Consider the following 57,671-nt stretch of genomic DNA (forward strand, 5'->3'; position numbering starts at 1 on the left):
AGTTATATTTTTTTAATAGCTTGCTACTTCAAACTATACATCTATGAAGTAGCAAGTTTAATTTTATTAATTACTATTTAGTGTAAAATGTGTCTCTTTTAGTTGTTTTATTATCTCTATTTTTTGTGGGCACTTATCTTCACATATTCCACACTCAACACAGGACGCTGCACTATTACCCTTCATCCAGTCTACCTTACCAATCTGTTTATACTCTGCTCTAGCATAGTCAGTTAAGTTATATACTTTGTGGTAGTTCATTAGCTTAAAATTTAGGGGAATATTAACTCCATGGGGGCAAGGCATACAGTAGTTACACTCTGTACAGTAGAGATCTGCAAGCTTTTTATTCTCTTCCATAGAGTTTTTAATCTGTATCAATTAAATTTAAAAAGGTTCCTTAGTGTTCTATAAACCATCTATTCCTCCACTTATATATATTACTTCCTGGAGTTGACTCTAGGTCAACTAGAGATTTTAAAACCACCTTCTTTTCCTAAAAAAGTTAACCATAATAAGGGCGATTATAACCATAATTCCAAGGGTTATTGGGTATGATAATTTAAAATGCAGTTCCGGCATATATTCAAAGTTCATTCCATATACCCCTGCAATAAAGGTTAAAGGAATAAAAATAGTCGAAATTATTGTTAGTACCTTCATTATATTATTCATTTTATAACCTGAAATATTAATGGAAAGGTTTAATATATTCTCTATACTTTTTGAAGTAGTTTTTATTAAGTCTGTTAGTTGGATAGTATTGTTTAATAAGTCTTTGTAATAAATTAAGTTACTTATATCAATAGGAGGTTTTGTTGAGTTGATAATCCCATCTATAATTGTGCTTAGAGGGGTTACATAGTGCCTTACTATATCTAGTTGACTCTTTAACTGAAGAAACTCATTTATGTCTAATTTATAGTTATCCTTAATTAAACTCTCCTCGAATTTAATTGTTTTTTGTTCCATAAGGTCTAATAATTCAAAATACTCATCGGATAAAAGATCCATACAGATAAAAAGTAGGTAGTCTATACTCTTATTTCTAACCTTTCCCTCTTTTTTAAGAATTCTCTCCTCTATTAGGGAAAATGGTGTTCCATTAGCAAAGGTTATTAATAGATCCTTAAATATTATGTAACCTATATGATTTTTTATTAGGTTCCCATCTCTAAGTTGTAAACTCTTTTGGATTATGAAATTGAAATTTTCTGTGTCGTTTAATTTAGGTCTATGATCAATATTCTGTATATTCTCCAGTATTAGGGAGTGTATATTAAATTTGTTTCCAATCTTCTCTAAAAGATTGGAGTTTATTGTAGATGGGCAGTGAATCCATGTTTTACTATTTTTAGATAGGTCAATATCCACTATTTTATCTAAACTTATATACTGCTTATCAACAGTATCAACATCGTAGTTAATAATGGATATTTTGATATCTCCACTACCTACCCCATGTTTTCTAATGGTACCTGGTGGTAATTTATCCTTATTTAAATACTTTATTCTTTTTAGTTGCATCATAATATTTCCTACAACTACATTTTAGATTAATACTACTAATAAATATAGAGGAATAATTATTGGCTACCAAAAAGTTTAGGTAGCCAGTAATTTTTATCTACTTTGTCCTGCTAACCAGCTAAATAGTGTTATCTCTTTACCGTCAATTTCCATTGTAGGGTCGTTATTTAAACTATATATCCAAGACCAATGCCCCATATACTCGTAACCTGAATCTTTATCTTTTACATTATTATAGAGTGAGTAGTATATATTTTTTGCTCCAGCACTCTTAAGTCTACGGTATAAGTTATTGCTATTATTATCTAATGCTATATTATTCCCATCCTCATCAACACTTAAGTTGTATGTAGAGTAGTCTTGGCCAAGCTTTCCCTGGTATACAGGTACTATCCCATCAGTTTTTGCGTGTACTAACCATATAGGTTGATCCTTTAAAATCTCGACCTTCTCATCAGTTAACCATGAAGATGAATATGGGGTTGCTGAAGGGTAGGCCGCTGCAAAATAGTCTGGGTAGTTAACTAACATATTTATAGTCATATATCCACCATTAGAACATCCTCCGATATATATTCTATTTTTATCTATTTTAGGATTAGACTCTACATAACTTTTAATTAGTTCCATTAAGGTTTCTGTATAGTATGATGTTCCCATATTTTCTGGAACAGAGGTATTATAAGTTTTACTCCCATCTATATCCATCCATAAAGTAGGTGTTTGGGGTGCTAATATATATGCTCCATTATCCCCAAACAGTTTCTGGATTTCCTTAGTTGCTAGGTTAACTACCTTATTCCCCATTATTGTAATTAAAGTGTTATTTCCACCCTCTCCTGCACCATGTAACCATATAATTAAAGGTGTGGATCCATCCTTCTCCTTATTATTATCCGGGTTAAACGTTGCATATTTAAGGGCTATATCATTATGGGAAAACTCTAGATTATTAATAAACTCATCAGCTATTAGGTTGATATTTCCTAGGTCATTATCCCTATTAGTTTCTGCAATTTCTAAGGTTCTTCCATTTTTAAGTTTTATTGGGTTTAGTGTTGAAATATTATATGTTGTATCTACAAATACATTAAAATTACTACCCATATCATAGTTAAAAGGGGATCCTTCAGTAAGTGTAGGACCTACCTCTAATTCCATAGTTATTGTAGAGCCCTTTTTAGCCCTGTTTCCCATTGAGTCGGAAATATAAACATCTAGAACTGTTCGTTCTGCAATATGGTCTGTTGGGTTATCCATAGGTTTAAATGTTGAAAAGTTAAAATCTTTAAAAACCCTATTTGACTCTACCTTAAAGTCAACAGTAGATAGGGAGTCTGGTTTTAAATCTTCCCCTGTTTCTAAAATAATTTTAGATATTCCAGGGCCCCAATCGTAGACCTCTGTTACAGTTTTATATGTAACTTTCATTTTTTTTCTCCCCTGTTCTTCTCCAGTTTTACAACCTAGTAAAACTGTAATTAATGCTAAGCTAATTAATAACTTAATTTTAATACATTTTGGCATTTATTTCTCCTTATTAAAAGAGTAAACCAAAACTGGAATTTGCCATATAATCTTTTAGTTTACACCTATATACAGTTTGTTTATGTATAATATATAATTGTTATTAATATTATTAAATAAAAGGTGACATATGGGGGAAGCATCTATTGATGTAATAAAATTTAAGTATCGATCTATAGATAGAAAGTGGCTAAATATCCATTTTTTTATATCCCTAGCCCTAGTCTTTTCTGTCTTATTATTAGAGATTACAATTGGTTATATTGTCTATCGTTCAGGAGAGATTAACTCAACAATTCCAAGGTACCTATTAAAATTTCTTATCCTTCCTACCCTTGTTAACAGTTTGATAGTGCTTTTAAACTATTTAATTTTAAAGTCTAATAAAGTTCCCCAATATGTTAAAATATACTCTACCTCTATTCTCCTACTACTAATATGTTTAATAGTTTTCACTGTTCATTCAACATTTTCAGCACTATATTTTATTTTTTTACTACCAATTTTGCTTACTACTATTTATGGCAGTTATAGGTTATCAACAATTACATCATTTTTATCAATTATAGGTGTTATACTATCGGAGCTCTTTATAGTATGGGATTTAGATAAACCATCTATATTTGAAAATGGATTAAGGACAAGTAACTTTATAATTGCAATCTTTATCCTCTTTTTCTTTTATATTATGAATCTGGTTGTTATATATTTTGAAAGAATAAGGAGTAGGGGAGAGTTAAAAAAAGATTTTGAGCGACATCACCTAAAGAAGAAGATAAAAGTAGATGAATTAACAGGCATATATAACCGAATAGCATTTAGAGCTGCTATAGATGAAATGGAAGAGGATAAATCTTTAAACTCCTACATCTTTGTGATGCTAGATATTGATAATTTTAAAACCCTTAATGACACATTTGGACATGTTGTAGGGGATGAGTGCCTTAAAGAGTTGGGAAGTATCTTAGAAAAGTGTATGTTTGGATCTACAGCCTTTAGGTATGGTGGGGATGAGTTCTCAATAATTTTTAAAAATGTAAAAGAGGGGGAGGTTATAGATATTTGTAATAAAATTAACTCTATGTTTTCCCAATATGCAAAAGGGTTTAAGTGTGAAAAACCAATAACCCTAAGTTTTGGTGTAGCCCATTATAGAAAGGATATATCCCCATCGGATCTAATAGTTAACTCTGATCTAGCTCTATATGAGTCTAAAAAAACAAAAAATAAAATAACACTATTTAAAGATATATTATCATACCAATAATAAATTCCCCAATCCCATACCCATTATTAAAACTTTAAATTACAATAGGACTGATTAGGAGTTCTCCATGTTAAAAACATTCAAATCATTAAATCCTTATTTGAAGCAGTATAAAAAACTTTTTATCGTTGCTTCAATATTTACAATCATTTTCTCTACCCTAGCCCTAGTCGACCCATATGTGACAGGTGTTTTAATTGATATAATAATTGAGGGTGGCTCAGTTTCATTAGTAATTAAAGGGGTCTTATTAATTACAGTTGTAACATTACTACGGACGTTTTTACGTTATAAATACTTTATGAAATTTGAACTACTCTCTCAGAAGTTGGTATATAAGCTTAGGAAGGAGATGTATATAAAACTCCAGAATTTAGACTTTACCTTTTTTGATAAAACACCAAATGGAAAAATAATGACAAATATGACAGGGGATATTGAGGCTATTAGACACTTTTTTGCTTGGATAACCCATGTCTCAATTTTCCATGGCTTTATTTTTATATATGCATTAATTGTTATGTTTTTAATAAATCCATTTTTAGCTGGAATACTACTAATAATAATCCCAATAATCGGATTTATATCCTTAAAACTAAGTCGGTCTGTTAAACCTACATTTGTAAAAATACGTGAACAGTTTTCAAAATTAAACAGTGTTGTTCAAGAGAATATTAGTGGTAATAGGGTAATAAAAGCCTTTGCATCGGAACCCTATGAGATAGAAAAGTTTAATATTGAGAACCAAAAATTTAACGATAGAAATATTGAGGCTGCTAAAGTGTGGGAGAAATATCTACCTGTATTAGATGCCTTTGCAATTCTTTTTAACGTAGTTGTTATGTTAATAGGGAGTCTCTTAATAATAAACGATAAAATGAGTATCGGAGAGCTTGTTACATTTAATAGGCTTTTATGGATGATTAATAACCCCTTAAGAATGTTAGGGTGGATGATCAATGGAACTCAGAACTTTATTGCATCCTACGATAGGGTTGATGAACTATTAAACCAGGAGAGTAAAATTAAAGAGATCCATAAACCTGTTAATAAGCACACATTAGAGGGGTATATTAAATTCGAAAATGTCTCCTTCCACTATGGGGATCTACCAGTTTTAGAGAATATCTCCTTTGAGGTAAAACCTGGAGAGACAGTTGCTCTATTAGGATCTACAGGTTCTGGGAAGTCTACTTTAACATCATTAATATCTAGGTTTTATGATGTAACCAATGGGCAGATCCTAATAGATAATGTTCCTATACAAAATTATGATATCTCAATGCTTAGAAGTAATATTTCCATTGCTATGCAGGATATATTCCTCTTCTCCGACTCTATTGAGGGTAACATATCCTATGGTGTACCCCAAGCTGATAAAAAAAGGATTAGGATGGCTGCAGAGATAGCAGGGGTTAATGAGTTTATATACCAGTTTGATCAGCAGTTTGACACAGTTGTAGGAGAGAGGGGAGTTGGTCTTTCCGGGGGACAAAAACAGCGAATTGCCCTAGCAAGAGCGATTATTGAGGATCCATCAATTTTGATTTTAGATGATACAACTTCGGCGGTTGATATGGAAACAGAGTATAAAATATTAGGTGAACTAAAAAATATAAATGAGAAAAGAACCACCTTTATTATAGCCCATAGAATATCCTCGGTTAAGGATGCTGACTTAATTTTAGTTATGGATAATGGAAGGATAGTAGAAAGGGGAACTCATGCTGAGTTATTAGATAAAAAGGGCTACTACTACAGTGTTTTTTTCCAGCAGATGGGGGAGTTTAATCTAGAAAAGAAGGTGGTGTTATAATGGCTAAAAATAGAAATACATATAACGAAGATGAGTTATTAGAACAAGAATTCAATGTAGGGCAGTTAAAAAGACTTTTATCCTATGTAAAAAAATATAAAAAACAGATGATTTTAGCACTAATTGTTATATTAACTTCAGCTGTTGCTAACTTAATGATGCCAATTATGATGAAGTTTGTAATTGATGACTACATTCCAAATAAGAATGTTCACGCCATTATTACCGCTTCTATAGTGTTTATACTAATTATTATTCTAAGTAGTATTAGTATGAAGTTTAGAATTCGATATATGGCAAAGATTGGAAATGGTGTAATTAAAGATATTCGATCTGATATATTTAATCATATACAGAAGTTATCCTTCTCATTTTATGACTCTAGACCCCATGGAAAGATTCTAGTTAGAATTGTTAACTATGTAAACTCTTTAAGTGAGCTGTTATCTAACGGCTTAATAAATTTAATTGTAGACTTCTTCTCCTTTATTGTAGCCCTTATAATAATGCTATTTTTAAGTGTTAAGTTAACCCTAATTACCCTAATATTTGTTCCCCTTGCAACATGGCTTATTTTCCTAATTAAAAATAAACAACGTACTTCTATGCAGGATGTAAGTACAAAACAGTCAAATATGAATGCATATATCCATGAGAGTATTAGTGGAATGAAGGTAACTCAATCTTTTACAAGGGAGGATGTTAATTTAAAGGTTTTTGAAGAGTTAATGGATGATTATCAGGAAAAGTGGATGATCTCCAGGCACTATATTGCCCTAATTTTTCCTATTGTTAAAAACATTGCAATTACATCCCAGGGGGTTATGTTAGTAGCAGCCCTACTATTTTTTAAGGAGAGTATGACTGCTGGAATAATAGTTGCAGCCCTTGGTTACTCAGGTAGTTTTTGGCAACCATTGCTAAATATAAGTGAGTTCTATAACCAATTAATATCAGCAAGTGCCTATCTTGAAAGAATTTTTGAAACTATTGATATAGAGCCGGATATAAAAGATATTCCAGATGCAAAACCACTTGGTAAGATAAATGGTGATATAAAATTTGAAAACGTTGTATTTGGATACGAGAAGGATCAGATTATATTAAATAATTTTAATCTTAATATAAAAGCCGGGGAGAAGATTGCCCTAGTTGGTCCTACAGGAGCAGGGAAAACAACTGTTGTTAACCTTGTAAGTCGTTTTTATGATATAAATAGTGGATCTATTACAATTGATGGTGTTGATATATCTAAGGTGACCTTAAGAAGTTTAAGAAGCCAAATGGGTATAATGATGCAGGATACATTTATTTTTAGTGGTACAATTATTGATAATATAAGGTATGGAAGGTTAGACGCTACAGATAATGAGGTTATAGAGGCTGCTAAAGTTGTAAAGGCCCATGATTTTATAAAAAATATGAAAGATGGTTATTATACAGAGGTTAATGAGAGGGGAACAAGGCTCTCTGTTGGACAGCGTCAACTTATCTCCTTTGCTAGAGCTCTTTTAATGAACCCAGCCATACTGATTCTAGATGAGGCAACTTCAAGTATAGACACCCAGTCAGAAAAGATAATACAGGAGGGGTTAGAGAAACTTCTTGAAAATAGAACCTCATTTGTTATAGCCCATAGACTCTCAACTATAAAGCAGGCAGATAGAATTCTTGTAATAAATAATAGAGGTATAGAGGAGATGGGCTCCCATGATGAGTTATTAAAGAAGAAGGGGCACTATTACGATCTATACAGCGCCCAGTTAAAGTTTCTACAGGTTTAGATCCTTAACATACTCCCTTGGTGTTTTATGCATAATTTTTTTAAAGACTCTACTAAAGTAGTTAGAGTCTTCATAACCAACTAGGGCGGATATCTCAGTTATGCTTTTACTTGTCTCTTCCAAATATCTAAGGGATTTCTCTATTCTTATTTCCGATAGGTACTTTATAATGGACATATTTGTGTAATCTTTAAAAAGATGACACAGGTGGTGGTAGCTAATATTGAAGTTCTTGGCTAGCACACTAATATCCACACTTTTATTATAGTTTTTATTTAGGTAGAGGAGTATATTCTGGATTAGTTTTATACTGCTATTTCTTTTTTCCTGTTCCTGTTTCGTATATTTACACTGGGTAAAGAGAAGACTAACCATCTCCATTAATAGGGATTTAACAATAAGAGGTTTCGCCAAATTGTCTCCATTGTACTCCCTAACAAGTCTAACTAGACATCTATTTATATCCTGGGTGGATTTAGACTGTGTATCAAAAATTATTTTATTTTCCGATAGGGGTAGTAGAAAATCTAAATCACCTAGATCCGTAGTTAAGCTCTTTATCATTTTAAGGTCAAAAATAATACAATAATACTCTACCTTAGCTGTTATACTGTGCAGGTGGTGAAGATCGTTAGGGTTTAAAATAAGTAGATCATTGGTTTTTCCATGAATTTTCTGGGCATTACAGGTTAGCATTAATTCTCCACTTAACATAAATATAAGCTCTAGGTGCTCATGCCAGTGGGGTCTAAAAAGCTCCTCTTTATTTACATGGGTCTGCTTCTCTACATATATAGGAAATCTTTTATCGGGAATAGGAGGTAAAATATATAAATACTGTTCTTTCATAAACTATCCAATTTAGCAAGATTGTGCTATTAATTCGCAAACTTATCAAGGACTTATCCTTGAAATAGGCGTATTATGTTTACAGGAGAAACTAATGGTAGATTATATAAATGAAATAAAAGGATTTTCATCCTATGCGAGAAAGGCTGCAGCCGAGGGTATAGTTTTATTAAAAAATGAAGATGAAGTACTGCCTATTATCCCTAGTGATGAGGTTGCACTATTTGGTAGATGCCAAATTGATTATTACAGAAGTGGAACTGGTTCCGGGGGATCTGTTAATGTTCCATATACTGTTAATGCTGTTGAAGGATTTGAATTAAATAAAAACATAAACACAAATAAATATTTATTAGACTTATATGCAAACTTTGTAAAAGAGAATCCCTTTGATAATGGTGGTGGTGGCTGGGCTGCTGAACCCTGGTTCCAAAAAGAGATGAGACTAACAGAGGATATTGTTAAAACAGCTAAGGGTAGTTCAAATAAAGCTGTCATTATTATTGGGCGAACTGCTGGGGAAGACCAGGATAACGGTGCTAAACCAGGAAGTTATTATTTAACAGAAGATGAACTAGATATGTTAAACAAGGTCTGTTCTCTGTTTAACAATGTAATTGTTGTTTTAAACGTATCAAATACTATTGATATGAGCTGGTTAGAAAATTCAAACTTAAAAAATAGTATAAAATCAGTTCTCTACTCCTGGCAGGGAGGTATGGAAGGGGGTAATGCCCTTGCTGATGTATTATCCGGGGATGTTACTCCAAGTGGTAAGTTAACAGATACAATATCATATAGATTAGAAGATCATCCCTCTGATAAAAATTTTGGTAATGAGATAAGTAATATATATGCTGAAGACATCTATGTTGGATACAGATATTTTGAAACTTTTAATAAGGATGCAGTTCAGTTCCCATTTGGTTTTGGTCTGTCATACACCTCTTTTACCACTAAACAGTTAACTGCCCAGATATTAGGAGAGGGTTCTGCTAAGGAATTTGTTGTAAGGGTCGCTGTAACAAATAGTGGAGATAAATATTCAGGGAAAGAGGTTGTACAACTATACTACTCTGCTCCCCAGGGTGTTTTAGGTAAACCAGAAGTTGAACTTATCGCCTTTAAAAAGAGTAGAATACTAAAACCCGGGGAGACCCAGGAGTTAGAGTTTAAAATAGACCTATCTAGTATGGCATCCTATGATGATAGTGGGATTACTGGTTATAAATCCTCATATATTTTAGAGAAGGGGGGCTATAGGCTCTTTTTTGGAAATAGTGTAAGAAACTTAAATTTAGTAGAGTTTGATAAAGAGATTATTCTAGAGGACAATATTGTTGTTAAAGAGTTAGAAGAGGCCTTAGCACCACAAGAATCATTTAAAAGAGTGAAGCCTGGGGATAAAAAAGCTGATGGAACTTATAGTCTCGAGTACGAGGAAACACCTAAGTCACAAATATCCTTAAAGGATAGAATGGAGAGTCGAAAACCTAAGGATCTAGAGATAACAGGGGATAGGGGCATAAAACTAATAGATGTAAAAAATAAAAAGAGTACAATGGATGAGTTTTTAGCCCAACTAACACAAAAAGAGCTTGAAATTATAGTTAGAGGTGAGGGGATGAGTAGTCCTAAGGTTACCTCAGGTACTGCTGGAGCTTTTGGTGGAGTTGGAGACTCTTTAATAAAACTAGGTATTCCTGTTGCGTGTTGTGCAGATGGCCCATCTGGAATTAGACGTGACAGTGGTGAGATTGCAATGCAACTTCCAATTGGAACACTTTTAGCTTGTAGTTGGGATGTTGATATGGTTCGAGAGTTATATAAATTTGAGGGTATGGAACTTGTTTTAAATGAGATCGACTCTCTATTAGGCCCTGGGATTAATATTCATAGACACCCATTAAATGGTAGAAACTTTGAATATTTCTCGGAAGATCCATATCTTACAGGGCTTATGGCAAGTGCAGTTACCCTTGGAATTAAAGATGGTGGATCAACTGGAACAGTTAAACATTTTGCATGTAATGACCAGGAGTATAAAAGATCAATTGTTGACTCTGTAGTCTCTGAAAGGGCACTAAGGGAGATACATTTAAAAGCCTTTGAAATGGTTGTTAAGGAGGGTGAAGCTGTAAGTATAATGACAGCATACAATCCTATTAACGGTATATGGACAGCTTCCAATTACGACTTAAATACAACAATCCTAAGGGGAGAGTGGGGCTTTAAAGGTATAGTTATGACTGACTGGTGGGCTAAAATGAATGATCCTGTTAATGGAGGTGAACCCTCAATACAACAGGCAGCATCAATGGTTAGAGCTCAAAACGATATCTATATGCTTGTAAATAACTACGGTGCAGAAGTTAACGGATTAGGTGATGATTTAAGTGAATCAGTAGAAAGTGGTGTTTTAACTATAGGTGAGTTACAACGTTGTGCTAGGAATATATGTAATTTTATACTAGATGCAAAAGTTATAGAAAGACCTATTAAAGAACCAATTGTAACTAAAGTTCCAGCAGCTGTTGGGGATACGGCTGAGTTTAAAACAAATTCAGAGATAAAATTTAATACTACAGTTGATGGAACTAAAACATTTATTGTAGATGAGGAGGGAGAGTACAGTTTAGTTATCTATATGTGTCATGATAATGACCCAGCTGCACAATCCTCCTGTAACCTTCTACTTAATAACGAATATATAACTAATATTCAATTAAACGGTTCATTTGGGAACTGGGTTAGACAGAAAGATTTAAATGTATATTTAGAAAAGGGTCTATATCAGATTGATATTAAGTTTACAAAACCAGGTTTAGAGATTGGTCATATAGTTTTTACTAAGAATTAGTTAAAAAAGCTGAGCTGTATTTTGTACAGCTCAGTTTATTTTTATTGAAAAAATATCAATATAAAATTACTATATTTAACATGAGTTATTTAATATTTGGCCATCGTGGGATTCCCTCATTAGCAACAGAAAATAGCCTTTCTGGCTTTAAAAAAATCTTAGAAAATAGTGTTAAGGCTGTAGAGTTAGATGTGCATCTAACCTTGGATAATCTGCTTGTTGTAATTCATGATTTTAATACCGAAAGATTAAGTGGAATCGATTGTGTTGTATCAGATACAGAGTACTCTAGGATTAAGGAGTTAACTATAGGGGCAGATGATAAAATCCCCCTCTTAAGTGAGGTCTTTGATCTGTTAGGAAGTAGTGTTTTTTATGATATAGAGGTTAAAAGCCTGGGAAAAAATAGAAAAGAATTAACCGGTAAACTTCTAGATTTAATTAAAAAGTATAAACTAGATAGTTGTTGTATCGTCTCTAGTTTTGATCCTCTATTAATAAAAGAGTTTAATAGACTAAAAAGTGGAATAAAAACTGGGGTTATTTACTCTAGGCATAAGGATGTTCCATTTTTCCTAAGGGAAGGGTTAGGAGTTTTTTTTACCCATGTAGATATAATTAAACCCCATTATAAACAACTTAAAGGACCACTTTTTTTTCTCTTTACAAAAATAATGAAGAAAGAGTGTTATACATGGACTGTAAATGATAAAGAGACCTTTGAATATGTTATAAATCGGGGATGTTCCGGGATATGTTCAAATAATCCCCAGGATTTTATATAGGATATCTTAATCATCTTTCAATTGATAAATGTATCGTGTTATATTTATAGATCTAACATTAGGAGAAATAAAAATATATGAGTTTAAATAAATTTGATGAGAAAGAAGAGGATTTTGCATCCCTATTGGAAAATAGTTTTACAGATATAAAGGTTTTTACACCTGGAGAAGTTACAGAGGCAGATATTGTTGCTATTTCTGGAGGCTGTGTGTTTATACAGTTAGATGGAAAGAGTGAGGGGCAAATAGATTCTGAAGAGCTTTTAGATGAGCATGGGGCTATTAAAGTAAAAGTTGGAGAGAAGATAAAAGCATACTTTGTTGAAGCTAAAAATGGAGATAAGATTTTTACAACAAAAATAGCTGGAAATAAAGCAGGAAAAGAGTCTCTTAAAAGTGCCTATGAGAGTGGAATACCAGTAGAGGGTAGTATAACAGCTGTAATTAAAGGTGGTTATGATGTTAAAATTGGTGATACTAGAGTTTTTTGCCCATTTTCTCAGATTGGATTAAAGAGAGTCGAAAATCCAGAAGTGTTAGTTGGAACAAGGCATACTTTTAAAATTATTGAGTATAAAGAGGGTGGTCGAAACATCCTGGTATCATCTAGAGTATTATTAGAAGAAGAGTTAGAAGATAAAGTTGACATATTAAAACAGGAGTTAGAAGTTGGAATGCCTGTGGATGCAACGGTTATTAGCTTAGAGAAGTTTGGGGCATTTGTAGATGTAAAAGGAGTAAGAGCACTACTACCAATTTCTGAAATTAGTAGAAGCAGGGTCGATGATATATCTAACTTTTTAACAGTTGGTCAGGAGATCAAGGTCGCAATTTTAAACCTAGACTGGGATAATAAAAAAATATCAGTAAGTAAAAAACAGCTTATTAAAGACCCTTGGGATGAAGTAACTACAAAGTATAAAGAGAATAGTAGGCATAGTGGAGATGTTTCAAGAATCACTAAGTTTGGAATATTTGTCACTTTAGAACCAGGAATTGATGGATTAATACATATATCAGATATAACCCAGGATAATTTTAAAGTAGGACAAAAAATTAGTGTTGAAGTAAAAAGTATTGATGCTAAAGAGAGAAGAATTGGATTAAAAGAAGTCGCTTCAGATGAGGAGTACAACTTAAACAAAAAGTATTTTGACTCCGATGATGATAACGATACATATAATCCATTTGCTGCCCTACTTAAGGGGAAGAAGTAATCTTAGATTCCTCTCTATTAAATAGCCTAATAATATTCTTTTTATGAAAGATGGTTATTAGGATTGTTACAATAATAAAAAAGAGTAATATAGGTGTAGACCTAGTTCCCTTATCTATTATTGTATAAATAAAATAGTAAATAGGTAGCGTCCAAGCAGTTATTAGGGATGCTACCGATACATATCTTGTAAGCAATATTGTTATTATAAAAATAACTAGGCAGAATGGAAAAGCTGGTGGGAATAGTGCTGTTATACCACCTGCTGCAGTAGCTACCCCCTTTCCACCTTTAAAAGAGAAAAATATTGGATACACATGTCCTATAATTAAACATAGAAGCATTAAAATCCTTATAATTTCAATATCTAAAGATAGTTCTAATTTTCCAATAAGCAATATAGGAATAAAGGATTTAAAAAAATCCAGAATCATAACAATAGATCCTATCCTCCAACCTAAAACCCTTTTTACATTTGTAGCTCCAGCATTACCGCTACCTAGAGTTCTAATGTCAACCTTCTTAAGTACAAAACCAAATATTATAGCAAAGGATATAGAACCTATTAGGTAGGATAAAAACAATATTAGAACTATTATCATCTATTTCTCTTTGGTAGGATAATCAGTAGGCTAGTACTCTCTTTGTATTTTATATACTCCTTATTGCTCCCATACTTTTTATCTGCACTCTTCTCAAGGAGAGGTATCCCACTTACAAAAAGTAGTAAGAGTGTTATAGTTACGGGACCTAGAATAGTTAAAAATCCAAAACCAGATAGTAGTGGTGTAACAACTATGAATAGACCCCACCATACAAGTAACTCTCCATAATAATTAGGGTGCCTAGAATATTTCCATAAACCCTTATCCATCCATCTATTTTTGTTCTCTTCTCTATTTTTAAATCTAAATTTCTGAGAATCACTTACAGCTTCTATTATTAAACCTAATAGATAAAGTACAAAACCAACTATGGTAAGAGGGGTAATATCATGATCGCCCCTTAAAGTTAAAATTTTCGAATAAGGTAGCATTATTAACCAAACAGCAACTGTCTGAAGAAGCCAGAACCTTATTAGATTTGCAGGATTATCTCTTTTGTCATCAAATCTATCATCGGTCTTAGTTATTAGGATTCTTTTTAACAGATAAGATCCTAGTCTTAAACCCCAAAGAACTATGGCTAAGGTGAGACCTAGCTGAATAGATGTAAAATTAGCTCCACTTGAAAGTAGAAGCAGAGGAGCTAGTAGAACAAAGGATAGACTATAGGATAAATCTGTAACCTTATCTGTTTTAAAAGAAAAGGCAATAATAAAGAAAAAAAGGTTAATAACAACACTAAAGAGTATCGAACTTATAAATGGGTGTGAACTTATGTAACTAATCATTTTAAATCTCCATAATAATATATAATATTTGTATTTATACTTTTTTTAGAATTTGGGTTTAATGGGTCTGGTAAAATAGTAGGACCATTTATAGTTAATATATTACCAGTAATTTTATCCAATGTCATTTTAACAGGTGGTAGCAAAAAGCTTAATATAGGGTTTCTAATTTTCATCTCTACATTAAGTTGATTCTCATTATTATTAACAGTCACAATTTTCATTTCTATCACTCTTAACATATTAAAGTAAGGTATGTAAAATTCAAGGTCTATCCTGTTTTTCAACTTACTTAAATTCTCTTTTATATAACCTGGTAACATTGGACCTACTATCAATTCCTTGTCTAAATATAAATCTTTTGTATTAATTTTTCCATTAATATTACTTGTTAATACTATTTTTGAATCACTTTGTTTTATATTCCCTATTATATCCAAATCTTCTATTTTGAAATCATAATTTATAATTTGATTATTTAGAATCTTTACTTCTTCAGACGCCTTTACTCTGTTTTCCTTGTTGTAAAATATGTGCTTAATAGTTCCATTGTCATAATTCCCACTCACATACTCTTTCTGAGTATATAAAATATCAGTGAAATTAGTCTTAGCCCTATAAATTGTTCCATTCATAGTTATTATCTCATTTTGTGATAATATTAGAGAGTTAATTGATAGTATAAATGTAAAAATTAGATATTTCATATTGTAATAATAGTAATTATTACTTTTAAAGTCAAATATTATTGCTAAAATTATTTCAATACGTTATATTTTAAGTGTGATCTATAATGTAGGAGAGTGTATGAAAAATTTAAATTTAATCTTTTTAATGTTAATAAGTTCCATTTTTGTCTATGGAAAAGGGAGTGAAGAACCCTTTCATAAAAGTGTTCCATATGTAGATATGGATAAATTCTCTGGAGATTGGTATGTTATTGCCCTAATACCCACTATCTTTGAAAAAGATGCAAGTAATGGTATAGAGAACTATTCAATAGATGATAAGGGTTTTATTAGGGTTAAATACACCTATAATAAAGGTGGAAAAGATAAAGTAATGTACCAGAAGGGTTGGATATACAATACTCAAACCAATGCCGAATGGAGGGTTAGACCTTTATGGCCATTAAAACTACCCTATTTTATATTAGAGTTAGATGATAATTACAGTTATACAGTTATAGGAACAAATAATTATGACTACCTATGGATTATGGCAAGAACTCCCCAAATAGATCATGAACTTTTAGATGATATAATTAATAGGGCTGTTGATCGTGGATATGACAGGGATAAAATTGTATTGATGAATCAAGATGGGGTTTAGTATGGATAACTTATCAATAAATGGATACCAGATTTATAATAGCTTTTTATCTGGTCTTAATCAGATAGAAGATGATCGGGATAGAATAAATGAGATAAATGTTTTTCCAGTTGCTGATGGAGATACAGGGAACAATCTTGTAAGGACTGTAAGCCTTATAGCCTATAGATTAGAGCCCCATAAATCTGCATCTACGGTTTTAGAGAGAATTGCATCACTCTCCCTAGATAGTGCTAGAGGGAATTCTGGTTTAATATTTTCCCAGTTTTTAAATGGTTTAGCTATTTTTACCAAGGGTAAGGAGTTTTTAACAATTCAGGAGTTTTCTAAAGCAGCTATAGGAGCTGCTAAAATGGCCTATGAAGCTGTAGAGAAACCTGTAGAGGGAACTATTTTAACTATTTTAAACATTTGGGCAAAAACCCTAGAAGAGATTAGTATAGAGGTAAAAAATATCGAGTATGTATTTGAAAAAGCTCTAGTCAATGCTAGAACCGCTTTAGAAAATACAAAAAATCAATTAGCGATTTTAAGAGAGAATAACGTCATTGACGCAGGAGCAATGGGTTTTGTCTCATTCCTTCAAGGCATTGACTACTTTCAGAAAAAGGGAAGTCTTCCTTCAAAACTCAAGCTAAGTTTAAGGAGATCTAAAAATATTAAAGGCTTTGATTTACCTCATACCCATAACTTAAAGGGTAAGAGTATTGATTATAGGTACTGTACCGAAGTTTTATTAGAGGGCAAAGAGATCGACAAGGATAGAGTTAAAAATAGACTATCCACCCTAGGTGACTCTATGGTAATTACAAAAGGTGTTGATAGGGTAAGAGTTCATATCCATACAAATTACCCAAATAGAGTTGTTGAAATAGTAAAAAATGAGGGAAGGTTATTAGAGCAAAAAGCTGAGGATATGTTTAGGCAAGAGCAGGTTGTAAATAGTAAGTTAGGAAGGATCGCGGTATTAACCGACTCTATTGCGGACATTCCTAGGGATCTCCTAGATAAATACCAGGTTCATTTAATGAACTTAAAACTTATATGGGGCAATGAAGAGTATTTAGACCGATTAACTATTACTTCTGATCAGTTTTATAAGGAACAAGTTATTCGTTCTGACTTTCCAGGGAGTTCTATACCATCAGAGAGTGAAGTAGATACCCTATATAGATATCTATTAGATAATTATGATGGAATAATTGTTCTTCCTGTAGGGAAACTTTTAAGTGGTACTTGGAATTTAATGAGTAAGGTTGCAGTTAAAATCAATCCAGAAGGGGATAAAATAAGTGTTATAAATACCTGCTTAAACTCTGTTGCCCAGGGATTGCTTGTTCAGGAGGTCGCAAAAAAGGCTGTTTTAGGTGCAAATCTTAATGAGTTGAAGGAGTTTGCAAACAGTATAAAAGGTAGAATTAAAATTTATGTTAGTGTAGATACTTTTAAATATATGGTTAAGGGTGGGAGAGTCTCCCCTTTAAAAGGGTTTATTGCTACTGTTCTAAACCTTAAACCAATAGTTTCCTTGGATGAAAATGGAAAAGGAGCTATAATGGGTAAGGCATTCTCTAGACGTGGTTTAATGAAAAAAATTATTAAAATAATTAAAGAGAAGGAGAGTGAAAAAGGTATTAAAAGTTATGCCTTAGTCCATGCAGATGACCTAGAGAGTGCTGAAACATTTTCTAGAGTTGTTAAAAATGTTTTAGGTATAGATCCGGATTATATCTCCTCTATATCTTCTATTGTAGGAATGCATTCAGGGAAGGGAGCTATAGCTCTTAGTATTCTTGAGAATGAATAGATGGAGCTTTTGTGGGAAAATCTGATATTAAGTGGGGAAGGGTAGATGATAAATCCCTTATTGTTAATTTAAATGAGAATAAGGATCTAGTTATAGATAAGGATGGTGGAACTGTAAATATAAAAATAGTAGAGAACTCTATAGAGATATATAACCACCGTTTTATTGTTCAAGAGAGTGATAGTCTCTATATAAAACCATCCTTTCCAAACCTTCCTGTAATTATAAGGTGTAAGAGTAATCTATCTATACTTCCTAAAAAAAAGTTGTCTGCATTTGTACAAGTACCCCTCTATCTTTCTATTTACAGTGGTAATAAAAATAGTAAAGATCTTTTATATGAGATGCCCCTTACAAAGTTATCTAAAAGTTATTTAGGGGATCCTGAGACAGGTGAAATATCCTACTCCCTAGAGAGTGATCTATTTTATAATTATACAGAATATAACGTAAACAACAGAAGTGTTTATTGCAAAATATCCATTACTAATAAAACATCTACAGTTATGAATTTTGAGAGAATGATTTTAAGAGTTCCTAATTTTAATATTTATGAGGGGGAAGGCATCTATTTTAGTAACCCCCAGGCAATAAACTATATTGGCCGGGATGTTAGTAACCAGATGACAATAAAAAAACTCCCTCCTAACACAGGTTTCCCCTTAAAATTAGTTGGAGAGGCCAGGGAGAGCATAGATAGTAGTTTATTAAGAAAGAGTTTCTATTTTATTAAAAACATATATAATACTTAATATGAATATAACAAAGTCTTTACAAAACATTGAGTTTTTTAAAAACCTTGACCTTCAGAAAATATTATTTGTAGTTATAACTTTTTTTGTAGGTCTATTTATACTTAAACTCTTTAAGCTAATAATTAATAAGTTTTTTATTAAACCTAAAAGCAAACAGTTTATAATGTTATTTAATAAGCTGAGTAACTATCTAGGATTCTCGATCCTCTTCTTAATTATATTAGGTCAAATAGGAATATCCCTTGCAACAATTCTAGGTGCTGCAGGTGTTTTTGGTATAGCTATAGGTATTGCATCCCAAAAGAGTCTTGGAAATATTATAAGTGGTTTTTTTATGATAACAGAGAAGAGCTTTGAAATTGGAGATGTTTTAAAAATTGGTGAAAACGTAGGAACTGTATATGCCGTAGAGCTTCTATCTATTATGCTTAAAACATTTGATAACAAGTTAATAAGAATACCTAATGAGACACTAATATCCAGTGAGATAACAAATATTACAAGGTTCCCAATAAGACGATTAGATTTAGAGATATCAGTCTCATATAATGAGGATTTAAAAGGTGTTTTATCCCTTTTAGAGGATATTGCAACAAAGGGTGAGTTATATTTAGATGAGCCAAAACCATATTTAGTAGTGAAAGGTTTCTCTGAATCCTCAATTGTAATTTTATTAGGAGTTTGGTTTCAAAAAGAGAACTTTCAAGTTGTAAAAAATGGATTAATGTTAGAGATAATAGAAAAATTTAGAGAGAATAATATTGAAATACCTTTTAATCAGTTAGTAATACACAATAAATAAAATTATAAGTATATAGGAATTAAATTGAAGCGAGTCTTGCTATTTTTGATTCTAGGACTAGGAGTTGTGAGTCTATTCCTAGAACTTCAAGTAACACTACCTATACAATATAGGTGGGTTACATCATCTATAGATATATTATTAGTAATATTTTTACTCTTTGAATTCTTATTAACCTATAAGAATAGTCCTATAAAGAAACATTTTTTAAAGAATAATAAATTCCTATTCGTTTTTGTTTTAGTTTATTTATTATTCTTTCTTTTAAATCGGTACTCTTTATACCTAAATTTAAACTCTTCATTTCGAGGTTATACATTTATATTAGTTGTAAGGAATATTCTGTTAATATTAAAGGTTTTTGGTAGAATTAAAAAATTGACTACCTTTTTAAACTCAATATTTTCTAAACCAGCACAGACGGTGGTTTTAAGTTTTGTATTAGTTGTCTACTGGTATAACATCTTCATTAACTATAATTGGGAAATTATCTATTATTATTTTGATGTTTTTTGGTCGTATAGGACCACTAACACTTTTAACAGCTTCATCTAGAAAAGCTAGAGTCTCTAGGATTTCTTACCCAGAAGCTAAAATTCTTGTAGGATAGGAGTATTAAATGGTAAAAACTTTTGCTGTAATCGGTTTAGGTTTATTTGGTAGAAAAGTATGTGAAGTTTTAATCGAAAAGGGTGGGGAGGTTATTGCTATAGATAACAGCCCTGACCAAGTAAATAAAGTTAAGGATTTTGTAACACAGGCTATACTTTTAGATACAACCGATGATGAGACTATTGATGATGCTCCCCTAGACCATGTAGATGCGGCTATAGTTGCTATAGGGGACAATATAGAGGCTAGTATCTTAACTACAACTCTACTTAAACAGATTGGGGTTCCTTATGTAATTGCTAGGGCTGTTAATAAAACCCACTACAGGGTATTAAAAAAACTAGGCGCCGATGAAGTTATAAATATTGAAGAGGATGAGGGGCGTAGTGTCGCTTTAAATTTAATAAACCCATCAGTATTAAAAAAAGTCATTTTATCAAAAAACGTAATACTATCGGAGATTAATCTTCCTAAAAACTTTATAGATCTTAAGGTTGGGGATTTAGATTTAAAGGACAAATTTAGTATTAGGATTATGGCAATTAGAAGAGTATTAACCAAACTTGATAGTGATGGTAACAGTATTAGGGAGGAGCTTTTCCTATATATAGAAGATGTTGATAAATTTTTAGATGGTGATATTCTTTTAGTTAGTGGAGCTACTACTGATATAGAAAAATTTAGTAGCAGTATCGAGGTATAGTTATGATTTTATTAAGTGGCAAAAAGTTTATATTTTCTACTCTGTTAATTCTACTCTCAACTACTATGTTACTTTTAGTTGTTCTATCTATTAAAGGATTCGACAATTTAAATTTCTCTATAGATAGTCAAAATATCCTCTTCTGGGGAATAATAGCCCTATTGGTTCAGGTGTTCTCTTTTATCTCCCTTTATCAATCCCACAAGAAGGTTATTTATAATATTAGACGTGTATCAACAATTGGCGAGCTTTCCCATCCTAAGGTTGATAAGATACTAAACGGCATGGGAAGTATTGGTCGAGAGATTGAGATCCTACTCCATAATCAAAATGAGATTGTTGAGTTAAGAGCAAACAGAATTATAGCGCTAAATAACTTAGTATCTAGATTGGCTTTTGGCTTTAAATCCCCAGTAATAATAACTGATGTAAGTGGTAAAATACTCTATTTTAGTAGCCATTTAAGGGAAAAAATTGAGGCTAATGCCTATAAAATCACAGATGTAATTATTGATCTCCCCCTAGAGTCTGCTATAAATCTAATGGAGGGAAATAAGAGTATATGGCAGGATGAAGCCTTTAAAGGAATAACAGCTAATCCAATATTTGGCAGAGATAACCTAGTATCCTTTTGTCTTTGGGAATTAGATTCAGAAATAAAAAAGATTAATAAGCCCCACGATATTATTAATAATAAAGGGAGCTTTAATAAATTCATTTCTAGGTTTAAAAAGAAGGAGTAGGTGGGAATAACTAGGTTTTCTCAAATAAATCCTTTGTTGCTCCACATACAGGGCAGACCCAATCGTCAGGTAGTTCATCAAATGGAACATCCTCATCATAAACGTATTTGCATAGTGAACACTCGTAAAGATCTCTGTTTTTTTCAACCTCAATATAGGTTGGAGCATTTTTAGGGGCAACAGCCTTTCTTACCTCATGGAAATACTTATATGTCATCTCATTTGAACTGTTACTTAATACATTACAATCTATAACCTCACCAATAAATATAGTATGGGTCCCAACCTCAAGACTCTCTACTAATTTACATTCAAAAGTTGCAATAGATTCATCTGTAAAAAGGGGTAGGGATAGTTTATCACCTTGGGTAAATTCATAACTTTTGAACTTATCTATATCCCTTCCTGAATTATAACCAAATGTTCCAATAAGATCCTGGGAGGACTCCTCTGTTAAAACTGATAAAGCAAACATCTTTGCATTAGAAATTTTATCATGGGTATAGTTATCCTTGTTACAACTAACCGCTATTCTTGGTGGAGCCGATGTAATTTGAAATGCTGTATTTATTATACACCCAAATGGTTTTCCATCTAATTGGGTTGTTAAAACATATATACCGTAACTGAGTCTGTGGAATGCTAGATTATTCATTTATATCTCCTTTATAAAATAATAATCTAACTTCCTATACAAAGAAAGAAATATAATTAAGTTAATAAAATTAGGGAAATAACTCCTGTAATTAGCCATAGGGAAATTCCTTGGATAAAACTCTTTAAACCAGCCTCTTTAATATTCTCCATAGATAGGCCAGATCCAATAAAAAATAGCGCAATTACCATACCTTTTTTACCTAACTGATTAAACTTTAGGAATAGGGAGTGTCCACTAGGAATAAAGTGACTTGTCATAATTGCTACTACGAATATTAAAATAAACCATGGGATCTGAATTTTCCCTGAATTTTTATTAAAAAGGGATATTACTAATGATAGGGGAATTATCCATAGGGCTCTAATAAGTTTTACAGTGGTTGCTACTTCTAAGGCCTTATCTCCATAGGATGCCCCAGCACCAACTACAGAGCTTGTATCGTGGATTGCTATAGCTGCCCAATTTCCAAATGTTATCTGATCTAGGTTAAAAAAATGTCCAATAACTGGGAATATAAAAAGAGCAATAGCGTTTAATACAAAAACAACAATTAAAGAGAATGATATTTGGTTATCTTCAGCGTTAATAACAGATGATACAGCGGCAATAGCACTACCTCCACATATTGCTGTCCCACTTGAAATTAATATGGATGTATTTTTATCTACTTTTAGTACTCTTCCTATCATAAGCCCCAATATCATTACTGATAAAACTGATATTGTAGTGTATATAAATCCCGATTTTGATGCAGATACTACCTGTTCAAGATTCATACCAAAACCCATTAGGACAATGGATATTTTTAATAGTTGACCCTTATATTTAGATAGGGATGATTTTATCCCAAATACTGAGGCTAAAATTCCTAAAAAGAGAGCTAGGGAGCTATTTATTAAGGGTGTAAAACATAATATTAGTATCAATGCTGTTATTATCTTATTTCTATTTAGTTTCATGTAATCTCCTTGGATTACAATATAGTATAATTATAATTAATAGAAATGATAAATAGTTATTAGCAATAACTAAAAGTTATAGTGTCTAATAAAATCAATTAACCTTTTTATAGTAGGAGGTAGGTGTCCTTTTCTGTATCCAATTCTTATGCTTCTTTTTATTTTTAATCCATCAATATCAATTTTTACTAATTCACCTCTATTTAGTTCATAAGTTACAGCTTTGTTAGATATTAGTGCTAATCCGTTAAAGTTTTTAAGAAATCTCTTTATCCCCTCGGATGAACCTATGGTGTGTTGAATATTAAACTTATCCTGGATCTCATTGTTTATTACTTCTAGGGTCCCAGATCCTGACTCTCTAGTAATTATTGGAATCGTCTTTATCTCATTTTTTGAAATCGACCTCTGTTTCGAGTATAGAGTTCCCCTTCCACAAACTGCAATTATCTCATCCTCTAAATAGTTTAAATATGTAATCCCTGAAGATGATGATGAGTTCTCTACTAGTATTAGATCTATTACATTATTTAATAGTTTTTTTTCAATATCTAAGGAGTTACCAGAGAGCATGTTAAGCCTAACGCCCTTATTTCCCATAGCGTAATCTGCTAATATTCCTGGGATAATATAGTTGGATACTGTAGTACTACAACCAATATTTATTTCAGACTTGGTTGTTTCTCCTACAGGAGTTAAGTTGTTATATAACTCTCTGTAATCTCTTTTTATTTTGTTTAGATGAAAGTAGGTTGTCTTTCCCTCTTCTGTTAGAGTTATGTTGGGACCATTTCTATTAAAGAGTTTACAGCCTAGACTCTCTTCCAACTCTTTAATATGTTTAGTTACAGCTGGTTGGGAAATATATAACTCTTTTGAAGCCTTTGTAAAACTTCTAAACTCTGCAACTGATAAAAAAACTAAGTCTCTAAAATCCATGATAAATCCTAAATAAAAAAACTCCCTGCATTTGCTTGAAAAAGTTTCCAGTGGAAATTAGTAGCAGGATTAAAATAACTAGTATAACATAAAGTAATGATTGAAGAAGAGATGAAGTCTGTAAAAGGAGTAAAACATATAAGAAATGTACTTCTTGTTTGCAGTCTTAGCTTAATATATTATACCTTATCAAATTTAATTATAGGTGATATTATAACTGGTTTTATATGTTGTCTTAGCCTAATTCTTGTATCTATTGATACTAGATATATAATAAAGAGAAACCGTATATATCATAAATTAATTTTATCTGTATTTGGATATATATCCCTCTGTCTTTTGTTGATGTTTATTAGGGATGATGCTAATAAGATTGGTAGGATGTGGGCTCTTTTAATTCCACTATTTGTTTTTTATACTCAAACTGTAAAAAAAAGTATAATAATTTTATCACTATATTTAACAGCGCTTTTAATTAAAACTATTATTGATATTAATCTTGATATAGTTTTTGTAAGACTAAACATTGAACAGTTAACAGTATTTATTATTATATCAATATCTACTTGGGTCTACGCAATGGCTGTTAACCGATTTAGAGAGAGTCTAAACTATCAGTTATACTATAATAAGTTTGTCAAATTACCAAATAGAGTCTCTATGTTAAGGGATATAAAAGAGTCAAATATTTATGGATTAATACTTATTAATATGGATGGGTTTAAAAAAATAAATAGCCTATATGGAACAGATATTGGAGATAAATTAATTTATAAAATAAGTAGAAGGATACATTCTCTGTGTTTAAATTTAGAAAACTATAAGTTGTATAAATTACATGCGGATGAGTTCTGTTTATTAATCAATAAAGATATATCCCAAAACTTTGTTGTTGATTTTTCCCATGGGTTAATTAATAAAATTAATAATAAAATTGATATTGATCAATTAGAGATATATCCAACTTTTAGCATCGGTATAAGCCATGGATTCAACGTATCATTAGAGAATGCAGACATGGCTCTAAAGCAGGCTAAGGAGTTAAATAAAGATGTAGTCCTATATAGTGATGTTAACCCCTTAGTTAATAGTTATATATATAATCAGACTGCTGCAATTAAAATTAAGAAGGGTGTAGAAAACAGTGCAATATTTCCAGAGTTCCAACCTATAATATCCTTAAAGGATGACTCAATATATAAATACGAGGCTTTAGTAAGATTAAAAAACAGGGGTTCAATCTGTTATCCAAATGAGTTCTTAGGAATATCCAAGGAGATAAAGCAGTATAAAAATATTACATTTTTAATGATAGAGGCTACATTTGAATACTTTAAAGATAAAAAAAGTAACTTTTCTATTAATTTAGATAATGATGACTTAACAGATATAGAGACTACAGATTACATAATATTTATGCTTAAAAAATATAACATCGCCCAGTTTGTGACCTTTGAAATTTTAGAGACAAAAGAAGTGGAGGATATGTCGATTGTTGTTAATTTTATCAATGTGGTCAAATCCTATGGCTGTAAAATCGCCATAGACGATTTTGGATCAGGTTACTCAAACTTTGCTTATCTTTTGGAACTTAAGGCAGACTATTTAAAAATTGATGCATCTCTAATAAAGAGTCTAGATAGTGATAAAAAGTCCTACATAATAACAAAGGGTATCATCTCTTTGGCAAAAGATATGGGTATTAAGACTATAGCAGAATATGTCCACAACAATGAAATATCTAATATTGTTAAAGAACTAGGAGTGGATTTTGCTCAAGGATTTCTTTACGGAAAACCAAAACCATATATTTTGTAGATTCTTACTAAAAGAAGTATTTAATACTTGCTTTTTTCTCAGTTAGTATAAAAAATGTCTTAGGAGAAAAGAAGTGAGTGTAACTGTAAGATTATTATATATTTGGGGTTTAATTGTAATTAGTTCATTTTTTTCTATGGCGGAGATCTCCCTTGCTGGAGCAAGGAAGATTAAACTACAGTTGATGGCAGAAAGTGGTGATAAAAAAGCTAGAAAAGTTTTAGATCTACAGGATAGTCCTGGGAATTTTTTTACATCAGTGCAAATTGGAATGAATATTGTAGCCCTTCTTGCAGGTATTATTGGGGACGGCATCTTCTCTCCATACCTTAAAAATTATATAGATAATGAGACGATTATATTTTTAATCTCATTTATCTTTGTAACTGGTGTTTTTATTGAGTTTGCAGATTTAATTCCTAAAAGAATTGCCATGATATATCCTGAGAAAGTTGCTCTTCTACTTGTTAACAAGATGGTTTTTGTTAACAAAGTTTTATACCCTGTAATTCTAATTTTTAACAGTTTAGCAAATTTGGTTTTTAAAATCTTTAAACTATCCTACTCTAGGGAAGATAATATAACATACGATGATATAATCGCTATTGTAAATGCAGGTGCCCAAGCTGGAACTGTAAAGACCCAGGAGCAGTCATTTATACAAAATGTTTTTGAGTTAGAGGAGAGATGGGTCTCCTCAGCTATGACTACAAGGGATGAAATAGTATATTTTAAATTAACTGATAGTGAAGAGGATATAAAGGAAAAAATTGAAAAAGATCCCCACTCAAGGTTTCTTGTATGTGAAGATAGTATAGATTCTATCTATGGTTATGTTGATTCTAAATTTCTATTATCAAAGTTTTTAAAGGGAGAGTTTTCTAACCTCAAAAACCTTAAAGAGATTACTAACAGAAGTCTTTTAATAATTCCAAATACCCTCTCCCTGTCTGAAATGCTTGATAGGTTTAATGCTACAATGGAAAATTTCGCTGTAATATTAAATGAATATGGCCATGTTGTTGGACTAATAACCCTTCAGGATGTGATCTCAACACTTATGGGTGATCTTGATCCGTTAAACCAGGAAGAGTATATAATTAAAAGGGATAATAACTCCTGGTTAATCGATGGATTAACTCCTATTGAAGATGTAAAAAAAGCACTAAATATCGACAATTTTACAGAGGAAGATACCTATGAAACTATAGCGGGTTTTATGTTTTATATGTTAAAAAATATACCTAAAAAGGGCGCTTCTGTAGAGTATCTAAACTACAGTTTTGAAGTAGTAGATGTAGATAACTTTAAAATTGACCAACTTTTAGTTATTAAAAAGGACCACCTGATAGTTTAGTCAGAAACTCCCTAAGTGGTATCCCCTTACTAAATAACCATCCCTGACCAGTAGTGCATCCACGTCTCTTTAAATAGTTAAACTGTTCCTCTGTCTCAATCCCTTCTGCTATAACTTCTAAATGCATAGATTGAGCTAGGGAAATAATAGTATCTACTACAGGATAATTAACACTCTTATCCCCTGTATTTATTAGTTCTACAAAACTTTTATCAATTTTTAAGTTGTTAACATGTAGATTATGTAGATAACTTAAGCTTGAATACCCAGTACCAAAATCATCGATTGCAATTTTAAACCCCATATTGTGAAAGGTTTTTAAAGAGTTTTGTATAGAGGGGTCTTGGTCTGCCTGTATACTCTCAGTAACTTCAAACTCTATTTGTTTAGGGTTTATATTATATTTTCTAACCATTTTGTTTATATATGGGATTGTATTTGGGTCTTTTAAATCTAAAACAGATAAATTTATAGCAAAGCTTATAGGAATTTTATATTTATTTAGTTCAACAATATTATTATGTATATTATCAAATGTAGTTTCTATAACCCACCTTGTTATTCTTTTTATTTTACCTCCTTCTTCTGCTATTGGAATAAATTCTTCAGGAGACACAAGCCCTAGATCAGTATGTCTCCATCTTAAAAGAACTTCTGCTCCTATGCATTTCCTATCACTCATTCTTATTTTAGGCTGATAAACTAAACTAAAATCCTTATCAAAATTACTAGTTATTAATGCATCATTTAATGAGAATCGGTACTGTTCTTTTTGCATTTTATGTTCATCAAAGTAGATTATGTCTCCATGGTTTTTATTTTTAGAAACAAGCAGAGTTATAACATTTTTTATTATACTGTCAGAGCTTAATCCATCATTTGGATATCTTGATAAGGCTAAAATAAATTGTACAGATCTAGATATTCCCTCCACTTCGTAATTTAATTCTAGTTTTTTATGCAGATCCTTAGTTTTTTCCTCAAGTTCCAAAATGTCTGAAGCTGGAAATACTCCCATAAAAATAGACTCATTCCATCGAGCCAAAAGTTTAAATTGTTCAAATTTTAATCTTTTTACAATCTCTAAGAGTATTTTATCCCCCATATAGAGACCTAGGTTTGCATATATACGTTCAAGGTTTATTATTCGTATTCCAACCAGTACACATTGATCTACTCCTAAATTACAGTGGTTTATTATGTCATTGAATGTCTCTTTAAACTTTTGTGAGTTAGGAAGTCCTGTTTTACTATCATTGAAAGCCAAATTACTTAGATGTTTTATTAGTATATTTATAGTAATACTGCCTAGTATCCCAAAAACTGTTCCTAGAATAAGTACAATTGAAAATCTACTTCTTAACGTAGGATTGAAGAAAATTGATTCAGGTGTAAAACTACCAAATTTCAATCTTAGTGTCATCGCAATTAAGTAATATATTGGAAGAATTACTCCTGTTGTGTAGTCTAAGATTAGGAAAAAAATACTAAATGCGGCGATAAAATATAGGGAAGATAGACCAAATCTTCCACCACCACTTACTATCACTCCTGTTATCAGTATTATTATTATTATGGCTAGGATTCTTTGGGAATATATAATATTCCTAGTTTTAAAAAAATGATTAAAGCTACAATATCTAAAACTAAACTAAAGGATGCCAAAAAAATTAACATCCATGCCTTATCAGGGATTAATATTATAAATATTTCAACTGGAACTATTATTATTAATAATAAAGATATTATGTAAAAACTTAGAAGTTGTAGTTTTTCTAATAAGTGAACCCTATTCTCCCTAAACGGGATAAATAATAATTTTTCTATCATACTTAAATTATTGAATATAGAATATAAATATGCAATTTAAATAAAGATCGAAGGATTTTTAGGAATATTACAAAGTGAATTTAATCGTTTTGCAACACTCTTTATATATTCGTTTTCAAATACCCTGGCATTTGAGGGACAAGTTTTTACACATGCTGCACACTTAATACACAACTGTGCCTCGGTTATCAAAGGGTTGTTTTTATCAATAGCATTTGTAGGACATAGATCAACACACTTCATACATAAAGAACATCTATCTTTATAAGTAATAGGGCTAAAAGCTGCTGCTTGTTTTCTCTCTTTATATGGTCTATTCCCATCTACCGAAATGTTATTTTTTATATCACCACTATTAATAAGACTTTTAATTTTTTCCCCATATTCAAAAGCTAATTCAAGATCTTTTTCATTAGGTCTATCTGCTGCTATAGGGTAAATAGAGTCGGAGAAGGAGTGTTCTCCAATGAATGCAGCAGCAGATATAACATTAAAACCCTTATCTGTGGCTAAATCCCTTAGTTCTAATAAGGCATCATCAAATTCTCGATTCCCGTATACAACTACCACGACAGCTAAAGAGTTTGATCCTTTTAAGTCTGATATTCTTTCTATTACAACTTCTGGAATCCTTCCTGCATAAACTGGGGCTCCAATAATAACTAAGTCAGACTCTTTAAAATTATAATTATTCTTATATAGGGTAATATCTGTCTCAAACTGTTGGCTAAACCCTATACCATTTCCAATTTTATTTACAATTTTTTTTGTCGTTTCTGTTGGTGAAAAAAAAATTTGGTTTATTGTATTCATTATATAAAACTCCACAAATGTGCTTATGCACATTACATCTATTTTAACTTAATTACTAAGTTGATGGAAGGCTGTCTTTAAGAATATTTAACCAAAAGTAGCTCTATTTCTTCTTCTCTCGTTTAATTTATATTTTACCTAAAGCTATTATTGTAAGATCATCTTTAAGTGGGTTATCCTCTATAAATTTATTAAAAACACTTGTAATGTGTTCTATCATTTTTTCAGGATTATTCCCTTTAAAAGTTTCAAGACTCTTTATTAAACCTTCCACTCCATATTCCAGGTTTGAACTGTTAGTAGCTTCTGTAATACAGTCGGAATATAGGAGTAACATATCCCCCTTTTGCACTTTAAATTTAAGTACTTGGTGTACTATTAGGTCAAAGAAGACTGTAAAAATAAAAGGAGATATTCCTAATAATAGTATCTTTGTATCACTGTTTTTATTTAGCACTGATTTAAAAATGTAGTAAATTGATTGTATCAGTGGAATAATTATTAAAAGCTGTAGATAGTTTGTAATTGTCCTTAATGTTATATACTCCCTTGGGAAGAGAAGTATAATTGATGGTATAAATAGTACCATCTTTGTAAGAATTATCTGCCACTTCACTTTTTCTATATATAAAAATGTTCTAATGTAACCTACAAAGGCGTAGGTACTAATAAAAACGGAGATAAAAATAATTTTTTGGAAAAATATATAGGATAGTTCCCAATCACCAAAACCTGGAATTTTTGTAATAAAAAAGTTAGTTAAGTATATAGATGTACTAATTGATAAGACTGCAAAATATAAGTTCTCTTTATCAGATTTTCTTTTAAAGTATATTGAGAAGTAGTAGGCCGCAATTACCAAAAGGATAGCGGATATTATTATGTTTATATTAGAGTTTAATAACTCCTGCTTTTCATATATTTTTTCTACTATATCCCTTTGATCTAAAATCAAATCCCCTGTAACAGAACCCTCTCCCGCTACATAGATCTTTATTAGAAGAACATTCTTTCTGTTAGATAGTATTGAAGTTCTTGGTATGGGAAAGTATCTAAACTGATTCCAGTTACTAAAAAACTGGGGAGGGAAATTACCTCCCTCTCCAAGAAATTGACCATTTAAATATGTTTTATCCGCCATTGTAATTCTTCCTAAAAGAAGGGAAATGTCCTTGGATATAAGATGTTTGGGAATCTCAAAACTATTTCTTATCCAGATAAAACCTTCTTGTTTTGGAAGAAGTCTCTCTAAGTTGTCTAAGTTCGCTAAGGGTTTAAAATCTGTTTCACTAATACTTGTATAATATTCATGTTCTTGTCCAAGCTTATATTCCCAGTTCTTATCTATTGTATTTAGGTTATCCAGCTTGGCTGTACAAGATAATAGTAGAGTTGGAAGTAGTACTGCAAATATTTTTTTTATCATCATTAATCCCCCACGACTTTATTTAGATTACGAGGGAATTTTAGAATCGTCAATAAAATATTAATATAATTAATAAATTTAACTATATTAAAGTTTGTTCTGTGCTTAATTAGAAGTAAATAGGGTTGAATAGGGATACTTAGTCCATTAATATTGTTGTATAAGGAGAATAATATGGATAATTATAATTTAGTTAGACCAGAGCATTTAAATCATCATGGAACACTTTTTGGAGGGCAGTTACTTTCATGGGTAGATGAGTGTGCTTGGATGGCAGCAACTAGGGACTTTCCTAAGTACTCCTTTGTTACAAGGGCCATGGATAAAATTGAGTTTAAACACGCTGTTCAAAATGGTTCCATTTTAAAGTTTCACTCTAAGAAATTTAGGGTAGGGAGTTCATCGGTTACATATCTAGTGGAAGTTTATGAAGATAATAGGAGTTTAAATAAGGAGATTTTAGCTTTCTCTACAACAGTTACATTTGTCTCAGTAGATGTTGATGGTAGTAAAATTGCCATTGAATTTTAATATACAAAAGGTCTTAAAAAGACCTTTTGTATCTATTATAAGTAGTTTAAACGTAACCTTGAGACATCATAGCGTTGGCAACTTTAAGGAAACCACCAATGTTAGCCCCTTTTACATAGTTTACAAAACCAGCGTCATCTTTACCATGTTTAACACAAGTTTCGTGTATATCACTCATTATCTGTTTAAGACGTGCATCAACTTCTTCCCTGGTCCATGCTAAACGCATTGAGTTTTGGCTCATCTCAAGGCCAGATACTGCAACACCCCCGGCATTAGCAGCTTTTCCTGGTCCAAATAGAATCTTAGACTCTATAAAAATATCGACTGCTTCTGGAGTTGAAGGCATATTTGCACCTTCACACACTAGATAACAACCATTTTTAATTAGTAGTTTAGCATCATCAGTATTGATCTCATTTTGTGTAGCACATGGAAGAGCAAGGTCACACTTAACTTCCCATGGTCGTTTCCCTTCAAAATACTCAACACCAAATTTTTCAGCATACTCTGAAATTCTACCTCTTCTTGAGTTTTTAAGTTCAAGAACAAAGGCTAATTTTTCACTATCTATACCCTTTGGATCATAAATATATCCACTAGAGTCTGATAGTGTTACAACTTTTCCACCTAATTCAATTATTTTTTCAACAGCGTACTGGGCAACATTTCCTGAACCAGAGATTGCAACAGTTTTACCCTTCATACTCTCTGATTTAGTAATAAGCATCTGTTCTGCAAAATATACAGCACCGTATCCAGTTGCCTCTGGTCTAATTAGAGAACCTCCCCACTCAAGTCCCTTACCTGTAAGAACTCCTGTAAACTCATTTCTTATTCTCTTATATTGTCCAAAAAGATAACCTATTTCACGGCCTCCAACACCAATATCACCAGCTGGAACATCGGTATTTGGTCCAATATGTCTTTGAAGTTCAGTCATAAAAGATTGGCAAAATCGCATTACTTCATTGTCTGATTTCCCTTTAGGGTCAAAGTCAGATCCACCTTTACCACCACCTAGAGGTAGTGTAGTTAAACTATTTTTAAATACCTGTTCAAAGGCTAAAAACTTCAAAATACCTAGGTTAACAGTGGGGTGTAGTCTAAGCCCCCCCTTATATGGACCTATTGCACTGTTCATTTCAATTCTATAACCACGGTTTACCTGAATTTCTCCCTTATCATCAACCCATGGAACCCTAAACATAATAACTCTCTCAGGTTCTATCATTCGTTCTAAAATCTTTGAAAATTTATATTCAGGATTTTCATCTAGAAAAGGCATTAGGGACTCAACAACCTCTTGAACTGCCTGGTGAAACTCAGTTTCCCCTTGGTTTTTTGCAATAACCTTTGCCATAAACTCGTCAACTTTCACATTTGAAATATTAGCCATTTATTTTACTCCATATCTATATTTTATCTGATTTATTATGATATATCATATTTTAGATATTTGTAGATTTGACCTATGATTTTAAGTGAAACACCTAGGGAATTCCGTAATACTCTTAGTAGTCTACAATGTTGTTTCTAATTGCGAACTTTACAAGGTCAACGGATGTTTTCATATTTAGTTTTTGCATTATATGATTTTTATGGGATTCAACTGTTCTTACACTAATAAAAAGCTCCTCGGAGATTTCACTATTGGTATAACTATTTCCCCATAGTTTTAGGACTTCAAGCTCCCTTGAGCTAAGACACTTTATTCCTTGGTTTTCTGTACAACTCTCATCACTTTTTATATTTGTAATATATTTATTAAGTAGAAGTTGAGTTATGGACTTACTGTAGTAGTCATGCCCACTTCTTAGGGTATAGATAGCTTCTAAAAGATCTTTTCTCTTACTATCTTTAGCTAAAAAGCCTTTAGCTCCAGCTTTTATTGTATTTAGAATATTTCCTTCATCTTTTTCTGCAGAGAGAATAAGAAGTTGTAACTTAGGATATTTATTACTTAGCCGGCTAATAACATTCATAACCGTCTTATCTAATACCTGCAGGTGTAGTAGAAGAATGTGTATCTGTTTTAGATCTGTGTCCTCGATTAACTTATCCATATTGTTATATTTTATTAAAACATGAAAGTCTTGAATTGATTCAAGTAGGGTAGAAATACCCTCTTGTATCAGATTGTGTTCACTATAAAATCCTATTTTTATACAATCCATATCTATACATCCTCAATAATTATGGATTTTTTAGATCTACCATCCATAATAACCTTAAGAGGTTTACTAAATCGGATGTGTCTAAAAAAGTTAGTTTTATGAATAACCTCTTCCTTGTAAAGTCTATCCCAATTAATAAACTCTGCATTTTTCTGATTATTTACAGAGAAGTAACCAATGTTCATTGAAGTAACATTATGAAAGAAGTGGGATCCTAGGGAGGAATCTAGAGGGAAGTTATCTAAACTTATCTCTACAATTATTTTGGCGTATGAAATTTGAGCCCAATTAACGGGAATTCCTAGGAACTGATCCCTTGTTCCCCATCTTCCTGGGCCAATTAGAATATAAGGTCTCTTTTCATTCATCATTACACGGTTTAAGTACTCTATCTCCTCAACCATCTCTAGGGTCTTCATCTTATCAAATAGATCTTTATCCACATATATTACATCACATATATTGTCTATTTCACCGTTACCTAGGCTTGTTTGGGTGTAGAGTAGGGATTCTGACTTTTTGAACTGGTCAATATCGAAGTGTATAAAATTACTACTATCTACCATAGGTTTAGTTTGTAGTAGGTAAAAAGTAGGAACCCCATTTTCCGCTTTATTTAGATCCACAGCAAACTCAATCTCTACTGGAGAACCTAGGGACTCTTTTAGGGTATTTAGTAGAATTTCCAGGGTTTTAGCTAGGGGTATATAGTTGTATTTAAGAATGTTTGCAAAATTAAGTATTCGTGGCCCTGGGGTTGAGAGACCAGGAACAACTCTATCATTTTGTTGGTCATATACTGAGGCGCAGTGTTTAAGTGACCCATGTTTTTCAGCTTCACTAATATTAAGTAGGGTAAGGGATGCAAGCTCTCCATCAACAGCATAATCCATATTTTCCCTTCGACAATCTAAGGCGTAAAACTTAACCTGGGAGCTATTTATTAAGTCCTTATTGGAGTACATATCGACGTTAGGGTATTTAGGAGAAAATCTGTAGGAATTCATCCCCTCTACAACGTAACTACCAAGACCAAGGGCTGTCATTGCAAAACCTTCCTCCGGTTTCATGTGGGCTACAGGGTAGTAGTTATAGGAGCATGCTGTTCCACTAATATGGGGGTAGTAATAATCATCATATTTATTTCCTACAAGCTCCTGAAGAATAACGGCCATCTTTTCATCCTCCATTCTATGATGAATAGCCTTATAGTATCCCTGGGCTTCATCGGAGAATACCGAGGCAAAAACAAGCTTTATACTCTCTTTTAACTTCTCTAGGGTAAGTGTTTTATTTTCCCTGTTATTAGGTAGTATATAGGTATGATAAACACCGGCAAAGGGCTGGGTAAAGGAGTCCTCTGATAGACTTGAGGATCTTACGGCTATTGGATTTTTTATCTGACCAATAAATTTAAATAGTTTATGTTCTAGGCCAGAGGATAGTTTCCCAGCTAGGAATGCTAATTTTATATCATGAAAACTACGTCCCTTACTTATTACCTTATCGTAGAGCTTATTTCTGCTAATAAAAGTATCAAACTCCTTGGTTCCTATAATAGCTGTCTTTGGAGTTCTAATATTTATCTCACTGGATATAGTTGAGAAATCTGAGTTATATATTAGGGTATTTATAAATGCTAATCCTCTACCTTTTCCACCAAGGGAACCACCAGCAATTGTTACAATATTTTTTTCAGTAAATTTTGTATCCTCTTCAAATCTAAAAACCTTACCCTTTTTTTTCTCTGCCTGATAATCTCCAATAATATTTAATAGGTACTCCCTAGTTAAGGATATATTATCTAATGACTCTATTCGCATAGGATTAATTGTTTTCGCAAGGGTAATCTCCCCCCTGGCCATTAGCCAAATAGAGTATTGGTTCTGGGTAGCATGTAGGTAGAAAGTTTCATCAGGAACAACTCTAAGTTGCTTTTCAAACTCCTTAAGGGTTCGAGCTTCTGCTATTTTTTTACCATTTAGATCCTGGAAAATAAAATTCCCAAAGCCAAGGTATGCATTGAGATATTTTTTTAGATCATTTAAAAGTGTATCCGAGTTTTTGTTAATAAAAAAAACATCTAGATCATCAGCTTGTTGTTTGTTTTTACCATTAGAAGATTGTAAAATTATTGGTAGTTTCATTTTGTGGGATTTAACATGTTTTATAAAATCTATACCAGCGTTCTTGTCAAGCTGTCCCCCATGGTCAAACTCTATATCCGATATAACACATAGAAGGTAGTCCCTATACTTGTTAAAAAGTTGCATAGCATCTTCATAGTTTTTAGCGAGTAGGATTTTAGGGCGGGATCTCATTTTACAAATTTTATCCAGCTCCTTCTTTTCAACCTCAGGTAGAAGTCTTTGTACCTGTCCAAAAACTATACCGTATAACATTGGTAGATATTTTGAGTAGTATAGGCACGAATCCTCAACCATTAATATTACCCGAACAAGACCAACCTTTGTATCATTTTCAACATTTGTCATATCTTCCTTAGATTTTACAATTGAAAAAAGAATCTCAGAGTCTCCATTCCAGAAAAAGAGATTATCCAAGGAGTTTGTTGAGGCTACCTTATCCTCAAAGTGTTTAATATTACTCTTTTGGTTTATTAGTAGATAAATTGGTAGGGAGGGTCTTTTATTCTTTATCTTTTCACTTAATAAAACCGGAGCTTCCCTATCTAATCCTGCCATTAAAATAACAAGGTCGAAGGACTTTGAGTCTAACATCTCAAGGGCTTCTTCCGATGTGGTTACTCCTGTTATTCTTGGTAGGGAGAAAAGACTATACTGATAGATCTCCCCCATAAAACGTTCAAAAAAACCATCTTCATTCTCTAGAATAAAAGCGTCGTAGAAAGTGGATACAAATAGTATCTCCTTAACTTTATACTTCATCATATCCAGGTATATATACTTATCAATAACTTGCTGGTTAAAGTACTGTTGCAGAGGTTTTTTATTTGTTGTTAGTGTTTTTTTATACTCTTCAGGTTTTTCAACCTCTCTTTTTTCATGGATATTGCTTCTAAAGATATCCCTACCCTTATTGTCGTTAAAATAACTTGTTATTAGCTTTCCTATATTAACTAAAAGATCCCTCTCTTCTTTAAGAAAAGGGCCTTCATATGCTTGGGGGAACTCTTTTAAATAAACAACCCTAATATAACCTTTATTATTATCTATTGTAATAAAGTTCTCATCCTGGCTCCAGGTTGTCTCTTTGTAGCCTGGGGTTATATAATCTCTACCCTCGTAATGGATCTTAACAGCGGTATACTCTGGGTACTGCCAGGAGACCTGTAGAATAGAGATAATTTTTGACATAGTTTCATCAACTGGTTTACATTCAGAAATAATCTTAGATGTTCTATTTATGGCTCTAAGTTCCTTAAGACGCTCATTGTTTTCTGATATTAGCTTTTTTAAAATATTACTACCGGCTGTTCCAGATATTAAGTGACTAAGGTTAATTAGTAGGTCCCGTTCTTCTTTTAAAAAAGGTCCTTCATCCTCTGTAGGGTACTCTTTTAGTAGAAAGACTTCTATCTCTCCCTTCTGGCTTCCTGGGCTTTCAAAACTTTGACGTTGAACCCAGATACTCTCTCTAAAGTTTACACTTGTAAAAATCATTTTATTAAAATTTATTCTTACAACTGTATCTTCAGGGTGTTTCCATGCCTCGGGGAGGATGTTACAAATCTCCTGTAAAGACTCCTCTATAGAGGCACTATTTTTAAGTATTTCGGATGTTTTATTAAGTCCCCTTAACTCTTTTAGTCGTTCAGTATTTACTTCTAAAAGAGTTTGAAGGGAGTTATTTGTATATGCCCCGGATATAATTGAAGCTAAAACATCTAAAAGGGATTTTTCTTCTTTTAAAAATGGTCCAAAATCTGAAATAGGGAAATCTTTTAAGTAGAATATTTCAAGAGTACCCTTCTTTTTATCTGGGGTTTCAAAGCTCTTTTTAAGTGACCAAGAAGTCTCTTTAAATTTTCGACTTGTAAATATCTTATTATCAAAATAAATTCTAGCTACTGTAAATTTGGGGTATTGCCACGCTTCGGGAAGAAGATCACATATCTCCTGGAGGGAGTCTGTAAGCGTTGGGTTTTTCTTTAGTATCATATTGGTTAGATGGATGCTGTTAAGCTCTTTTACTCTCTCATTATGATCATAGTATAGGTTGTTAAGCTCCATCTTAGAGATATAACCTGTTATTATTGTGGTTAAAATTGTTAGTAGTTTTTTATACTCTTTTGCTTCCTTACTTAATTCCTCTTTGTAATAGAGTTTAAGGGAGCCTTTTTTACCTTGGGATAGGTTTAGTATTAATTTGTCAGAGTATTGGGTTTTAATAAAACCTATGCTTTTATACTTTGAGGAGGGGGTTGTTAGAATACTGGATACAATATCGACTCTACTTAACAGTTTTGGCAGTTGGTCTACAATTTCCTGGAGAACTATCTCCATTTGTCGCTCAGTTGTTGTAAGTGCAACCACAGTGTTTAGACAGTTAAGAGACTCTTTTTTAGTAAAAATATCAGTAAGCATTAAGATAACTCCACTCTTTGTTATAGTTTAAAATAATTATAGCATCTATTTCTATATCCCAAAAACCTTATTAAGAAAAACTATAGCAATTAAAATAGGGGATATAAATTTAATCATAATCATAAATACTTTACTATATTTACTAGCATAAACCCCCGAGCTTGAGATTTCATCCTTAACATCTGACTTTTTCATTACCCAACCAACAAATATAGATACGGATAGGGCAACAATTGGAAGCATCCAGTTTGCTGTAAAATAATCTACAAAGTCAAATAAGTTCATATTTTTTATAGATATTGAACTAAATATAGAGTTTGGACTCATAGATAGAGAGAATACTGTACCTATTATTATTAATGCCAAAACAACAATAATTGTTGATTTTTTTCTGTCTAACTTACTATCCTCTGAAACATAGGCAACAGTTACTTCTAGTAGAGATACTGTGGAAGTTAGGGCTGCAATTGCTAATAAAATAAAGAATAGTAGCTGGAAGAAAAAGCCTCCAGCCATCTGATTAAAAATATTAGGTAGTGTAATAAAAACTAAACCAGGACCTGATGCGGGTTCAATATTAAATGCAAATACAGCTGGGAATATTGCTACTCCTGCTAATAGAGCAATAACTGTATCAGCAATAGCAACTTGAACAGCAGTAGTTCCAAGGTTTACATCCTTTTTTATATATGAACCATAGGTAAGCATAATACCCATACCTAGACTTAAGGTAAAAAATGCGTGACCTAGTGCTTCAAGAACCCCATCCCTGGTTAATCTTGAGAAATCTGGTTTAAAGAGAAACTTAAGTCCCTCTGATGCCCCATCTAAAGTAACGGCTCTAACATTTAAAATTAATATAATTATTAATAAAAAGGGCATTAGTATTTTAGATGCCTTCTCAATACCGTTATGTACTCCTAAAAGAACTACTGCTCCTGTAATAACCATAAATATTGATTGAAAAATAATTGGCTCTACTGGATTAGTTATAAAACTGTTAAAAAGAGAATCTATGGTTTCAACACTTTTACCAGAAAAACTATTTGTTAGGGAAAGTTTTACATAGTTTAATGTCCAACCAGCAACAACTCCATAAAAAGCTAATATAAAAAAAGATGTTCCCATAGCTAGAGCTCCTGGTATCTTCCATCCCTTTAATCCTGATATTTGGGAAAAACTATCTACAGCATTTTTATTACTTCTTCTACCTATCAACATCTCTGAAATTAAAATTGGTAGACCTATTAAAACAATACATATTAGATATACAAGTAAAAATGCACCACCACCATTTTCTCCGGTTATATATGGGAACTTCCATATGTTCCCTAGACCAATTGCAGAACCAGCAGCAGCTGCTATAATACCAAACTTGGATGAAAAACCATCCCTCTCTTTTATCATAATAATATAAACCTCAAAAAACAATGTCTGAATATTATATCGGTAAAAACTATATAATGCAAACATATCTAAATGTTTAAAAGCGATATACTTATTTAATTTGGCTATATTCTTTTATTTAGAATTTTATGCATATGGTTAAATGATTATTTATTTGCAGTTTAGTTGTTATATTGACGTTTATCGTATTATGTCTTTGATATTGTACGAATATATTATGTGTAATATGTGAAGTCTAGGTTATTAGTATAATAAGAGAGGTTGCTACTTAACAGATGATCTTTAGTTTTTACGATAATAACAAAATTAAATTTCTCGAATATTTTGTGTAATCCATCTCTAATATACGTACATTTATTATATTAAAATACATATTGCGCAAAAACATAGATAGCATATAGTATACATGTATGGAAAAATTAGAGAAAAAATATGGTTTCTGGACTACTAGTGCCATGGTTGTAGGTATTGTTATAGGTTCAGGAGTTTTTTTTAAGGCTGATGATGTATTAATTGCATCTGGGGGGTCACTTCCTATTGCACTTCTAGCATGGTTTATTGGTGGAGCCATAATGGTTGTAACAGCCTATGTTTTTTCTAAAATTGCATCAAAAATAGAGAGGGTAAACGGTATCGTTGACTACTTTGAAGAGGCTTATGGAAACAGGGCTGCTTTTAATATTGCATGGTTTATGACTACAATCTACTACCCATCTCTTGTAAGTGTTCTATCATGGGTCTCTGCTAACTATACATGTGCTTTAACTGGAAATCCAGATCAAGTTTGGTTTCTTGCCTTTTTTTATTTAGTTTTATTCTTTTTAGTAAATTTAGCTTCTCCAATTATTGCAGGTAGACTTCAGGTCTCTACAACATTAATAAAGCTTGTTCCTCTGTTAGCAGTAGGAATCATAGGTACAATAGTAGGTCTAGTTAATGGTCAGACAGTTAGTAGTTTTGCAAATACGGCACAAAATATAGCAGGAAAGCAGGGTGGTTTAGCTCTTGCATCACTATCTACAGCATTTGCCTACGAAGGCTGGATTATAGCCACAACAATAAATGCAGAGATTAAGGATGCAAAGAAGACTCTGCCTAGAGCATTGGTCTTTGGAACTATATTAATAGTAGTAGTCTACATGCTCTACTATGTAGGAATTGCTAGTGTTATGCCTAATAGCGATGTTATATCCAATGGAGATAATACATCCCTAGTTGTAATAACCACCCTTTTTGGACCTCTCTCTGGGACACTTTTAACGGTTTTTGTAATAGTTTCATGCCTTGGAACTTTAAATGGTTTAGTAATGGCATCCTCAAGGGGGATGTACTCTATTGCAGTTCGAAATATGGGATTAAAACCAGAAATCTTTTCAAGGGTTAATAGTAGGACCAATAGTACTTTATATTCTGGAATTTCAGGTTTTGTATTCAGTTTTATCTGGTTGGTAGTGTGGTATGGAAACTTTAATAACTGGTTTTCAGGGTTTTTAGATATATCAGAACTACCTATAGCCTTCCTATACTTTGTCTATTTAAGCCTATATTTTTGGTTTATGAAGAACTTTAAGGACGCAAATACCATAGACAGATTTGTAACTCCAATCCTGGCCACAGCCGGTTCCCTATACATTATATGGGCAGCAATACATAAGGATATGTTTATAACATTCTCTGTTATAATAATCATAATAATGTTAACTGGTAATATTATTAATAGAAAAAAATCCTTAGCTTAACCTTAGATCTTTTTAGGGCGTTACCCCCTTTGGGGGTCGGGCTATCCGCTAAACTCCTCAGGATAAATCCTTCCGGTGTACCGCTACTATCCCTAACGTTTTTTCTACCATTTCCTATCAATTTTATATAAGTTTAAAACTGGAACATCTTTAGTTCCCTCCCTTAATAGATAAAACACATCTCCATTTGAGTTAACTGCAGGTTTGATAAGTATACGATCTTTAAAAAAAAAGTAATCTAATACCCACCCATCTTTGTCAAAAATTATTAGTGATTGGGATATGTCATAATATGTGTTTCCATCTATATCCGTCCCAATGTATGTCGATCCACCCTTCATTATATCTAACTTATTATACTCTGGAACTCCAGGGATTATTCTGGGAACTTCTAAACTATTTTTTTTATGTAAATCTTTCCAATAATCAAACTTTGTAGAGAAATCTGTGTTTAATAACTGGCCATTATAAAACATTCTTTTGCTCTTATCTATTGTATAACCCTCTAACCCATACTTCTTTTTATTTCTAAACAGTTTAAAAGTCTCATGTTCAGATAACCTTTTAGAGAATTTAAGGTTCTCTCTATCCTCTAAAACAAAGGAGGCTAATGATCCATCTTTAAGGTATGTAAAGATAACTTGATCTGTAAAAAGAGTTTTATTTCCATTAGAATTAATAGTTTCTGGGATTAATAACTCTATGCTTTTTTTATTTGATTTGTTGATAGCATAAAATCTAGTATTATTAAATGTTCCATATAAAATATTAGATGTATCTTTCATTCTTCCAGAGTAACGAATACCAATATTATCTTCTAATATTAAAATAACATTAAAAAACTTATCATAATATATAATTCTATTATTTATTATGTCTGATAATATAAATTCCCCTAACGTTGTACTAAAAAAATTACCTGGTTTAGTTTCTGAACTTCCCCATGCATCTTCCCCAGTTAAGTACCCTAACTGATCGTTGTTGCTTCCAACTTGAAATGACTTAACTAAAGAACCCCTATACTCAGAAACCTCTTCAGCATAAATATTAAGTGAAAATAATATTAATAATAAAATAGCTGTTTTTTTAATCATTTTGTTTAATTCTCCCTAAAATCCAATCTCTATTTTGATCATTTTCTGAACTATGATAAAATTTTAAATTGTTCTTATTACCAACTCCAAATAATGAAAGATAACCACTATGCGTAGATTCAATAATTTTTATACTACCTAACTCTACTTCCCTATCCCCATCTATAATCTCTACATTTTGTACAATCATTACATGGTAGCTCTCACTAGTAGAGTAATAGATAATATCCCCTGGGACTACTCTTTTTCTATTTTTAGGTTTTATTCCTAATTCAGTATCATAATCTGTTCTTTTCATAATGTTATATAAGTTATCATTAGGGGTATAAACTGTACCTTCTCCAGTATCGTGTATACTTCTTATCCCTCTTTCTGCAGAATTAGAACCTTCTCCATAACTTTTATACTTTGTTCCTATGTAGGCTTCTGACATGTAGATTAATCCCCCACAATCAACCCCTGCTTCTTGGTTTGTCATTTCTGACCCATATATTAAATAATTACGTTCTACAGGCTGTTTAAATGGATATGTTGGAGAAGGTTGTTTATTACCTGAAACAGGCTCTAAGTTAGTAGCTAATGAGCCCCAGTTTAAAGCATCTTTGGAAGCTGGTTTTGCCTTATCTCCATCATATTTTTTCCATACTTCTAATAATATTAGTCTATCATTTTCAGAAATACTATTAATATTTAAATATCCTAAACTCGTAGAAAGATTTGGTAGAAGGTCTTGGCTTGGGAATTTATAATTATTAAATTCAATAGTAGCATTCAGAAAAGACTCTCTATTAAGTTCTGTATCTTCATCTTCTAAAAGATCCCTTGCAATATCCATGTTACTTTTTAACTCTGTTGCTTTATCAAACATTGCTAAATATTGTTCATACATCTGATTATAGAATTCAAAGGGTGTTGAAGTCCTACAAAAACTGTAAACAACACTATTTGTATTAATACCTCCTGTGGCCGCTCTATGAAAGTAAACAGAGGAGGGGATTGATACGACCTGTTTGCCATTCCCCTGAATAAGTTGTGATAAATCCTCCCAGTTATATCCTCTAGCGGTGTTATTTACAGAGTATTGTTGTGCTTGATCCTTTGTTACCATAACTCTATTCCACTCATTAGGCCCATACCACACTTTAAGGCTTGTTGTGTTATTAGGATAACTCCCTTGATTTATTGAGTAAAAACGCCTAATTATTTTAAATCTTGGGTTAGAGATCTCTTCATAATTGTTATTTAGTTGAACTTCAATATAGTCTCCAATAACATCTGCTTCGACTTTATTTGGTGGAGCGTTCCATGGGTATTTGTTATTAAAGTCATTTAATCCTGTTTTATCATCATCTATATATAAGTTAGCCCTCCATAACATCCGGTTAATTTCTTTAAATTGCTGCATGTTTTCGCAATTTACGAGACAGAAATTAATATCATAGACAGCCTTGTAAGAGATCCATGGTGTTCCCCAGATAGATCTGGGTCGGGCTATCCGCTAAACTCCTCAGGATAAATCCTAAGGGGTAACACTGCAATCCTTAACGCATTTTCTACCATTTCCTATCTATTTTATATAAGTTTAAAACTGGAACATCTTTAGTTCCCTCTCTTAATAGATAAAACACATCTCCATTTGAGTTAACTGCAGGTTTTATAAGTATACGATCTTTAAAAAAAAAGTAATCTAATACCCACCCATCTTTGTCAAAAATTATTAGTGATTGGGATATGTCATAATATGTGTTTCCATCTATATCCGTCCCAATGTATGTCGATCCACCCTTCATTATATCTAACTTATTATACTCTGGAACTCCAGGGATTATTCTGGGAACTTCTAAACTATTTTTTTTATGTAAATCTTTCCAATAATCAAACTTTGTAGAGAAATCAGTGTTTAATAGCTGGCCATTATAAAACATCCTTTTGCTTTTATCTATTGTATAACCCTCTAGCCCATACTTCTTTTTATTTCTAAACAGTTTAAAAGTCTCATGTTCAGATAACCTTTTAGAGAATTTAAGGTTCTCTCTATCCTCTAAAACAAAGGAGGCTAATGATCCATCTTTAAGGTATGTAAAGATTATATTTCCTGTGAAAATTGTACAATTTGAACCTAAAGTTAAATTATTATCAATATATAACTCTGTTGATTTTCCACTTGTTTTATCAAGAATATAATGTCGACTATTTGATGTTGTTCCCCAAAGAATATTATCAACTTCCTTTAATCTTAATGAATAATTTATGTTGGATCCTATTCCGAAAGCATCGCTTGTACTTAATTCTTTATTAAGAGACAACATTCTACTATTATTTGTATCTGCGATGATTAAGTTATCTTCTTTATTGATAAACATTGCAGAGGGTTGGGTTTCTGACGTTCCTCCGCCTTCTGCGCTTGTATCCATTCCTAATTGATTACTCTTGTCTCCAACTTGAAATGATTTAACTAAAGAACCCCTATACTCTGAAACCTCTTCAGCATAAATATCAAGTGAAAATAATATTAATAGTAAAATAGCTGTTTTTTTAATCATTTTGTTTAATTCTCCCTAAAATCCAATTCATATTCCTATTATTATAGACAGATAAGTTATTTTTATTACCTACTCCATACAGAGAAATACCTTCTAGATCTCCATCATGTGTAGACTCAATAACTTTTATTTTATCTAACTCAACTTCCCTATTACCATCTATAATATCTACATTCTGTACAATCATTACATGGTAGCTCTTGCTAGTAGAGTAATAGATAATATCCCCTGGGACTACTCTTTTTCTATTTTCTGCACGTTTTAAACCTGAAAACTCACTACTTTCCATAATGTTATATAAATTGTCATTAGGGGTATAAACTGTACCTTGTCCTGTATCGTGTATACTTCTTATACCTCTCTCTGCAGAATTAGAACCTTCTCCATAACTTTTATACTTTGTTCCTATGTAGGCTTCTGACATGTAGATTAATCCCCCACAATCAACCCCTGCTTCCTTTTTTGAATAGTTTATACCATACATTGTTTGTTCACCTTCTGGCTGTAAAAATGGTTTTTGTGGTGATACAGTCCAACCTAGTGCATCCCTAGATGCAGGTTTTGCTTTAGAAGGATCATATTTTTTCCATATTTCCAACAATTTTTGTTTATTTCCATCTTCAATTTGTAAATAACCTAAAGTTGTATACAGGCTAGGTAATAATGTTTTGGGGTTTGGTTTTATATATTTATATGCTTCTTTTACTTCATCAAATGCATTTCTATTTTCATCCGTATCTTCAGAATCTAAAAGTTCTTTAGCTTCATTCATTATGTTTTCAAGCTCTGTGGATTTATCTAACATATATTCATATTGTTCTTGCATCTGATTATAGAACTCAAAGGGTGTTGTTGTTCTACAAAATTCATAGACTACACTATTTGTATTTATACGACTAGATTTATTAATACCTCTATTATAGTAAACAGAGGAGGGGATTGATACGACCTGTTTGCCATTCCCCTGAATAAGTTGTGATAAATCCTCCCAGTTATATCCTCTAGCGGTGTTATTTACAGAGTATTGTTGTGCTTGATCCTTTGTTACCATAACTCTATTCCACTCATTAGGCCCATACCACACTTTAAGGCTTGTTGTGTTATTAGGATAACTCCCTTGATTTATTGAGTAAAAACGCCTAATTATTTTAAATCTTGGGTTAGAGATCTCTTCATAATTGTTATTTAGTTGAACTTCAATATAGTCTCCAATAACATCTGCTTCGACTTTATTTGGTGGAGCGTTCCATGGGTATTTGTTATTAAAGTCATTTAATCCTGTTTTATCATCATCTATATATAAGTTAGCCCTCCATAACATTTTTTTGTCATACACAGCTAAAAAGTCTTCCTCTTTAGATAAAGCATCTATTGGATTATCATTAATATTAAGTTGGAAATTAAGTAAAATATCATCCCCAGGTCTAATATTATTTTCTAAGGGTCTAATTCCAAACCGGCTGTAAATATTATTATCATCTTTTTTAAACTCTAACTTCCCGTAGACAGATTGTAGAGAAAAGTCCTCCTTTGTATCACCATCTGTTGTAAATATACCAGGTTCATATATTACTTCGTATCTTGATCTGCTACCTTGACTTATATTTAACTTTTTAAATGTTGCAAGCTTTACATTGTCATAGACTATCTCATTGTTATTACTAGTTATCTGAACAGCATAAAATTCAAAACCATCACCTTTATTTACATTTATATTACTACCATTCCCTGTGTCACTATTTTCAGGGTCACTATTGCTGTAATATTGGTCCGTGGGTGGTAGCAGTTTAACTGGAATATTGTTACCTTCAATTAATTTATTATCTTTATTTTTAAAACTTATAGATCTTATTTCATATAGTTCCCCTGTATTGGGAATCCAATGGCTATAGTTTCTGTTTGTCTGTTTATTTAATCCTAAATCAATATCTGCTAGAATTGTTTCAGGAGTATAAACAAAGGGATCCCACAGGTCATCACCTTCAAAATTTTTAGGTTCTTTTCCTATATATTTTATAAGCCTTCTAGGGATAAAATCCTTTGGAGAGTCGGTAAAGGAGCTTAGTATTCCACTATTTCCCCAGTAGTTTAGGGATACCCTCCCATCTTGTTTTGTTACAGATAAAACTAAAACATTTCCAATATTAAATGTTGTATCTCCATCCTTGTATCCGGAATCTACAACTATCCCTACTTCAGTTCTCCCATTTGTTGTATTAACAAGAAGGTCCCCTGGTTGAATTAGGCTTAAGTCTGGAATTATTACACTACTTCTCTCTATATCTTCCCGGGTAAATCTTATTTTATCTAGGTCATATTCCCCTAAAAGTGTGAACTGAGGTTCTCCCTCACTATCTAAAAGGTCAGAAGAGACTTTCCCATCCTCTGTTTTCCCCATTTTGTAGTAGTCATCTAGGGTTTTAGATTTCTTATCGTTTTCAATACCTAGTATCTTGGTGTAAAATGATGTCATTGCTATTGATCCAGATAGCAGGCCAAGACTATCCACACCAGTAAGGTTTATTCCCCTATATGTATTCCCTTGGTTTTTCCCTGGGACAAAAGGTTTATCGGTATTAACATTTACCATAAAATTATTTCCAACACTGTCGTTTAAGGCAAAATAGTACTGTTTAGCTGTTTTTTTATTACCATAAGTATCAAATGTGAAATAGTTATTATTCCCATATAATGAACCCCTTGGATAGATTGTTTTATATCTTTTTACAACATCAAACTGCTTCTTCATTTTATAATTAAATGTTCTAGGAGAATCCATACCTCCTTCAACGTAGGGTAGGGAAGACCCTGTAATAATACTGTCTCCTAAGTAAAATGGAGTGGTTAACTCTATATTATCTAGCTTACTGTTTGGGGCTTGAAAATATTCCGCTGCTATCTCTTCTAAATATGCAACTTTCTCACTATTGAAAGTAGGGTCAAGTTCATTAACAGGAGAGTTTATACTCTTTGGTTTAAAAGGAAGGTAGTTATTTTCCCTATTATCTAAACTAATACCCTCATAACTTTTTAACCATAAATCTAAATTATTATTTTGCTCTAATAACTGGGATGGATAGATATTGTTGCTACTATTATTATCCCTTTGGTTTTTATCTAGGGTATATTCTAAACCCCATGTTAAATATTTCAGAGCACAGGATACAAGTTCCTCCCCATCACTCTTTGTTATTGTCGTATACTGGTTATAGTCAAATGGTTTATTTTTACCCTCCATATACTCATTTATATAGTGATGGAAAATAGGTTTACTCTTATCAAAATATACTTTTAGAAATTTTTGAATTACAGAGTGTCCAAGCTCTTTACTACTGTTAACATTGTAGTTATATATTGTATCAAAGTACCCAATATTATTTTTGGCATTCTCTTTAGTTATAGCTAAGTCAGAGTTTAGTTTAAGTTTATATACATATTGGTTATCAATCTCGGATATTGGAAATGGGTTTCCACTACTACTAGTAAATGTATTACTTCCTAATAACTGATTCTTGAAAAATCGTTTATAATCTGAATTTTGTTCTAAAGTATCAATTAATTGGGATGTAGATGTAAAATCGTCTGGATTAATTGCTATATTAGGTAGAACTTCAAGGATAAGTTTAAATGAGTTTGACGGAGTATCTTTATTTATTAAAATAATACCTAATATAATACTTTTATCACTATATTTAAGGCTTATTGTGTCAGGGAGATTGTCAAGATCCTTGGTTTTAGTGTAATTGTAATCTTTAAAGTACTTTAGCTTTGTATTTGTTTTATTCCCATTATAGGTTAAATTATTAGGAGTAATTTCTTGATAGGAGTCTACTGTAAACTCCTCCATAATAAAAAAAGAATCACTATTACTTACAATTTTTATTAATTCACTTCCTAGTTTTGAATCCCTTATAACTTTAAAGGAGTTGATGTTATTATCCCCATCTTTAATAATAATATCAGAGGAATACTGTCTTTTAGTTTCTCTCTCCTCACTATTTCCGTTGGAAAAAAGGGTTAGGGCAGTTGTTAGAACCAGGAGTAGTAATATGTGTCTTATCTTTATCATTTTTATCTATTTCCTCCATTGAAAGAGTTGTGTTACTTCTCTTTGTATAGAGGAAAAGATCTATATGAATTCAATTTATGTCACTATTTCCAAATATAACGGAAACAGTGTTAATTATTTAATCTTGAACTTAGACACCTCTTTGTTTAAGATTTCTATTGCATCTTTATTTTCTAAAGAAATTCTATCCACATCCTGCATCGCTTCATTTATCTCATTAGTTCCTATAGACATTTCAGACATATTACCGTTTATTTCCTGGGTAACAGTATTTAGCCTATTCATTTCATCTATAACATCCTTACTACCAGTTGTCATTTCTAGTGAGCTGTTTTGAATCCCCAAGGTTATTTCTGATAATTGATCCAAAGCTACCATTACTTGTTTACCTCCAGCACTTTGTTCCTCCATAGCTGATAAAATAATTAATTCTTGTTCATTTACAGTATTTACCATTTTTACAACTTGTTCGAACTGGGCCATAGCTGAGTCTGAGTTTTTAGATACAGTATCTATTAGTGTTTTTAAGTTATTTAGTACATCGGTTATTGTCTTTGACTGAGCACCAGATGTTTCTGCCAGTTTTCTTATTTCGTCTGCCACAACGGCAAAACCTTTTCCTGCTTCCCCTGCATGGGCAGCTTCAATTGCTGCATTCATTGCTAGTAAGTTAGTCTGACTTGCTATCCCAGAGATAATGGAGCTTGCTTGAAGCAGTCCTTCAGATTCATTAGATATTGTTTTAATATTATCTGAAACTGTAATAATCTCCTTCTGTCCCTGTTTGGAAGCTTCTAAAAGGGATTTTACATTTTTAGCATTATTACCAAGAATATTCCCTACGGAGCCTATATTTGCTAACATCTGGGTTATTGCTGCAGAAGACTCTTCGATACTCGATGATTGAGTCTCTATATGGGTGTTTAAATTATCTATCCCATGAACAATAGATTTAACTGTAGAGCTTGACTCTTCTATTCCTGAGGCTTGGGTATTAATTTGATTTTTTACACCCTGTATATTTGCACTAATTTCATTTATAGCAGCAGCTGATTCTGCCATACTACTAGCTAAATCGCTTCCAATCCCTTGAAGGGTAACAGCTTGTTTTTGAATTATAGTTATTAATAATCTAATTTTATCTATTGTTTTATTAAAGTATAGTGATAGTGATCCTATTTCATCGGTACTAATAGTGGGTAATTTTTGGGTAAGGTCTCCCTCTCCCTCAGAAATATCTTTTAATAGATCTTTTACTCTAACTATAGATTTGGTAATTTTATTAGCAAAAATTAGTGTTAATAAAATTCCAATAGAGAATACAATTACAAAAAAGATAATTAGTAGTCTTCTTAAATTATTTATATGGGAAAAAACCTCTTCCTCATTAGCAGCCGTTGCTATTATCCATGATGTCCCTGGAACCTTGGAGTAACCAACAATCTGATTTTCCCCTTGAAAAGAGTAATATCCATGACCATTAGGTGTTTTTATCATCTCTGATTGTACTCGTGCAATATCTTTTAAGGTTTCGTCTTTACTACTATCATTAATAAAGTTTCTAATATCTAAAACAAACTCTCTATTAGTATGAGCTACAAAATTCCCTTTGTTATTTATTAGGTAGGAGTACCCAGTTTTACCATAACCAATATTATCTGTAATATCAGATAGTGCTGTTCCATCTAATCTAGCAATTAGCACTCCTTGAATAGTATTCTTATTATCTTTAATTGGTGTTGCTAACATTATAACTGGAGAGTTAGTAACTCTACTAATTATTACATCGGAATAATTGGTAGCCCCTGCAAAAGCTTTTTTTACATAATCCCTATCTCCTAAATTACTAATAGAGCCATCAGTATATTTAGCTGTCCCATCCTTTGAAACTATACCAATACCAAGAAAGTTATGGGCTTCTAACTCATTTAAAAGTAAGGGTTTTTGAACCTCCCAGTCCATGTCCTTCATTTCAGAGTTGTTTCTAATCCCTTCAATCACTGCCATATTTACATCAATACTAGCTCTTATATATTTTGCTCCCTCATTGGCCATTATTGTTAGAGTTTCTGTAATGGTCTCCTTAAGGGATTGCTTACTAGCATTATACGCTAAAGTACTAAGTCCTACTGTGTTTAATAGAATTATTAAACCGGTAATTATTATTAGCTTTTTTCTTATTGTTAAATTACGAAAAATCATTTATACACCTTTATTTCTAATACTTTTACAGATCGTATCATTAATTTATGGCAATTTTCAAATTTATTTTACTTTTTTAATATTAGAGTTGTCCATACTGTATTATCTCTATTTAAAGCATCGTTATTAACAGACTCATACTCTAGTTTGAATCCCATATCTTTAAATAGTTGTATATACTCTCCCTTAGACCTAATATAAAATTGTCTTCCATCTTTATCTCTGTTATTAATAATTTCAGGGTACTCTGTAGGGACAGATATTATTAAAATGCCGTCACTTTTTAATAAATTGTTAATTGCAATTATAGACTTATAGATATCAGAGTCCGGTATATGTTGTAACACTGAAGAAGCTAAGATATTATTCCATAACCTAGTTGAAACATTAAAAGGAATACTGTTGGGCAGACTACCAATAAGTACCCTATTAGTAAGATCTTTATACTGTTTTATAGATGTTTGGATCATATTTTCAGAAGGTTCTAATCCATAGGCATCAAACCCTTGATTCATTAGTATATTTAAATCCCTACCAGATCCTGAACCTATATCTAAAACTGTTGTCCCTAATTGAAAAAACTTTTTAAATAGATTTATATATTCTGGGAAACTACTATTGTACTTTTCTTGTAATATATCTGCATTTTTATTGTAAAATAATGAAGTTAACTCATCCATAAGTTGATTATATCAGTTAATAATTTAAGTAGTAATAGTATTTATTTATCCTTAATTTCTTTAGTTCCACTTAGATGTTTCTCTACGATACTTATTTATATATTTATTGAAGTTTTCGAGGAAATCTGGGTGTTCTGCAATAAATTTCTTTGTAAAGTATACACCAAGAGGTTTATTTTGATTAGTGAATATTTTTACTTTATCCTCAACCCTATATTTTTTTAATAGTGCATCCATTACATAATTATTTGCCATTACAGCATCGACTCGTTTAGCCAGAAGTATTTTAAGTAGATGTTCTGTGTCTGGAGGAGTTCCTTTTATATTATAATTTTCTTGATTCATCCATTTTAGCATATTTGCTCCAAGAAAGCTTGCAACCTGGGCTTTTTCTTTAAAATCTGGACTTTCAGGGTTTAGGGGATTTTCCTTAAGAATATACCAGTTCCATTTTTGATCTGCTATATAAGAAGACATTATTGCAAATTCATCTCGGCTATCTTTCTGTGATGCTGCAAAAAACCCATCAGTCTCATTATTTTTAGCCATAATTTGTGCTCTTTCCCATGGTACAACTTGAATTTCAAGTTCAAAGTTCATCATATCTAATGCGTATCGAACCGGTTCTATTGCAACTCCTGTAAATGTCTCATCCGCAATAAATTTAACCTCTGCATTATCTGGGTAACTACTGTAGGGAAAAAGATTATGGGTACTAAGTACAATTTTGTTTTGGGCAGATAAATCAATAAAGATACATGAAAAAAATAAGATAAAGAAAATATTTTTTATTCTGTAATAATTCATACACTCCCCCGTTTAAAGTCTAGTTCTCCTATTAGGATAAATCAATATAAATTATATATAGAGGTTCAATTAAAAGATGTAAAACCTAACATTGTTTATTAATATGTGATAAGGTATTATAAATATAGTGAAAGATTTAAAAGATATAAAAAGATATGTTTGTACTACGATTAATAATTATCCCGACATTGAGCTTGTTATAATTTATGGTTCTGCTGTTCAAAACAGATTAACTTTAAGTAGTGATGTAGATATAGCTATTGGAAGTAGTCATGTTATTACTAACCAGATTTTATTGGAAATTTCTACAACACTGTCACTTCTAATTGAGTTGGAGGCTAGTGTTATAGATATAAATAAAATGGAAGGGTTGATTATTGAAGAAGTTCTTACTAAGGGAGATATTGTTAAAAACAGTAACCCAGATCTTTTATTTAGTCATATTCAGAGAATGCAGACATATACAGAAGATATACTACCTTTTCAGCAGCAAGGGGCTAAGAAATTACTAAAGGACTATTTAAATGATGAGTAATACACTAATAAAAAAAAGTGAATCTCTTATTCGATGCCTTAAAAGAATTGAGGATAAACGTCCTGATTCATTAGATCTTTTAATAAATGATATGGATCTACAGGATATAATATCCGTTAACCTTGAAAGAGCTGTACAAATTACAGTTGATATGGGTGCTATAATAATTGCTGAGAAAAGTTTAAAACCTTCTAATACTATGGCTGGTACCTTTCAGGTTCTAGCTAATGAAGAAATTATTTCAATTGATCTAGCTAAAAAACTTCAAAGTTCTGTTGGGTTTAGGAATATTTCTGTTCATGAATACAATTCAATTGATTGGGAATTAGTGTTTGATCTTATTCATCATCATCTATGTAATTTTAAAGAATTTTTAAAATCAGTGCTTGTCTAATTTTATATATTTAATTTTATGTTATTTGTAAATTCGGGGGTAGACCAGAAGAGGCGTACTTCTATTGGTATTGTTTTAGTTACAGTGTTTTTTGTTACATCATCCGATTCTGGTTCACTAGTTGTTGACCATTTAACATCAGGAGGAAAGTTAGATTCTCCTGTTCCTCAACGGGTATTTTGGGCTGTTATGGAGGGTGTAGTTGCTGCTACACTACTTATTGGTGGAGGTTTAACTGCATTGCAAACAGCTTCTGTTATTACAGGTTTACCATTTGCAGTTATATTACTAATGATGATTTATTCCCTTAATGCAGGTCTTAAACAGGAATTTGAAATTGAAGAAGTGGTGCGTAGAAAAGTACGTGAAATTAGGGAGGATCATATAATTAATGAAGTTATTAATTCTGTTGTACATGATCATGCAATAATTGATAAAGAGGATGAGAAGAAATAGATATAAGGGTGGTTTTAATTAACCACCTTTAATAGAATGAAAATTAGCTATACACCATATCCCGTTTATGATGTCTCCCCCTAGGTATAATTAAGGGTGAACGTGATATCGGATCTGTTATTACAACACTATCTAAGCCAAAAACATCACTTATTAACTCTTTAGAAATTACATCCTCTGGAGAGCCTTCAGAGATTAATTTTCCATTTTTTATTGCAAAAATATTATCAGCATATCTTGCAGATAGATTAATGTCATGGAGTACCATTACCACAGTTGTTCCACGCTTTCTGTTTAAGTCTGTTAATAGATCTAAAATTTCAATTTGATAACATATATCTAAATATGTTGTAGGTTCATCTAATAGTAGAATGTCTGTATTTTGAGCTAATGCCATTGATATCCAGACTCTTTGCCTCTGACCTCCTGAGAGTTCATCAATTCTACAATTGGCTAATTCATGGATTCCCATTATATCTAAGGCTTCTTCAATTGCTTCATAATCATCTTGTTTTAACCCTTTAACTACACCTTGATATGGAAACCTTCCTCTAGAAACTAGATCAATAACTGTTATCCCTTCAGGAACAATAGGCGATTGAGGAAGTAATCCTAGGGTTTTGGCTAACTCTTTTGAGTTGATTTTTCCTATCTCTTTTTCATTAATTACAACGCTACCAGATTTAACCTTTAATAACCTAGCAATAGTTTTTAAGAATGTAGATTTTCCACAAGCATTAGCTCCAATTATGACACTAATTTTACTATCTGGAATTGTAATTGATATATCATTTACTATGATTTTATTATCATATCCTGAAATAACGTTTTTAGCCTTTAGGATATTATTCATTTATTTACTCCTCGTTTGTTAATTTCTACTACTTGTAGTACTAAGTATGGTGTCCCTAACATTCCAGTAATTATACCAACAGGGAGTCTTACACTAAAAAGATTTTGACCAATTAAGTCTCCAGCTAATACTATGATCCCACCTACTAGAGAAGAACCGATAGAACTACTCGTACCGTAAATCTTTCTAGATATTGGTCCAGATAAAAATGATATGAAAGCGATTGGTCCTGTAACAGAAGTTGAGTAGGAGATAAGATAAACAGAAGATACTATTAACATAACCCTTACGAAACCTGTTTTAACACCAAGTGTTGTAGCAGAACTATCCCCTAGTTCTAAGACTTTTAGATACCTTTCCATTAAGAGTATTATAGTTCCAAAAAATAATACTACATATAAAAGTAGGGGGATTGAGCTCATTTGAACACCGTTTAAGTTTCCACTTAACCACCTATATGCTGCTGGGATATCATATTGTGGGGCTTTTAAAAGAAGATAGGATATTATTGAACCCATCATCCCTTGAACTCCAATACCTATTAGTATTAGTTTACTACCTGAGAACCCACCTATTTGGGAAAATAAATAGATTAAACTTGCAACTGTTAATCCAGTCATTAAAGCTGAAATAGAGACTAAAGATCCTGAATAGTTTAAAACCAAAATAGAAAAAAGGGCTCCAACACTAGATCCAGTTGATATACCAATAATATCTGGGCTTGCTAAAGGGTTTTTTAACATTACCTGAAATGTATTACCTGCAATACCTAAGGCAAGACCAACTAAAACACCACTTAACATTCTAGGAAGGCGAATTTTCATAATTGCAAATGTAGCACCTTTTACACTCTCCCCATTTAAAACTCTTAATATAGTAGGTATTGGATAGTATGTATTTCCTAATATCAGTTCTAATAAAGAAAGGGACAAAAGGATAGTCGTAAGTATTATTACTACTTTAATCCGCATTTTCCGTCTTTTATGGAAACCATACCAGATGTTATTCTTATCTATTTTCACTTTGTATCAACCTTTGATCTCATTACTATCACAATTAAAATTGGAGCCCCTATAAAAGCAGTAATAATTCCAACTTCTAACTCTGAAGGAGTACCAATAACTCTGCCTAAAATGTCTGCATTTAGAAGTAAAAGGGCTCCTCCAATACCTGAATATGGTAATAATAGCTTCTGATTTGTTCCAACTATGATCTTAATGACATGGGGAACCATTAAACCAATAAATCCTATAGGTCCTGCTATAGCAGTTACTGATCCGCAAAGTATAACCCCAGATATTGCCCCTAAGAGTCTTATCATTGTAGGCCTTGCTCCAAGGCCTGTTGCTAATTCATCCCCTAGAGCCAATGCATTTAGAGGGTTTGAAATTATAAAAGCTATAAGTAAACCTATCAAGAAAAATGGTATCATTGCCAATATTCCTTGGTAGGTAGCACCACTTAGACTCCCTACACTCCAGAATCGAAAACTATTTAGATTTTCCGCATTAGGAAGAACAATTGCATTTGTTACAGAAGTTAAAGCTATACTGGTTACAGTTCCTGCAAGAGCTAGTTTTATTGGTGTTACACCTCCAAAACCTAAAGATCCAACAACGTAGACAAATATCGCTGCTGAAAATGCCCCTAAAATAGCAAGTAGAATATACAGGAAGGCGCTATTTATATTAAAGAATACAATGCCAATTACCACAAATAAAGATGCCCCAGTATTTACACCTAATACACTAGGGTCTGCTATGGGATTTCTAGTTATTCCTTGCATTAGAGCTCCTGAAACCCCTAATGATAGTCCTGCTATTAAACCAAAAATGGTTCTAGGAACCCTTTCCCATATAACTACCTGGATTAATGTCTCTTTTTTGGTATGTATAAGCGTATCTAGTACTTCTATAAAATTAATATCCCTAGCACCAAATGCTAGAGATAAAAATATTGTAGCTACAATACTTATTATACTAATTATTATAAGCAGACTCCTTTTTACCATTTTACGTTTTCTGCGGCACTATTT

49 protein-coding genes (2 of these 49 cut by a window edge) are annotated in these 57,671 nt (G+C 32.1%); 20 read left to right on the top strand and 29 right to left on the bottom strand.

What is annotated here, in order from left to right:
• Positions 1–2: a 2-nt sliver of a methylglyoxal synthase gene (locus tag EW093_RS11350; RefSeq protein ID WP_149568522.1), read on the top strand. It extends 463 nt beyond the left edge of the window; only 2 of the gene's 465 nt are visible here; the start codon falls outside the window, past its left edge; the stop codon is cut by the window's left edge — 2 of its three bases fall inside, at positions 1–2.
• A 64-nt stretch (positions 3–66) separates the two neighbouring features.
• On the opposite strand, the gene EW093_RS11355 is transcribed toward EW093_RS11350, so the two are convergent.
• From EW093_RS11355 to EW093_RS11365, 3 genes are all read right to left on the bottom strand, one after another.
• The gene (locus EW093_RS11355) at positions 67–381 is read right to left on the bottom strand and encodes a 4Fe-4S dicluster domain-containing protein (protein WP_223111600.1); all 315 of its coding nucleotides are present in this window, start codon (positions 379–381) and stop codon (positions 67–69) included.
• 96 nt (positions 382–477) lie between these two features.
• Positions 478–1,530 (bottom strand): magnesium/cobalt transporter CorA, encoded by a 1,053-nt coding sequence (corA, locus tag EW093_RS11360; protein WP_149568523.1) that lies wholly within the window; start codon positions 1,528–1,530, stop codon positions 478–480.
• 93 nt (positions 1,531–1,623) lie between these two features.
• Entirely contained in the window at positions 1,624–3,057 is a 1,434-nt protein-coding gene (locus EW093_RS11365) for a prolyl oligopeptidase family serine peptidase (protein WP_149568524.1), read from the bottom strand.
• 130 nt (positions 3,058–3,187) lie between these two features.
• Between EW093_RS11365 and EW093_RS11370 the strand changes: the two genes are divergently transcribed.
• The 3 genes from EW093_RS11370 to EW093_RS11380 all read left to right on the top strand — a co-directional run bounded on the left by EW093_RS11370 (position 3,188) and on the right by EW093_RS11380 (position 7,924).
• Positions 3,188–4,324 carry a GGDEF domain-containing protein gene (locus tag EW093_RS11370; protein ID WP_149568525.1) on the top strand — a complete coding sequence of 379 codons (1,137 nt, stop codon included), beginning with the start codon at positions 3,188–3,190 and terminating at the stop codon, positions 4,322–4,324.
• Positions 4,325–4,391: 67 nt separating this feature from the next.
• A complete protein-coding gene (locus EW093_RS11375; protein WP_149568526.1) occupies positions 4,392–6,140 on the top strand; it encodes an ABC transporter ATP-binding protein in 1,749 nt (582 codons plus the stop codon).
• Positions 6,140–7,924 (top strand): ABC transporter ATP-binding protein, encoded by a 1,785-nt coding sequence (locus EW093_RS11380; protein ID WP_149568527.1) that lies wholly within the window; start codon positions 6,140–6,142, stop codon positions 7,922–7,924. The genes EW093_RS11375 and EW093_RS11380 overlap by 1 nt, the downstream gene beginning before the upstream one ends.
• On the opposite strand, the gene EW093_RS11385 is transcribed toward EW093_RS11380, so the two are convergent.
• Complete coding sequence (locus EW093_RS11385; protein ID WP_149568528.1) at positions 7,913–8,773, bottom strand: AraC family transcriptional regulator; 861 nt, start codon at positions 8,771–8,773, stop codon at positions 7,913–7,915. The genes EW093_RS11380 and EW093_RS11385 overlap by 12 nt on opposite strands.
• A 94-nt stretch (positions 8,774–8,867) precedes the next feature.
• On the opposite strand from EW093_RS11385, the gene EW093_RS11390 reads away from it, so the two are divergent.
• The 3 genes from EW093_RS11390 (at position 8,868) to EW093_RS11400 (ending at position 13,635) form a co-directional block, all read left to right on the top strand.
• Positions 8,868–11,633, top strand: a complete 2,766-nt coding sequence (locus EW093_RS11390; protein WP_149568529.1) for a glycoside hydrolase family 3 protein — start codon at positions 8,868–8,870, stop codon at positions 11,631–11,633.
• A gap of 80 nt (positions 11,634–11,713) precedes the next feature.
• Positions 11,714–12,418: a glycerophosphodiester phosphodiesterase gene (locus tag EW093_RS11395; protein WP_149568530.1), complete on the top strand. Its 705-nt coding sequence runs from the start codon at positions 11,714–11,716 to the stop codon at positions 12,416–12,418.
• A gap of 77 nt (positions 12,419–12,495) precedes the next feature.
• On the top strand, positions 12,496–13,635 hold the full coding sequence (locus tag EW093_RS11400) for a 30S ribosomal protein S1 (protein WP_246745030.1): 1,140 nt from the start codon (positions 12,496–12,498) through the stop codon (positions 13,633–13,635).
• Here EW093_RS11400 and plsY read toward each other — a convergent pair.
• Genes plsY through EW093_RS11415 form a run of 3 tightly spaced genes read right to left on the bottom strand, consistent with a single transcriptional unit; the run spans position 13,619 to position 15,734 of the window.
• On the bottom strand, positions 13,619–14,236 hold the full coding sequence (plsY, locus tag EW093_RS11405; RefSeq protein WP_149568531.1) for a glycerol-3-phosphate 1-O-acyltransferase PlsY: 618 nt from the start codon (positions 14,234–14,236) through the stop codon (positions 13,619–13,621). The two genes, EW093_RS11400 and plsY, sit on opposite strands and share 17 nt — an antisense overlap.
• Complete coding sequence (locus EW093_RS11410) at positions 14,233–15,027, bottom strand: DUF1295 domain-containing protein (RefSeq protein ID WP_149568532.1); 795 nt, start codon at positions 15,025–15,027, stop codon at positions 14,233–14,235. Before EW093_RS11410 ends, plsY begins: the two co-directional genes overlap by 4 nt.
• Positions 15,024–15,734: a hypothetical protein gene (locus EW093_RS11415; RefSeq protein ID WP_149568533.1), complete on the bottom strand. Its 711-nt coding sequence runs from the start codon at positions 15,732–15,734 to the stop codon at positions 15,024–15,026. Before EW093_RS11415 ends, EW093_RS11410 begins: the two co-directional genes overlap by 4 nt.
• Positions 15,735–15,834: 100 nt before the next feature.
• Here EW093_RS11415 and EW093_RS11420 point away from each other — a divergent pair, with 100 nt between their 5' ends.
• The 6 genes from EW093_RS11420 to EW093_RS11445 all read left to right on the top strand — a co-directional run bounded on the left by EW093_RS11420 (position 15,835) and on the right by EW093_RS11445 (position 21,781).
• The gene (locus EW093_RS11420; RefSeq protein WP_149568534.1) at positions 15,835–16,359 is read left to right on the top strand and encodes a lipocalin family protein; all 525 of its coding nucleotides are present in this window, start codon (positions 15,835–15,837) and stop codon (positions 16,357–16,359) included.
• A 1-nt stretch (position 16,360) separates the two neighbouring features.
• Complete coding sequence (locus EW093_RS11425; RefSeq protein ID WP_187759687.1) at positions 16,361–18,166, top strand: DegV family protein; 1,806 nt, start codon at positions 16,361–16,363, stop codon at positions 18,164–18,166.
• 11 nt (positions 18,167–18,177) lie between these two features.
• Positions 18,178–18,918 carry a DUF432 domain-containing protein gene (locus EW093_RS11430; RefSeq protein WP_187759688.1) on the top strand — a complete coding sequence of 247 codons (741 nt, stop codon included), beginning with the start codon at positions 18,178–18,180 and terminating at the stop codon, positions 18,916–18,918.
• Between the two features lies 1 nt (position 18,919).
• Entirely contained in the window at positions 18,920–19,723 is an 804-nt protein-coding gene (locus EW093_RS11435; protein ID WP_149568537.1) for a mechanosensitive ion channel family protein, read from the top strand.
• A 619-nt stretch (positions 19,724–20,342) separates the two neighbouring features.
• Positions 20,343–21,038: a potassium channel family protein gene (locus EW093_RS11440; protein ID WP_149568538.1), complete on the top strand. Its 696-nt coding sequence runs from the start codon at positions 20,343–20,345 to the stop codon at positions 21,036–21,038.
• 2 nt (positions 21,039–21,040) lie between these two features.
• Positions 21,041–21,781, top strand: a complete 741-nt coding sequence (locus EW093_RS11445) for a hypothetical protein (RefSeq protein WP_149568539.1) — start codon at positions 21,041–21,043, stop codon at positions 21,779–21,781.
• Between the two features lie 10 nt (positions 21,782–21,791).
• Here the strand turns inward: EW093_RS11445 and EW093_RS11450 are convergent, their stop codons facing one another.
• From EW093_RS11450 to EW093_RS11460, 3 genes are all read right to left on the bottom strand, one after another.
• Positions 21,792–22,436 (bottom strand): flavin reductase, encoded by a 645-nt coding sequence (locus EW093_RS11450; protein ID WP_149568540.1) that lies wholly within the window; start codon positions 22,434–22,436, stop codon positions 21,792–21,794.
• Between the two features lie 56 nt (positions 22,437–22,492).
• The gene (locus tag EW093_RS11455) at positions 22,493–23,398 is read right to left on the bottom strand and encodes a YeiH family protein (protein WP_149568541.1); all 906 of its coding nucleotides are present in this window, start codon (positions 23,396–23,398) and stop codon (positions 22,493–22,495) included.
• A gap of 69 nt (positions 23,399–23,467) precedes the next feature.
• Positions 23,468–24,337, bottom strand: a complete 870-nt coding sequence (locus EW093_RS11460; RefSeq protein ID WP_149568542.1) for a LysR family transcriptional regulator — start codon at positions 24,335–24,337, stop codon at positions 23,468–23,470.
• 96 nt (positions 24,338–24,433) lie between these two features.
• Here EW093_RS11460 and EW093_RS11465 point away from each other — a divergent pair, with 96 nt between their 5' ends.
• Positions 24,434–26,155, top strand: coding sequence for an EAL domain-containing protein (locus EW093_RS11465; protein ID WP_149568543.1), 1,722 nt, complete (start codon positions 24,434–24,436; stop codon positions 26,153–26,155).
• Positions 26,156–26,228: 73 nt separating this feature from the next.
• A complete protein-coding gene (gene paeA, locus EW093_RS11470; protein ID WP_149568544.1) occupies positions 26,229–27,512 on the top strand; it encodes a polyamine export protein PaeA in 1,284 nt (427 codons plus the stop codon).
• Here paeA and EW093_RS11475 read toward each other — a convergent pair.
• From EW093_RS11475 to EW093_RS11490, 4 genes are all read right to left on the bottom strand, one after another.
• Positions 27,487–29,061, bottom strand: a complete 1,575-nt coding sequence (locus tag EW093_RS11475; protein ID WP_149568545.1) for a putative bifunctional diguanylate cyclase/phosphodiesterase — start codon at positions 29,059–29,061, stop codon at positions 27,487–27,489. The genes paeA and EW093_RS11475 overlap by 26 nt on opposite strands.
• Positions 29,062–29,090: 29 nt before the next feature.
• Positions 29,091–29,342, bottom strand: a complete 252-nt coding sequence (locus EW093_RS11480) for a hypothetical protein (RefSeq protein ID WP_149568546.1) — start codon at positions 29,340–29,342, stop codon at positions 29,091–29,093.
• 36 nt (positions 29,343–29,378) lie between these two features.
• Positions 29,379–30,155 (bottom strand): EFR1 family ferrodoxin, encoded by a 777-nt coding sequence (locus EW093_RS11485; protein ID WP_187759689.1) that lies wholly within the window; start codon positions 30,153–30,155, stop codon positions 29,379–29,381.
• A 127-nt stretch (positions 30,156–30,282) separates the two neighbouring features.
• On the bottom strand, positions 30,283–31,584 hold the full coding sequence (locus tag EW093_RS11490; protein WP_149568548.1) for a SpoIIE family protein phosphatase: 1,302 nt from the start codon (positions 31,582–31,584) through the stop codon (positions 30,283–30,285).
• Positions 31,585–31,755: 171 nt separating this feature from the next.
• Here EW093_RS11490 and EW093_RS11495 point away from each other — a divergent pair, with 171 nt between their 5' ends.
• Complete coding sequence (locus EW093_RS11495) at positions 31,756–32,112, top strand: acyl-CoA thioesterase (RefSeq protein ID WP_149568549.1); 357 nt, start codon at positions 31,756–31,758, stop codon at positions 32,110–32,112.
• A 46-nt stretch (positions 32,113–32,158) separates the two neighbouring features.
• On the opposite strand, the gene gdhA is transcribed toward EW093_RS11495, so the two are convergent.
• From gdhA to EW093_RS11515, 4 genes are all read right to left on the bottom strand, one after another.
• Positions 32,159–33,511, bottom strand: a complete 1,353-nt coding sequence (gene gdhA / locus EW093_RS11500; RefSeq protein ID WP_149568550.1) for an NADP-specific glutamate dehydrogenase — start codon at positions 33,509–33,511, stop codon at positions 32,159–32,161.
• A gap of 115 nt (positions 33,512–33,626) precedes the next feature.
• The gene (locus EW093_RS11505) at positions 33,627–34,289 is read right to left on the bottom strand and encodes a LuxR C-terminal-related transcriptional regulator (protein ID WP_149568551.1); all 663 of its coding nucleotides are present in this window, start codon (positions 34,287–34,289) and stop codon (positions 33,627–33,629) included.
• Positions 34,290–34,291: 2 nt separating this feature from the next.
• On the bottom strand, positions 34,292–38,857 hold the full coding sequence (locus tag EW093_RS11510) for a PEP/pyruvate-binding domain-containing protein (protein WP_149568552.1): 4,566 nt from the start codon (positions 38,855–38,857) through the stop codon (positions 34,292–34,294).
• A gap of 51 nt (positions 38,858–38,908) precedes the next feature.
• Positions 38,909–40,288 carry a sodium-dependent transporter gene (locus EW093_RS11515; RefSeq protein WP_223111601.1) on the bottom strand — a complete coding sequence of 460 codons (1,380 nt, stop codon included), beginning with the start codon at positions 40,286–40,288 and terminating at the stop codon, positions 38,909–38,911.
• 386 nt (positions 40,289–40,674) lie between these two features.
• Here EW093_RS11515 and EW093_RS11520 point away from each other — a divergent pair, with 386 nt between their 5' ends.
• Complete coding sequence (locus tag EW093_RS11520) at positions 40,675–42,003, top strand: APC family permease (protein ID WP_149568553.1); 1,329 nt, start codon at positions 40,675–40,677, stop codon at positions 42,001–42,003.
• 104 nt (positions 42,004–42,107) lie between these two features.
• Here EW093_RS11520 and EW093_RS11525 read toward each other — a convergent pair whose 3' ends face one another.
• The 7 genes from EW093_RS11525 to EW093_RS11555 all read right to left on the bottom strand — a co-directional run bounded on the left by EW093_RS11525 (position 42,108) and on the right by EW093_RS11555 (position 53,398).
• The gene (locus EW093_RS11525) at positions 42,108–43,097 is read right to left on the bottom strand and encodes a hypothetical protein (protein WP_149568554.1); all 990 of its coding nucleotides are present in this window, start codon (positions 43,095–43,097) and stop codon (positions 42,108–42,110) included.
• Positions 43,090–44,502 carry a hypothetical protein gene (locus EW093_RS11530; RefSeq protein ID WP_149568555.1) on the bottom strand — a complete coding sequence of 471 codons (1,413 nt, stop codon included), beginning with the start codon at positions 44,500–44,502 and terminating at the stop codon, positions 43,090–43,092. The genes EW093_RS11525 and EW093_RS11530 overlap by 8 nt, the downstream gene beginning before the upstream one ends.
• Positions 44,503–44,650: 148 nt before the next feature.
• Positions 44,651–45,640, bottom strand: coding sequence for a hypothetical protein (locus EW093_RS11535; protein WP_149568556.1), 990 nt, complete (start codon positions 45,638–45,640; stop codon positions 44,651–44,653).
• Positions 45,633–49,709: a hypothetical protein gene (locus EW093_RS11540; RefSeq protein WP_149568557.1), complete on the bottom strand. Its 4,077-nt coding sequence runs from the start codon at positions 49,707–49,709 to the stop codon at positions 45,633–45,635. The genes EW093_RS11535 and EW093_RS11540 overlap by 8 nt, the downstream gene beginning before the upstream one ends.
• A gap of 114 nt (positions 49,710–49,823) precedes the next feature.
• On the bottom strand, positions 49,824–51,911 hold the full coding sequence (locus EW093_RS11545; RefSeq protein ID WP_149568558.1) for a methyl-accepting chemotaxis protein: 2,088 nt from the start codon (positions 51,909–51,911) through the stop codon (positions 49,824–49,826).
• 68 nt (positions 51,912–51,979) lie between these two features.
• Positions 51,980–52,591 (bottom strand): class I SAM-dependent methyltransferase, encoded by a 612-nt coding sequence (locus EW093_RS11550; RefSeq protein ID WP_149568559.1) that lies wholly within the window; start codon positions 52,589–52,591, stop codon positions 51,980–51,982.
• 60 nt (positions 52,592–52,651) lie between these two features.
• Positions 52,652–53,398 (bottom strand): substrate-binding periplasmic protein, encoded by a 747-nt coding sequence (locus EW093_RS11555; RefSeq protein WP_149568560.1) that lies wholly within the window; start codon positions 53,396–53,398, stop codon positions 52,652–52,654.
• A 127-nt stretch (positions 53,399–53,525) separates the two neighbouring features.
• On the opposite strand from EW093_RS11555, the gene EW093_RS11560 reads away from it, so the two are divergent.
• From EW093_RS11560 to EW093_RS11570, 3 genes are read left to right on the top strand one after another with little or no spacing between them, the layout of a single operon-like run.
• Positions 53,526–53,933, top strand: coding sequence for a nucleotidyltransferase domain-containing protein (locus tag EW093_RS11560; protein ID WP_149568561.1), 408 nt, complete (start codon positions 53,526–53,528; stop codon positions 53,931–53,933).
• Entirely contained in the window at positions 53,923–54,327 is a 405-nt protein-coding gene (gene hepT / locus EW093_RS11565; RefSeq protein WP_149568562.1) for a type VII toxin-antitoxin system HepT family RNase toxin, read from the top strand. The genes EW093_RS11560 and hepT overlap by 11 nt, the downstream gene beginning before the upstream one ends.
• A gap of 18 nt (positions 54,328–54,345) precedes the next feature.
• On the top strand, positions 54,346–54,783 hold the full coding sequence (locus EW093_RS11570) for a BCCT family transporter (RefSeq protein ID WP_223111602.1): 438 nt from the start codon (positions 54,346–54,348) through the stop codon (positions 54,781–54,783).
• Positions 54,784–54,826: 43 nt separating this feature from the next.
• Here EW093_RS11570 and EW093_RS11575 read toward each other — a convergent pair whose 3' ends face one another.
• The 4 genes in view from EW093_RS11575 to EW093_RS11590 are tightly spaced (each overlapping or abutting the next) and all read right to left on the bottom strand, a layout consistent with a single transcriptional unit that may run on beyond the window.
• Positions 54,827–55,636 carry an ABC transporter ATP-binding protein gene (locus EW093_RS11575; RefSeq protein WP_149568563.1) on the bottom strand — a complete coding sequence of 270 codons (810 nt, stop codon included), beginning with the start codon at positions 55,634–55,636 and terminating at the stop codon, positions 54,827–54,829.
• The gene (locus EW093_RS11580; RefSeq protein WP_223111603.1) at positions 55,633–56,658 is read right to left on the bottom strand and encodes a FecCD family ABC transporter permease; all 1,026 of its coding nucleotides are present in this window, start codon (positions 56,656–56,658) and stop codon (positions 55,633–55,635) included. Before EW093_RS11580 ends, EW093_RS11575 begins: the two co-directional genes overlap by 4 nt.
• A complete protein-coding gene (locus EW093_RS11585; RefSeq protein ID WP_149568564.1) occupies positions 56,655–57,647 on the bottom strand; it encodes a FecCD family ABC transporter permease in 993 nt (330 codons plus the stop codon). The genes EW093_RS11580 and EW093_RS11585 overlap by 4 nt, the downstream gene beginning before the upstream one ends.
• Positions 57,641–57,671 carry the 3' end of an iron-siderophore ABC transporter substrate-binding protein gene (locus tag EW093_RS11590; protein WP_149568565.1) on the bottom strand. The gene runs 992 nt beyond the window's last position, so only the last 31 of its 1,023 coding nucleotides appear in the window; the start codon falls outside the window, past its right edge — the gene reads right to left on this strand; it ends in the stop codon at positions 57,641–57,643. The genes EW093_RS11585 and EW093_RS11590 overlap by 7 nt, the downstream gene beginning before the upstream one ends.

The organism is Thiospirochaeta perfilievii (genome assembly GCF_008329945.1).
Taxonomy (GTDB): Bacteria; Spirochaetota; Spirochaetia; order DSM-2461; family DSM-2461; genus Thiospirochaeta; species Thiospirochaeta perfilievii.

Excerpts from the sequence above, each read along its gene's own strand:
- EW093_RS11455 (WP_149568541.1), bottom strand. The coding sequence starts at position 23,398 with ATGAAACTAAATAGAAATAAGATAATAACAGCATTGATACTAATATTA.
- EW093_RS11550 (WP_149568559.1), bottom strand. The coding sequence starts at position 52,591 with ATGGATGAGTTAACTTCATTATTTTACAATAAAAATGCAGATATATTA.
- EW093_RS11440 (WP_149568538.1), top strand. The coding sequence starts at position 20,343 with ATGGTAAAAACTTTTGCTGTAATCGGTTTAGGTTTATTTGGTAGAAAA.
- EW093_RS11535 (WP_149568556.1), bottom strand. The coding sequence starts at position 45,640 with ATGATTAAAAAAACAGCTATTTTACTATTAATATTATTTTCACTTGAT.
- hepT (WP_149568562.1), top strand. The coding sequence starts at position 53,923 with ATGATGAGTAATACACTAATAAAAAAAAGTGAATCTCTTATTCGATGC.
- EW093_RS11390 (WP_149568529.1), top strand. The coding sequence starts at position 8,868 with ATGGTAGATTATATAAATGAAATAAAAGGATTTTCATCCTATGCGAGA.
- EW093_RS11495 (WP_149568549.1), top strand. The coding sequence starts at position 31,756 with ATGGATAATTATAATTTAGTTAGACCAGAGCATTTAAATCATCATGGA.
- EW093_RS11415 (WP_149568533.1), bottom strand. The coding sequence starts at position 15,734 with ATGAAATATCTAATTTTTACATTTATACTATCAATTAACTCTCTAATA.
- EW093_RS11395 (WP_149568530.1), top strand. The coding sequence starts at position 11,714 with ATGAGTTATTTAATATTTGGCCATCGTGGGATTCCCTCATTAGCAACA.
- EW093_RS11420 (WP_149568534.1), top strand. The coding sequence starts at position 15,835 with ATGAAAAATTTAAATTTAATCTTTTTAATGTTAATAAGTTCCATTTTT.
- EW093_RS11540 (WP_149568557.1), bottom strand. The coding sequence starts at position 49,709 with ATGATAAAGATAAGACACATATTACTACTCCTGGTTCTAACAACTGCC.
- EW093_RS11410 (WP_149568532.1), bottom strand. The coding sequence starts at position 15,027 with ATGATTAGTTACATAAGTTCACACCCATTTATAAGTTCGATACTCTTT.
- EW093_RS11480 (WP_149568546.1), bottom strand. The coding sequence starts at position 29,342 with ATGATAGAAAAATTATTATTTATCCCGTTTAGGGAGAATAGGGTTCAC.
- plsY (WP_149568531.1), bottom strand. The coding sequence starts at position 14,236 with ATGATAATAGTTCTAATATTGTTTTTATCCTACCTAATAGGTTCTATA.
- EW093_RS11525 (WP_149568554.1), bottom strand. The coding sequence starts at position 43,097 with ATGATTAAAAAAACAGCTATTTTATTATTAATATTATTTTCACTTAAT.
- EW093_RS11530 (WP_149568555.1), bottom strand. The coding sequence starts at position 44,502 with ATGCAGCAATTTAAAGAAATTAACCGGATGTTATGGAGGGCTAACTTA.
- EW093_RS11435 (WP_149568537.1), top strand. The coding sequence starts at position 18,920 with ATGAATATAACAAAGTCTTTACAAAACATTGAGTTTTTTAAAAACCTT.
- EW093_RS11485 (WP_187759689.1), bottom strand. The coding sequence starts at position 30,155 with ATGAATACAATAAACCAAATTTTTTTTTCACCAACAGAAACGACAAAA.
- EW093_RS11445 (WP_149568539.1), top strand. The coding sequence starts at position 21,041 with ATGATTTTATTAAGTGGCAAAAAGTTTATATTTTCTACTCTGTTAATT.
- EW093_RS11555 (WP_149568560.1), bottom strand. The coding sequence starts at position 53,398 with ATGAATTATTACAGAATAAAAAATATTTTCTTTATCTTATTTTTTTCA.
- EW093_RS11380 (WP_149568527.1), top strand. The coding sequence starts at position 6,140 with ATGGCTAAAAATAGAAATACATATAACGAAGATGAGTTATTAGAACAA.
- EW093_RS11545 (WP_149568558.1), bottom strand. The coding sequence starts at position 51,911 with ATGATTTTTCGTAATTTAACAATAAGAAAAAAGCTAATAATAATTACC.
- EW093_RS11425 (WP_187759687.1), top strand. The coding sequence starts at position 16,361 with ATGGATAACTTATCAATAAATGGATACCAGATTTATAATAGCTTTTTA.
- EW093_RS11450 (WP_149568540.1), bottom strand. The coding sequence starts at position 22,436 with ATGAATAATCTAGCATTCCACAGACTCAGTTACGGTATATATGTTTTA.
- EW093_RS11505 (WP_149568551.1), bottom strand. The coding sequence starts at position 34,289 with ATGGATTGTATAAAAATAGGATTTTATAGTGAACACAATCTGATACAA.
- EW093_RS11490 (WP_149568548.1), bottom strand. The coding sequence starts at position 31,584 with ATGATGATAAAAAAAATATTTGCAGTACTACTTCCAACTCTACTATTA.
- EW093_RS11465 (WP_149568543.1), top strand. The coding sequence starts at position 24,434 with ATGATTGAAGAAGAGATGAAGTCTGTAAAAGGAGTAAAACATATAAGA.
- gdhA (WP_149568550.1), bottom strand. The coding sequence starts at position 33,511 with ATGGCTAATATTTCAAATGTGAAAGTTGACGAGTTTATGGCAAAGGTT.
- EW093_RS11585 (WP_149568564.1), bottom strand. The coding sequence starts at position 57,647 with ATGGTAAAAAGGAGTCTGCTTATAATAATTAGTATAATAAGTATTGTA.
- EW093_RS11375 (WP_149568526.1), top strand. The coding sequence starts at position 4,392 with ATGTTAAAAACATTCAAATCATTAAATCCTTATTTGAAGCAGTATAAA.
- EW093_RS11520 (WP_149568553.1), top strand. The coding sequence starts at position 40,675 with ATGGAAAAATTAGAGAAAAAATATGGTTTCTGGACTACTAGTGCCATG.
- EW093_RS11385 (WP_149568528.1), bottom strand. The coding sequence starts at position 8,773 with ATGAAAGAACAGTATTTATATATTTTACCTCCTATTCCCGATAAAAGA.
- corA (WP_149568523.1), bottom strand. The coding sequence starts at position 1,530 with ATGATGCAACTAAAAAGAATAAAGTATTTAAATAAGGATAAATTACCA.
- EW093_RS11370 (WP_149568525.1), top strand. The coding sequence starts at position 3,188 with ATGGGGGAAGCATCTATTGATGTAATAAAATTTAAGTATCGATCTATA.
- EW093_RS11510 (WP_149568552.1), bottom strand. The coding sequence starts at position 38,857 with ATGCTTACTGATATTTTTACTAAAAAAGAGTCTCTTAACTGTCTAAAC.
- EW093_RS11460 (WP_149568542.1), bottom strand. The coding sequence starts at position 24,337 with ATGGATTTTAGAGACTTAGTTTTTTTATCAGTTGCAGAGTTTAGAAGT.
- EW093_RS11570 (WP_223111602.1), top strand. The coding sequence starts at position 54,346 with ATGTTATTTGTAAATTCGGGGGTAGACCAGAAGAGGCGTACTTCTATT.
- EW093_RS11400 (WP_246745030.1), top strand. The coding sequence starts at position 12,496 with ATGAGTTTAAATAAATTTGATGAGAAAGAAGAGGATTTTGCATCCCTA.
- EW093_RS11365 (WP_149568524.1), bottom strand. The coding sequence starts at position 3,057 with ATGCCAAAATGTATTAAAATTAAGTTATTAATTAGCTTAGCATTAATT.
- EW093_RS11575 (WP_149568563.1), bottom strand. The coding sequence starts at position 55,636 with ATGAATAATATCCTAAAGGCTAAAAACGTTATTTCAGGATATGATAAT.